Here is a 45,247-nt window from a genome sequence, read left to right on the forward strand (position 1 = left end):
TCAGTTTCCACCCTTCCTTGTTGACCTGGGGGGTGCGGGAGATGGCCAGGGAGTCGGGGGGGACGTCGATGGTAACTGTGGTCCCGGCGGCGATCAGTGAATTTCTGCCGATCCTGACCGGCGCCACGAACTGCACGTCGCTGCCGACGAATACTTCGTCCTCGATGATGGTATGGTGCTTTTTGACACCGTCATAGTTGCAGGTGATGGTGCCACAGCCGATGTTGACATGGCTGCCGATGGTGGCGTCTCCCAGGTAGGTGAGATGGGAGGCCTTCGATCCCTCCCCCATCACGATCTTCTTGGTTTCTACGAAGTTTCCGATCTTGACCTTTGCCGACAGCTCGCATCCGGGCCGCATATGCGCCATCGGCCCGATCTGCACTTCCTCACGAATCACCGACTGCTCGATCACGCTCCCTGCCTTGACGATGGTGCCGTCGCCTACCTTGCAGGAGGTGATATAGGCCCCGGGGCCGATCTCGCACCCCTCGCCGATCACGGTATCGCCCACGATGGTGGCGCCGGGATAGATCACGGTATCGCGGCCGATCTGGACTCCGCGGTCCACATAAACCGCCTTCGGGTCGATCATGGTCACCCCGGAGAGCATCAGGTCACGGTTGATCCGCTCCCGCAGCACCCTTCCCGCCTCCGCGAGCTGCACCCGGTCGTTCACCCCGGTAATCTCCTCCGCATCCGCCACTACGAAACTGAGGCACTTGCGCCCCTGCGAGGCGGCCTGACGCACCACGTCGGTCAGGTAATACTCGCCTTGCGCGTTGTTGCTGTCCAGCTTCGCCACCGCCCCTTCCAGGAAGGCACGGTCGACGCAGTAGACCCCGGCGTTGACCTCGGATATCCGCCGCTCCTCGGGAGAGGCATCCTTTTCCTCGATGATGGCGGTGACGCTGCCGTCGTCCCCCTTGAGGACCCTGCCGTAGCCGAAGGGATTGGAAACCATCGCGGTCATTACCGTGATCCCCGCCCCGGATCTCTTGTGCACCTGCAACATGGTCCCCAGCGTGGCAGCGGTGAGGAGGGGAGTGTCCCCGCACAGTATCAGCACCGTTTCCGTGGCCGGATCCAGCACCGGCATGGCGCAGTGGACGGCATGGCCGGTACCGAGCTGTTCGGACTGCACCGCGAAGGAGACCTCTTCCGGCCGGTCGGCAAAGTAGCCCCGGACCTTTTCCTCCTGGTGCCCGACCACCAGCACGCAGCGGGAAACGCCGGCCTCGAAGGCAGCCGCAACAGGCCAGGCGATCATCGGGGGACCGACCAAGGGATGCATGACCTTGACCAGGGCGGATTTCATCCTCGTCCCCATGCCGGCCGCCAGGACTATTGCTGATATATTCGTCATATCGGGATCTCCCCCTTCCCTTTTTCCACTTTAGAATCCTCTATTTTTAGCAATTATCGCCATGTCCGTCAAGGTCTTTCACCCGCTGGTACGGCGCACTTTTACCATTTACACGACAAGTAGTTCCCGTTATAGTCACCGTCGGAGGAGTCGATGGGAATTCCTGAGGACATAGCGCGACTTGAGCAGGACCTGCGCGAGCTCATCATAAAGTACGAACAGTACTTCTTCGGGATCGAGAAGAGGGAGCCGCTCAAGCTTCTTGATGACGTGGAGCGCCTGGCCCGGCGCTACCAGAATATCAGCATTTCCAATACCAGGGACAGGTTCAAGTATGACACCCTGGTCGCCACCTTGAGCGTCCACCGCCAGAAGTGGGCACGCATCAACAGACTGATCGAGGAAGGGAAGTACGAGAGGGACCGCTTCAAGATGTCGCTCCACCAGGGGAAAAAGCCCTCGCGGCCCGAGGCCCCGAAGCAGGACGACATGGAGCGCATCTATCAGCAGTATCTGACCGCCCGGCAGGCCTGCAACCTCCCTGTGGACCAGGTCACCCGCGAAAAGGTCATCGGCGCCATCGAGCGACAGAAGCCTCGGATCATGGAGAAATACCGCTGCAACGAGGTCGAATTGGTCGTCGTCATCGAGGATGGCAAACCCCGCCTGAAAGCCCGCCACAAGCCCAAGATATGAAGCTCACACTGGTTTCCATTCACCCCTACCACTCTCCACAGGCGGTGCCGCTGGCCTGCGCTTTTCTCAAGTCAGCCCTGCTGGCCGACGAAAAGCTGAAAGAGGCACTCGAGGTCGAGCTCGCGGAGTTCTTCCTGGAAGAGTCGCCGGACGACTGCGCCCGGGGCATCCTCAGTTCCGCGCCTGCACTGGTCGGCTTCTCCGTCTACGTCTGGAACGTCGATCACGCCTTGGCTGTGGCCAAAGCGATCAAGGCCGGCGCACCGGCAGTCATCATCTGCGCCGGGGGGCCGGAAGCCACCGCCAACCCCTCGCTGCTCCTCGACAGCGGCACGTTCGACTTCGTGATCCGTGGAGAAGGGGAAGGGGCGCTGGTCGACGCCATGCACCAGGTGACCCGTGGCCGGCTTCCGACCGGAGTGCCGGGCTTGGTACTTCCGGGGATGGCACCGGCTCAGCTCCCGCTACCGGTCGAGCTCGACGCGCTCCCCTCACCCTACCTTTCCGGGCTCCTCGATCCTGACGTCGCCGGCGGCGCACTGTGGCAGCTCTCGCGAGGCTGCGACTTCGCCTGCGCCTTCTGCTTCGACCACAAGGGAGGCGGAGGGGTCAGGCGCATCGGGATGGAGAGGATCGAAGCGGAGCTGCGCCTTTTTGCCAGGCTGGAGGTGCCGCAGGTCTTCGTGCTCGATTCCACCTTCAACAAGATCCCCAAGCGCGCCAAGGAAATACTGAGACTGATAAGGAAGCTGGCCCCGCGGGTCCACTTCCACTTCGAGGTCCGGAGCGAATTCATCGATCCCGAAATGGCTGAGCTCTTCGCCTCCGTTATTTGCTCGATTCAGATCGGGCTCCAGAGCGCCGACCCCGCGGTCCTGAGGGGGGTGGGGAGAGGCTTCGACCGTGATGACTTCTCCCACCGCATCTCGCTTCTCAACAACAGCGGCGCCATTTTCGGATTTGACCTCATCTACGGGCTCCCGGGCGACACCCCTGCGACCTTCCGCGATTCCCTGGACTTCGCCCTCTCCCTTTACCCGAATCACCTGGACATCTTCCCCCTTTCGGTTCTTCCCGGGACCAGGCTCTACAGGAAGGCGCAGGAACTCGGGCTGAACCACCTGGACTCTCCGCCCTACACCCTCCTCTCCACGCCGACGTTTTCTCCCGAAGCGCTCCATGAAGCGGCCCTCCTTGCGACAGCCTGCGACATCTTCTACAGCCGCGGGAAGGCGGTGGCATGGTTCAACGCCGTCACCGCCTCCCTCAAGCTCACCCCTTCAGCCTTTCTCACCGCCTTCAGCTCCTTCCTCGGAAGAAGAGGAGCGGAGAACGAGCACGATCTCTCGGAGCAGGAGATCTGGGAGCTGCAGCGGGCTTTTCTGAAGGAGATCTTTGCAGAGAGAAAGAAGGGCCGACTGCTGCCGCTGGCTCTCGACCTGGCGGACTACCATCACTACTACGCCTGTGCGTTGCTGGCGACCCCGCCGACGCCGCCGAGCCGGAAAGAGCTGAAAAAGGTCGACCTGATGCGTCACCCCCTGTCGCTCGCCCCGTCCGCCTCGCTGGCGTCGTTCAACTACGAGGTCCTCGACATCCTCGAGGCCGGAGAAATGGAGCTCACCGCCTTCGCCTCCTGCTTCACCCCCGCCGAATCGTATGCCCTGATCTATCCCGCTGCCGGTGAAATCTGCACGGAGTCGATCGACCGATCGTACTTCGAACTGCTGCTCGGCCTTGATGGAACGCGCCCCGCCGGCACCCTCTGCAGGGAACTATCGATACCCGCGGCAGAAGCCATCCCCTTCCTCGAATTCGCCCTCTCCGAAGGCATCATCACTCTCGCCTGAATCCTCACCCGACGCTCTCCCACCGTATACCTGCTTGAGCTTTTCAAGAATCTGCCGAATTGAAAGGAAACTGGCCAAAGGCCAGGCTCTTGCGCCTGCTAATGAGCCTTATTGTATACAGTTCATAAAAATATCATATTGTTTATTTCCTCAGGGTTAGGGCATTTCAGATCTTGCGTCTCAAGTTTTGGTTAATTAAAGTGATCGGCTCCTTCGTCATTTGACAGCCTGTTTTTGTATACATTACGCCATATAACTAGCCAAGGGAGTTGTATCTAGCTTATTAACTTGCACTTTTTATCTTGATTTAAATCATATTGCGTATTAGTCTATGCGCCGTCTAGAGTGCGATATAACCAGGCGTCTGCAACAAGCAGAAGTTTTTTTAATGACAGGAGATTACAATGTTACATGTATTAACGCGCATCATCCCGCTGCTACTGCTCCTTGTAATGACCCGACCAGCCGCCGCGTCTCAGGGTCTGGCCATCGACCCGGCGACCTGCCTGGGCTGCCACGGCGACAAGATCTCGGCTACCTTGATGGCTAATTCGGTGCACGGCAAGAACGGCTGCACCAGCTGCCATGTCGAGATAGTGGAACTGGCCAAGCACATGAAGGGCGAGATCAAGGTAGGGAAGGTCCAGTGCGTCCGCTGCCACAAGAAGGAGGCAGCCGAACACGCCAACAGTGTCCACACCGCCAAGGGCGTCACCTGCGCCAACTGCCACACCGACATCCACAGCCACACCTCCTGGAACAAGGACAAGCGCCGGGTCCTGGCGATCTGCGTGAAGTGCCACAAGGACGAGCGAGGGTTCACCCAGTCCGTTCACGGCAAGGGCGTCCTCGCCGGCAACCAGGATTCCGCGGCCTGCAACGACTGCCACAACCTGCATGAGATCAAGGCCCTGGGCGACCCCAGCTCCCACACCAACCGCGAGTTCCACACCAAGGTCTGCCTCAGGTGCCATGGCGACGAGAAACTGGTGGAGAGGAACAAGATCTCCAAGGTCGCGGTCGAGAGCTACCTGGCCAGCTACCACGGCAAGAACTACCGCCTGGGCTACCCTGAGAAGGTGGCAGGGTGCGCCGACTGCCACACCGCGCACTCCATCCTCCCCTCCAAGGATCCCAAGTCCTCCGTCAACAGCGCGAACCTGGTCCAGACCTGCGGCAAGTGCCACAAGAAGGGAACCATCCTCTTCACCAAGTTCTACGCACACGGCGAACACAACGACCGCGACCGCTACCCGATCCTCTTCTACACCTTCATAGCCATGACCGGCCTGCTGGTCTCGACCTTCGCGGTCTTCTGGCTGCACACCCTGCTCTGGATGATCCGCGGCTTCGTGGAGAACAGGGAGAAAGCCGCCGCCCTGGAGGCAGGACAGTGCCTGCACCCCGCCGGGAGCCTCGGCGCTGACGCCGGAAGCCACGCCATCGCCATGCCGCACGGCCACGTAGAGGACGGCCACAAGCAGTACCGCCGCTTCACCAGGCGCCACATCTTCCTGCACCTGCTGGTCATCATCTCCTTCCTCGGCCTGTCGCTGACCGGCCTGCCGCTCAAGTTCAGCGACCAGCCCTGGGCCAAGGTGCTGATGGGCCTCTACGGCGGCGCCCCGAATGCGGCGCTGATTCACAGGATGTGCGCAGGAATCACCTTCGTCTACTTCATGTCGGCCCTGGCGCTGAGCATCCACTTCCTCTTCATCAGGAAGGACCTGAAGGGCAACGTCTTCCAGAAGCTGTTCGGGCCGGAATCACTCATGCCGAACTTCCGCGACATCAGCGACGTGGTGGGGATGGTTCGCTGGTTCTTCTTCAAGGGACCGAAGCCTACCTTCGAGCGCTGGACCTACTGGGAGAAATTCGACTTCATCGCTGTCTTCTGGGGTATGTTCGCCATCGGCGGCTCCGGCCTCATGCTCTGGTTCCCCGAGTTCTTCGGCATGTTCCTCCCCGGTTGGGCCTTCAACGTGGCCACCATCATCCACTCCGATGAGGCGCTCCTGGCTACAGGGTTCATCTTCACCGTCCACTTCTTCAACACCCACGGACGGCCCGAGAAGTTCCCGATGGACTTCGTAATCTTCAACGGCCAGATGTCCAAGCACGAGTTCATCGAGGAGCGTGGCGACCAGTGGGCCCGCTATGAGAAGGAAGGGATCATCGAGAAGTTCAAGGCCAAGAAGACCAGTGGCATCGTCTACGACTTCTGCCTCAAGGGCTTCGGCTTCACCGCCCTCTTCATCGGCATCACTCTTCTTATGCTGATGATCTACGCCTTCGTGGCACCGCACTAGTGCCAGGCAGGTAGCACAGATGAGAAAAGGGGCTCCCGGAAGGGGGCCCCTTTTTTTGTGCCGATCAGTATGCGGTTACGCCCCTCGCCCCCTGGAGAGGGGATGGGGTGAGAGCTCCGGGGGAGAGGGGGGTACTAGAGCATCTCCACCGGATCGACGTCGATCACCTGCCGGACGGTGGAAGGGTGGCTGAAGGCGCCGCGGAAGTGGAAGAGGAGCTTATGCAGCTCCGAGCGGTCCCTCCCCTTGAGGAGGATCTGCCAGCGGAAGCGCCCCCGCACCTTGCCAAGCGGCGCGGTCACAGGTCCCAGGATCTCCACCCTGAGGCGGCAATCCCCCTTCACCTTCCTGAGCAGGCGCGCCGCTTCCTCGGCGGAGGCCTCGGCCTGGGCGGCGGTTATCGACGAGATGGTGAGAGACGCCAGATGGGCGAAAGGGGGATATCCGACTTCCTCGCGGAAGGAGATCTCCTTGCCGTAGAACCCCTCGAAGTCGTGCGCCACGGCCGTCGTCAGGGCGTAGTGCTCCGGGGCCAGTGTCTGCACCAGCACCCGCCCGGGCTTGTCCCCCCGCCCCGCCCGTCCCATCACCTGGGTCACCAGCTGGAAGGTCCTCTCGCTGCTCCTGAAGTCGGGGAGGTTGAGGGAAGCATCGGCGGAGACCACACCTACCAGGGTGACCCCGGGGAAGTCATGGCCTTTGGCTATCATCTGCGTCCCGATCAGGATGTCGACCGAACCATCCTCCAGCGACTTCAGCACCCGGGCATGGCCACCCTTCCCCTTGGTGGTATCGCGGTCCATGCGGGAGACACGGGCGGCGGGGAAGAGCTCCTGCACCTCCTCCTCGACCCGCTCGGTTCCCCTTCCCAGCAGGGTGATCTCACCGCCGTGGCAGGCGGGGCAGACCGAAGGGGCGGGGACGGAATAGTCGCAATAATGGCAGATATGGCGCCCGCGGCCGCGGTGATAGGTGAGGGTGACTTCGCAGTTCGGGCAGCGGAGCACGTGACCGCAGTCCTGGCAGACCAGGTAGGTGGCGAAGCCGCGGCGGTTGAGAAAGAGGAGGGTCTGCCCCCCCGCCTCCAGGTTCTGCGCGATGGCATCGATCAGAGGTTGGAGGAAGGTCTCCCCCTTCTTCCCCCTGGCGTCCAGCATCACGGTCTCAGGCATGGGAAGATCGCGCACCCGGTTCGGGAGATGGAGATAGCCGAGCCTGCCGGTCATGGCCGCGTGGTAGGTGGTGATCAGCGGGGTAGCCGATCCCAGGACCACCACCGCCGAGGCCTGCTTCCCCCTCACCAGGGCCAGATCGCGGCTGTTGTAGCGGACCCCCTCGGACTGCTTGTACGATCCCTCGTGCTCCTCGTCGACCACGATGATCCCCAACCGCTCGAGGGGTGCGAAGAGCGCGGAGCGGGCGCCAATCACGATCTGGGCCTCGCCCCGCCTGATGCGGCGCCACTCGTCGAAACGCTCCCCGTCGGAGAGGCCGGAATGCAAGACCGCGATGCCGCAGTCGAAGCGCCTCTTGAAGCGGCCGACCAGCTGCGGGGTGAGGGCGATCTCCGGGACGAGCACCAGCGCGGTTTTGCAGGCCGCCAGCGCGACGGCTATGGAGTGAAGGTAGACCTCGGTCTTGCCGCTCCCGGTAACGCCGTGCAGGAGAAAGGGTGAGAAGGCCCCGGACTCCAGGGCTGCCGAGATGCGGGAGAAGGCCTCCGCCTGCTCCGGATTCAGCGGCAGCGGCGCATCGCGATCGAAGGTCTCGGCCTTGAAGGGGTCCCGATATACCTCCCGCTCCACTAAGCAGACCGCCCCCAGTTCGACCAGCCGGTGGAGCTGGGGAGTGCATTTGCCGAAACGAGCCTTGAGGGCGGAGGCGGAAGACTCCCCTGTCTCAACCAGGTGATCGAGGATCTCGGCACCCTTCCCCCGGGGACGGCCGTCGCAGTCGGGAACCGCCGAGTAAAAGCGCTCGGTCCTGACGCTTCTCCCCCCGCTCAGAAATTCCCTCAGCTCCGGGGTGCCGTCCTCTGCCTTCTCGCACCGGTAGCGGCTGACCAGGTTGATCCCCGCCGGTAGCGCCATCTTGATCACTTCCCCGAGCGGGTGGAAGTAGTACCCCGCGATCCAGCGATAAAACTCCAGCTCGGAGGCGGTGAAGAGTGGCTCCTCGTCAAGGATCTCCAGCACCTCCTTCAGCTCCGCGGTGGTGGTCCCGGATTCGCCGATGAGATAGCCGGTGACCTTGCGCCTGCCAAAGGGAACCAGGACCCTCTTGCCGGGAACGGCCAGTGGTGACAGGCGCTCGGGCATGAGGTAGTGGAAGCTCCCTTGCAGCGGCAGCGGGATGGCGACCTCGACTATGTGGTGTGGGGACGTCAGCATGAGAGAAGGACCGATACCTCGCCTGGCGGGAGGGGGTTGGGGGGTGCGGGGGTTCCACGGCTGTTGGAAGCGAGCTTCCCCCCTGCCCCCTCCTGCGCGCCGTGGCGCTTCAGCGCGCAGGCCCGTCAAGAGAGGGGGAGCGTTTCGTTGGGGGAGGAGGAGTGAACAGTGCCGGTAGCGACGCCGAAGCTACTTCTTCAGCACCTCTTCGGCGATGGTGCGGCCGAGGGCCTCGCATTCGGCCAGGGCCTCGGGCCTCGGCATGAAGGGGGCGCGCACGAAAGGAACGGGGAGCTTGAAGCCCATTCCCTTCAGCCGCTCTTCCAGCATCCGGCAGGCTTCGCCGCTCCAGCCGTAGCTTCCGAAGACCCCGCCGATGTTACCTTTGAGGCTCACCGAAGAGAGGTAGGAGAGGACGTCCCACATCGGCTTCGGGATATCGCGATTTATGGTGGGGGTGCCGAAGATCAGCGCGTCGGACTCCTCCATCAGGTCGCGGATGTCGGCCACCGAGGCGTGGTTGATGTGGCAGAGGGTCACATGGATGCCGGGTATGCTGGCCCCCTTGGAGACCGCCTCCGCCATCATTTCCGTGTTGCCGTGCGGAGAGATGTAGAAGATGGCGACCCTCTTCCCTCCGGCCTTGGGCTCGGACCACTTGCGATAGAGGTCGATCGCCTTGCGCGGCTCGGAACGCTGGAGCGGGCCGTGGCTCGGGCAGACCATCTTGATGTCGAGCCCGTCGAGCCTGGCCACCGCGGCCAGCACCCGGTCCTTGAAGGGGCGCATGAGGCAGTCGTAGTAGAAGCGGGTATCCCCGCTGAAGTCGGGAACCTCGTCGTCGAAGATGCCGTCGGCGGCGAAGTGGGCGCCGAAGGCGTCGCAGGGGAAGAGGACGCCGTCCTGCTCGAGGAAGGTGAACATGGTGTCCGGCCAGTGCAGGAAGGGGGCGGAGATGAAACGCAGGGTCCTACCGCCTAGGTCGATCTCCTCGTTGTCCTTGACGATCCGGGAGTGGAACGGCTCGTGGATCTGGTTGCCGAGGAAGGTCTTGGCCGCCTGGCTGGAAATGACGCAGGCTTTGGTGCAGTGCTTGAGGAGAAAGGCGAGCGAGCCGGAGTGATCGGGCTCGGAGTGGTTCACGATGATGAAGTCGACATCCGCCGGGTCCATGATGGAGCGGATATTCTCCAGGTACTCATCAAACCGCTTGGCCTTCACGGTATCGACGATGGCGGTATGGGTGTCGCCCTGGACCAGGTAGGAGTTATAGGATGTGCCATGCTCGGTGGGGAAGAGGTCATCGAAGACGGTGAGGCCGGGATCTTTCACCCCAATCCAGTACAGACCCTTCCCTAATTCAACGGCTCCCGCCATGCCACACCCCCTCTAGTATCGGATTTGTGCCGCAGTGATCCGCGGCGTGTTGCGAGACGGCACCCGCCGCGCCAGGCGGGGGTGCCGTCAATTCTGCAAGACGATACCAAAAAGAATGGGTTAAAGCAACGGGGAAAAGGCGCTATTTAACGCCGTCGCGCCTGCCGCCGCGGCGGTACTCGACCACCACCTGGGGGTCCCTGCGGCCGACGGGCTTGCCCCCCGCGGCGGGACGACCCTTGGGGCCGAAGGACTTCTTGCGCGGGTCGAAGGAGGGGCGCCCCTTCTTGGCTCCGGGACCGCCCGACCTTCTCAGGGGACGGGTCGGCTCCAGTCCCGGGATCACGTGCTGCTGCAGGGTCTTGCCGGTGTAGCGCTCGATCCTGTCGAGATAGGCGACCTCGTTCATGGAGCAGAAGGAGATGGCCACCCCGCTGGCGCCGGCGCGTCCGGTCCTGCCGATCCGGTGCACGTAGTCCTCGGCGAATTTCGGAAGGTCGTAGTTGATCACGTGGCTGATACCGGTCACGTCGAGGCCGCGTGCTGCCACGTCGGTGGCCACCAGCAGGCGGACCTTGCCGCGACGCATGTTGACGATGGTCCGGTTGCGCGCCCCCTGCGACATGTCGCCGTGCAGGGCCGCAGCGGCGTGCCCCTGGGCGTAGAGCTCGGTGGCCAGCATGTCGGCGTCCCTCTTGGTGGCCGAGAAGATGATGGCCTTGGTGACGCTCTCGTCGGAGATCAGGTGCTGCAGCAGACGGTTCTTGTGACGCATGTCGTCAGCCACGTGGAGGCGCTGCTCGATCTGGAGCTCGGAGACCTCCTTCCCTTCCACCGCGATCCGCACCGGGTCCGTCAGGAGGCGGCTGGCGATCTTGGCCATGGCGTCATCCATGGTGGCGGTGAAGAGGAGCGTCTGGCGCGCTTCCGGGCAGGCGGCGGCGATGCGGTCGATGTCCTCGGAGAAGCCCATGTCCAGCATGCGGTCCGCCTCGTCCAGGATCAGGAGCTCCAGGCGGGAGAGGTTGAGGCTGCGGCGGTCGAGGTGGTCGATCAGGCGCCCCGGGGTGGCGACGATCAGGTCCACCGGACGGGAGAGGAGCAACATCTGCTCACGGTAGGGCATGCCGCCCAGGATCGAGCCGCTTCTCACCTTCATGAACTTGCCGTAGCTCCTGACCGCGTCGGTCACCTGGTTGGCCAGCTCCCTGGTCGGGGTCAGCACCAGGATGCGGGGGCCTTTTCCATGTGCCTCGGAGGGAACCAGCAGGCGCTCCAGGGCGGGGAGGACGAAGGAGGCGGTCTTGCCGGTGCCGGTCTGGGCGCTGCCGATCAGGTCCTTTCCTTCCAGGGCGACAGGTATCGACTGGGCCTGGATGGGGGTCGGATCGGTGTAGCCGCAGGCGGCGATGGCTTTGAGGATCGGGGCGGAGAGATTGAGTGTTTCGAAAGACATGTGATTCCTTTTTTGTTGGCCATAATGAAATATGGTAGGGCGCAGACCGTCAGGCACACGACGGGGGCACCTAGCTAGCTGCAGGGATGTAAAAAATGAGTTTTAAGACGCGAAACGGCCCGCTGCGGAGATGTTTACCGCGTGCTGACAACAGCTGGTTTTGACCGGCAGATCGTACATCGTCGCCAACCAAAGTGCAGCCGCATTTCTTGAGGGGGATTAGCCTGAATGCGAGGGGTTGGATCGATGGGACGGGAAAGATTCTCCCTGATGGAACTGATGTCAGTCAGACAGCCATGATTACTACAGCCGGAAGGGGAAAGCAAGCTTTTCTTTTCCGGTGCGTCGTATACTAAAAAACCCCGCCTTCAGGGGCGGGGCTTTTCGCTGCGCTGCCGGCAACCTTCGTGGAGGGCACGCCGGTCGCCAAGGCGACTATTTTTTTGCTGCGATGGCGTCTTTCAGAGCCTTGCCCGGACGGAACTTGGGTACCTTCGCCTCGGCGATGTTGATCTCCTTGCCGGTCTGCGGGTTCCTGCCGGTGCGTGCCTGCCTGTTGGACACCTCGAAGCTGCCGAAGCCCACCAAAGTCACGCGCTCACCCTTCTTCAGTGCTCCGCTTACGCTGGAGATGAAGGCGCCTACAGCCTTCTCGGCTGCACCCTTGGGGATGTCGGCGGATTTTGCCACTGCTTCGACGAGTTCTGCTTTAGTCATGTTAAACCCTCCTTGGATGTATTAAATTAAATGCCACTATAATCATAAAAATGCAATTTGCAAGGGTTTTCTTGGACGCCGCAGCATTTTCTCCAGGACAGGAGCGGTTCTAGCCGGAACCGCCCTCCGGGACCTTCGCCGCTCCAGGGATTCACCGGTTCACTCCCCGCCAAAACCCGACAGGAGCGCGAGAGCCGTGAATACCAATGATAACGCCAGGTTATTGCGTCACCGGCTGCTCCGCCGGCGGCTCCGGGTCGTAGCTGGTCGGCTCGCTGCCGCTAATGAAGCATTCCTGGACCGCACCGGGGCTCCCCTCCCTCGCCAGCCGCCCGGTGCGCGGGTCGATCAGGGCGAAGGTGATATTGGACGGGGCGGGGAAGCTCTTGACCGGAACGCCGGCCAGGGCCCGCTGCATGAATTCCGTCCAGATCGGTGCCGCCGCCTGGCCACCGGAGCCGCCGGCGCCGAGGCTTCGCTCCTGGTCGTAGCCGACCCAAACCCCCGCGACCAGCTGTGGCACGTAGCCCACGAACCAGGCGTCCTTCATGTCGTTGGTGGTTCCGGTCTTGCCGGCCACCGGGCGTCCAAGTGCGCGGGCGCGTCCTCCGGTACCGCTGGAGACGACGCTCTGCATCAGGTTGGTCATGAGGTAGGCGGTCTCGGGGGAGATCACCGGGACCGCCCCGGGCCCCTGCGCCCCGACCGGGGTTCCCGCAGCGTGGGCGCCCTGCTGCCCGTCGACAGGGTTGGTCTCCTCGCCATCACTCTCCCCATCGCCCTCGGCGGCGGTGGACATCTTGGCGAAGACCGGCATCTGCACCTTCGGCTCGACCATCTCCTCCAGCACCTTGCCGTCGCGGTCCAGGACCTTGGTGACGAAGTACGGTGTGGTGCGGTAGCCGCCGGAAGCGAAGACGGCATAGGCGCTGGTCAGTTCCAGGGGAGTGAGGCTCGAGGAGCCGAGGGCCAGGGTGAGGTTGGCCGCCAGCGGTGAAGTGATGCCCAGCTTCTTGGCGTACTCGATGGCCGAGGAGACCCCGATCCTCTCGAGGATTTTGACGCTGACCACGTTGATGGAGTTGGTGAGGGCCTCGCGCATGGTGACCGGGCCGCGGTAGACATTGTCGTAGTTCTTCGGCTTCCACCCCTTGTCGTTACCGCTGTCGTATTCGACCTGCGAATCGTCGATCACGGTGGCCGGGGTCAGGCCGTTGTCGAGGGCGGCGGCATAGATGACCGGCTTGAAGGCCGAGCCGGGGTTCCTCTTGGCCTGCATGGCGCGGTTGAACTGGCTCTTTTTGAAGTCGTAGCCCCCCACCATGGCCCGCACCGCGCCGCTCATCGGGTCGATGGCGACCAGCGCAGCCTGCGTCTCGGGTACCTGGTCGAGCGCGAAGAGCGCTCCGGCGCGGTTCACATCGGGTTCCTTGACCTGCAGCTCCAGCACCGCCCCGAGACCGATGGCCTTCTTCGCCTGGGGTTTCCCCCAGCTGTTGACGAGTTCGAGCTTGCCGGCCCAGGCCATCTCCTTCTTCGGTACGGTACCGCTTCGGTCCCCCACCCGCACCAGGAGTTCCTGCTTGGCCTCGTTCACCCCGGTGACGACCCCCTGGTAGGTGGAGCCCTGCTTGAGGGAGAGGTAGTCGATGCCGTCCTCGACCTTGCGGCAGAAGGCTTCCACCTCCTGCTGGTCGAGGTACTTGGCGGCGCCGCGGAAGCCCTGACGCTTGTCCAGCGCCTTCAGGCCGTTGACCACGCTGTCGTAGGCCCCCTTCTGCATCTCGGCATTCATGGTGGTGTAGATCTTGAGGCCGTCCTTGTACAGCCGCTCCTCGCCGTACTTCTCCTCAAGCTGCTGCCTGACCTGCTCCAGAAAGTAGGCCGACTGGTCCGCGTTGACCCTCTTCAGCGGGTGGATCACGATCGGAGTGGCCTTGGCGTAATCCGCCTCGGCCTGGGTGATGTAGCCTTCCTTGACCATCCTTTCCAGCACGTAACTTTGCCGCTCCTTGGCCCGGTCCAGATGCTTGATGGGCGAGTAGGAGTTGGGAGCCTTGGGCAGGCCCGCCAGGATGGCGATTTCGGCCAGGTTCAGCTTGTCGACGTCCTTGCCGAAGTAGGTCTCGGCCGCCAGCTGGACACCGTAGGCCCCGGCGCCGAGATAGATCTGGTTCAAGTAGATGTAGAGGATCTCGTCCTTGGAGAGCCGCTCCTCCATCCTCTTGGCCAGGATGGCCTCCTTGATCTTGCGGGAGAATTTCTTCTCCGGGGTGAGGAGCATCGACTTGGCCACCTGCTGGGTGATGGTCGAGGCCCCTTCCTTCTTGCGCATCGAGATGACATTCTTGACCGCGGCCCTGGCTATGCCCAGGTAATCGATCCCCTTGTGCTGGTAGAAGTTGGAATCCTCGGCCGAGACGAAGGCCTGGATCAGCCGTTTCGGTATCTTGTCCACCGGAACGACGGTGCGCCGCTCGATGTAGAACTCGCCGACCAGGCTTCCGTCCTCCCCGTAGACCTGGGAGAGGATCGGTGGGCGGTAGTCGGCCAGGCGGTCCACCTTGGGGAGGGTCCCGACCATGTAGAAGATGTAGCCGACAAAGGCCAGCAGCGCGATGGTCGCACACCCGGCAAAGGCTGCCAGTATGGTCTTGCCCGCCGGTCGCTTCTTTTTCAACCTGCGCGGCTGTGCCTTGTAGATCTCCATATTTAAAACTTCTCCGTGACCCGGCTCCCCTGGGGCGGAGGAACCAAGTGTCCTTGCCGTAACGGGGGGAGCGGGCAGGCTTGTTCAGTCGCAACGCTCGTAGGATACTCCAAATGGCAGAGTATCCCATATTACTAAATGAATTCAAGGCTAATGTGTAGACAGGACCGGCGATGGAGCCCCGGTCGGCTCCTAAGCGCGACAAATGGTTAAAGTTTTGGCTACCGGCACCGAAGGATTGGCGGGTCGGCGAAACCCTTTAATTAGAAAGGCGATTGCAGATGAGGAAGCCTCCCGTGCCGGCGACGGCTGCCCCGCCTTTCCCTGGCGGCAACCGCGCCGGCCGCGGAGTTCCAGCCGAAGCGACCACCTTCTCACCGATACCGTGAGGGGGAGAGGGGCACCCTGCCGGGAATCCGGCGCCCCCCTCCCCCCTTCCTACTTCATCCTAATCCTCTAACGATTCTCGTTTACTTAGGCTCACCCGCGTGCTAAAATCCCGCGCTGACTGGGGTTTCGTTTACAAAGCCGTGGAGTCTCAGGCACCCAAGAAGGAGAAAAGGTATCTCACATGTCCTTTGACGGCGATTTACAAATCCTCCCCATCGTCGATATCATCCAACTGCTGCACGCCACCGGCAAATCCGGGACCCTCTCGTTGAGAAGCATCAAGGGGGAGAGCCAGCTCGTCTTCAGCGGCGGCTACATCGTCAGCGCCAACCACGTCAACAACAGCGTCCGCATCGGTCAGGTCTTGATGGACATGGGAGCGATCTCCCCCGACGACCTCGAGCAGGCCCTGCGCGATCAGCACAAGGCCGGGTCGCTGCGAAAACCGATCATCCAGACCCTGGTCGAGGCGGGGAAGTTAAATGCCGACTCAGCCTACCAGGGGCTGGAGGTCCTGATCGAGATGACCATCGTGGAGATCCTCTCCTGGACCAAGGGGACCTTCTCCCTGGACGTCGACAGGATCTCCGTCTCCGACGAATACCGCTACTTCCCCGAGCAGCTCAAGAAGGAAATGCAGCTCAATACCCAGAGCGTGCTGATGGACGCGCTGCGGATCTACGACGAGCGCAAGCGCGACGGCCACGAAGGCTCGGTCTTCGGCAACGGCCCGGAGACCGAGAGCTCCGACGCCGAGATCTCCGCCTCAGATCTGGGTCTGGACGAGCTGGATGCCATCGAGCGAAAGATCCCCCAAGCCTTCTCGGGGCTAAGCGAGGTCGAGCCGGAGACGCCGGCGAAAAGGCTGCAACTCCTCCTTGCCGGCATCCCGCCCGAGGAGCAGCAGCGGCTGGTCCGCTACCTGGAGGGCCTCAACGATCGCCCCCAGCTGCAGGGAGACGGCTGCGGGGTCATCCTCTATTCCGGCGACAAGATAATCCGGGAATGCGTGGCTGCGGTTTGCGGCCCGAGCTTTCTCTGCGCGACCACCGAGGTCAGCGGGCTCGACGCCATCATCGACCAGTTTCACTCCAAGGGGCGAAACCCTATGCTGCTGGTGGACCCCGGCGAGCCCAACGACAAAGGGGGCGCCCGCGACGAAATCCTCCCCTTCCTGCAACAGAAACGGGAGAAGGACCGCGATCTTCCCATCATCCTTTTTGCCTGCCCCTGGGATTTCGAGCTCAGCACCCGTGCCTTCCAGGCCGGAGTCAGGGCGGTCCTCCCCAGAGCGAGCCGCGCCGAGCGCAAGACATCTTTCATTTCCGACATCATAGAATCGTCGCGGGCCCTCGACAGCTACCTCCAGAACATGCGGGTCGAGGCGGGGGAAGGGCTCCTGCTGCGCTTCAAGGAGCAGGTGTCCGCGCTGTCGGACCGCCGGGAGCCTTCCGAAGTCACCTACTCGCTCCTCCAGTCCGTCGCCACCTTCTTTCAACGGGCGGTGACCCTGGTACTGCTGCGCTCCGAGCTGATGGCGGAGAGGGGGATCGGCATCAGCGGCCCGGGGGAGACCTCGTCGATCAAGCAGCGCTTCGCTGTGTCGGGATCATCACTGTTGCAAAAGGCCCTCGATGGAGAAAGCTATTACGGCGAGGCCGATGCCGCCATACGGGAATCGATCAAGGGACTGGTTGGAGAACCGGCAAGTCCGAGGATCATGCTATTGCCGGTGAAGAGTTTCGGGCGGGTCATTGCCATTATCTATGCCGACTTCGGTGCCCGTGCCGGCGGTACTCCGCAGCTTGAACTGCTGGAGATCCTGGCGCAGCATGCCGGCATGGTGATCGACAACGCCCTGTATCGCAAGAGGTGCGCGCAGAAGTAGAGCCTGTCGGGGATTGGAAGACATCGTTTAAACGAAAAGAAGGAAAGGGGCAGTCATGGCGATTGATGCGAAGGTATTCGTCCAGATTCTGGAAATTGCATTCAACAAGAAGGTCTCCGACGTTCATTTCGAAGTCGACAACCCTCCCTTCTTCCGGGGGAAGGGGCAGATCATCCGCTCCAAGCTTCCGAACCTCTCCGCGGAGGACACCGAGTTCATCGCCACACAGATCATGGCTCACAACAACCGCCGCTGGGAGGCGGACCAGAAGGAATACGACACCTCCTTTTCACTGCCGAGCGGGGCCCGCTTCAGGGTCAGCATCTTCCGGCAGCGCGGCGCCTTCGGCATCATCATGCGCGTGATCCCCGCCCACATCGGCACCTTCGAGGAACTCCGCCTCCCGCCGGTGCTGGGGGAGATCGTCAAGGTCCCGAACGGCCTGATCCTGGTCACCGGCCCGACAGGTAACGGCAAGTCGACCACCCTGGCCTCCATGCTCCGCTACATCAACGAGAGCTTCAGCTACAACTGCATCACCATCGAAGATCCGATCGAGTTCCTCTTCACCTCGCAGAAGAGCTGCGTCATCCAGCGCGAGGTCGGGATCGACACGGACAGCTTCAGCTCCGCGCTAAAGGCCGCCCTGCGCATGGACCCTGACCTCATCATGGTCGGGGAGATGCGCGACAAGGACACCATCGAGGCCTGCCTGATGGCTGCCGAGACCGGGCACCTGGTGCTCTCCACGCTGCACACCCAGGGAGCCGTCTCCACCATCAACCGCATCATCGGCCACTTCCCGCCGGAGGCGCAGGAGATCGTACGCCACCGGCTGGCGGAGATCCTGGTGGCGACCGTCTCCATCCGGCTGGTGATGAACAAGACCGGGGAATTCATTCTGCCGGTCCTGGAGATCATGCGGGGAACCACGACCATTCAGAGTTGCATCAGGGAAGGGAGGCTGGACGAGATCGAGAACCACATGGAGAACAGCCGCAGCCAGTACCAGATGCAGACCCTCGACCAGCACCTGATCCAGCTGCACGAGCAGGACCTGATCACCATCGAGGAGGCCAAGAGGCTCTCCCACTCCATGGACCTCGAGCGGAAGCTGATGTTTACTAACTAGGGACTAGGGACTAGGGACTGGGGGCTGGGGGCTGGGGATTAGTGGCTGGTGGCTGAGCAAGAGAGTCTGATTTGCCTCTGGTTCGCGCCCGGAGGGCGCTCCTACATCAAATCCGTGAGCTCCCGTAGGAGCGCCCTCCGGGCGCGAACCAGATGCCGCGCCTATCGTCCCCGCCTTGTCAAAGGCCCGACAGGCGGGATTCGCTTCTTGATCTTTTCACGTTAAGGCCGACAGCAGTTCCTCGACCTCCTGCCGCAGCAGCGCGATCTCCTCACGGAGCGAGACAACGCCGGCTTCCAGCCGTCCCAGCCGATCCACGGCACGCCCCTGCACAGCGCGCTGCGGTTGTCGATCCTCTTCGTCCGCAGCGGCTTCTTCCTCCGCCGTGATCTCCGGCAGACCGGCAAGGACCTGCGCGAACCGCTGTTCCTTGCGCCCCGGCTGGCGGGGGAGCCTCACTACCAGCGGCGGCCCGGCCTGCCCAAGCTCGCCCAGAGCCGCCTCGACCGCGGCGAGGTCCCCAAGGTCCACCATCCGCTCCGCGCGTATTCTCAGCTCTCCCGCCGTCTGCGGCCCGCGCAACATCAGTTCGGCCAGGAGCGCCCGCGCCGCAGGAGCGAGTCCAAGTTTTTCGGCGACAGAATGGCAGTACCTGGCGACCCTGCCGCCGATCGTGGTCATCCGCGCCAGACCTCGATTCCCCAACGCCTGCAGGGCGCTCTGCACGTCGGCTTCCGTCAGGGACATGACCGGATCTCTGTTCGATTTCTGATTGCAGGCGCTGACCAGGGCATTCAGGCTCAAGGGATAGTTCTCGGGGGTGGAGAGCTCCTTCTCCATCAGGGCCCCCAGGACCCTGATCTCCAGCTCGCTCAGATTCATTCGCATATACTGCTCCTTGCTCCCACGTGCCAAAAGGCTGGTTTACAACCGGCTGATTCACTCACTTTGTGGCACTTCCCCGCCCCCCCACTGATCCTCCTCCACGACCGGCGGAGTGCAAGGAGTGAGGACGGGCATGACTTTAGCTGGTGACATACCGGGTCGATAAAGGTATCATTTGACGGAATTGTGCCCGCTCCCAGAGTCCCCTCCGATTCAGGAGGGATTTTAGAGAGGTTTGCTACATGGTTAAAATAAGGACCGTCTTCCTCGCCATCACGCTGGTCGCAGCCGTCGCCACCAATGCCTTCCCGTTCTGTTTCGAGGAGGCTGGCGCCGAATACGGCATCAACCCGCAGATCCTCCGCGCCATTGCCAAGGTCGAATCGAACTTCAACCCCCGCGCCATCAACAAGAACAGCAACGGCACCTATGACTTTGGTCTGATGCAGATCAATTCGAGCTGGGCCTCGACCATCGGCAAGAAGCGCTGGAACAACCTCGGCGACGCCTGCTTCAACGCCAAGACCGGCGCCTGGATCCTTGCCCAGTGCATGAACAAGTACGGCTACACCTGGAAAGCGATCGGTTGCTACAACAGCCAGACCCCCCAGAAACGCGACCTGTACGCCAAGCGGGTCTTCGACCAGTTGCAGCGCGTCAGGCCTCTGGAGCAGGAGGCGGCCTACACGCCACTGAAGGACAACGTGGAGGAGTTGGTCAAGGAAAAGGTCGATTCCTGGGTACAGGATGCGGCGCAAGGCAAGAAAGCTGAATTCGTGGCCAAGGGAAAACCGTACGTCCCGGTACCGAAGGAAGTTCTCCAAGAGCCCCCTTCTCTCAACGATGCCTCCCTGCAAAGCACCCTTCCGGGAGTCTTTGTCCCGCCGGCAGCAAGCAGTATGGGCGGGACCGAACCTGAAGCGGAACAGACCCAGGCCGAAGAACGTACCTCCGGGGTCATGCCCTGATTCGTCACCTCGCGCTGCACCCCGCACCCATTACCCACTTCTGATTGCGATCCGCCGGCTGGCTGGTGATGATCACCCGCCGGCCGCCGGCATCGTCCTGCTGGACCAGAAATCCCGGCAGTTCCTTCCCCCCCTGCAGAGCGTGCTTCCCAAAATCCGGAGCCACCCCCATCATCGTGAGGAGTTTTTCGCCCACAGACTTGAAATCTTCCTCCGCCCCCAGCCTGAGCACCTTGTAGCCGGCATCTTCCAATAATCTCATCAAAGTATAGCTGTAAGCATCCCCTTCACCTACGCTGACGATATAGCGCCCGCCCTTGTACTCAAAGTAGCGGTCGACCCTGATGCTGAAGGGGATGGAGGCGGAATGCTCGGATTGGACGATGCGGTTCCTGCACCAGGTTACGGAAAGGGCGTTGAGGATGGAATCCACGATGGCCCCGGGATCTTTCTGGGGAATCGAGCAGACCCAGATAGGCGCGGTGGGGATCGGCGAGGGTGCGGCGGCCTTGACCGAACTCTCCTTAGCTGGCGCGGGTGCAGCCGGTGCAGCCGGTGCCGCGGGAGGCGGGACGGGCGCGACCGGAGTGGCAGGTGGCGGAGCGACAGGTGGCGGAGCGACAGGTGGCGGAGCGACAGGTGCCATGGGCTCCCCTTTCTCCTCCAGCAGCGCGGCGCCCTCGTGCGTCACCGCAGGCACCGCCCGTTCAGCCTTGTGTGGTCTCCCTTCCCTTTTCGAAACTCTGGCCGTGTGCTCATGTTCCTTGCATGGGATGAGGAGCTTCCTTCCTACCTGGAGGTTTCTGATGTTCGAAATGTCGTTGATGCGGATGATCTCTGGAACGAGGCGCTCGGCCCGCTCCTCCGACATGCCGAACTTCCCGATCAGGATCTTGAAGATATAGTCACCGGGCTTGACGGTGTAGGTGACATAGTCGCCCTTGTGGTGAGGGGCCTCGTGCTCCTCATGACGGGGGGCTTGCTTCTTCTGTTTTTGAACCTTCTGTTTTTGAACCTTCTGCGTTTCCGCCTTCGCCGGGGGTGCCGGCTTTTGACGGTCGAGGTCCTTGAGATCGATGGCGAATGAGGGTTGTTCGGCACGGACTACGGTAGGAGCTGCGAGAAGAGCCAGAAAGGAAAGGGTGACGCCTTGGTTCAACCTGATCATCAAATACCTCATTCCAATGGTTTTCGCTGCTTCACATCCAGCACGTCACGGATAGTAGATGACGAGGCCTTTCATGCTTTGATCGGTCCTCTTCCGGTAGATCATGAGGCGGATGCCATCCTTCGCCACTCCCTGCTCGACAAGGTACCCGCCTTTCGTGGCAGTGGACTGGATCTGGTAGCTGTCGATCCCTCCGAACTCCCGTAAAGCCCTCTGATAAATCTCATCGGGGATCGGCTGCCCCTTCAGGGAGATAACCTGCAAGGCGCGGAAGACGTCGCCCTCTCTGAAGAGCTTGTACTCGGCTCTTGCCCCAACGTACCGTTGCCAGCCTGGATGCCTTTTTCCATAAGCCGGGTCCAGTGTCGTCCCAACCAGAAAGGGAGGAATGGCCCTTAGTCCCGGTTTAACCGGAGCTTTGGCAGCGACTTGCGGCGCCGGTTTTGCCGCCTGACCGACCGGAGTCCTTGCCGCCGATGCAGCGGGTTTCGAAGGGACGGGTGGCGCTACCTTCGGCGTCGTAGTTGCGGCTGCCGGTGCGCGAGCAGGCGTCGGTGCGTGTGCAGCCGGTGCCACTGCCCTTACCGGAACCGAAGCCGCAGGCTTCGCGGGAACAGGTGCCGCAGGTTTCACCGGAGCCGGTGCTGCAGGTTTCACCGGAAGAGGTGCCGCAGTTCTGGCAGGAGCCGGTGGCGTTGCCGCTTTCGGGGCAGTTGGCGGTGCCACTGCTTTAGCTGGAGCGGGCGTCGCCGGTATCGGCGCAGTCCGGCCGGTGGTTCCCGCCGGCGGCGCTGGACGGGCCGGCGCCGCTGGTGCTGCCGGTCGTACCTGGGCCGGTGGTGCCGCAGCCGGAGCAGGGACTCTGGCCGGGGCAGGTGCGCCCGGCGTGGCAGCCGGTGCCCTCGAAGGAACCGGCACAGGTGCCACCGTGGTCCCAGGCTGTGCTTTACCCGCGACAGGCGCAGGACGGGGGGCCTCTTTCTGCGCCCCTACCGGTGCCTCCTTATTCTGGCCCTGCCCATGATAAAAGAAGAGCAAGTAAACGACGGGGATAAGCACCAGCGCCGACACCACCGGAAGGACCCAATGAGGGGGCTTCGCCTTTCTCAGCAGTACCGCATCTTCCAGCGGTTCCGGCGCCCCATCTAACCTCTCATCGGGAACCGGTCCGTCGACAGGCTCCACCAGCGAGACTCCATGCCCTTCCCCAGGTTGCGATACCCCACCCCGCTGTGGCTCGATCACCACCTCGACTTGAACGTCTGCAGCTGCGGCAGGGCCCTGTCTGGCTGCGGTCCTTTTCATGACATCCGCAAATGACACGGAGGGTGTCTCGGTTTCCGGTGCAGGAGCAGCAGGGGGCAGAACTTCATCAAGCTCCCTTCCATGTTCCGGCGCCGGCAAATCTGCAGGCTGGTCCTCCGTAATCCACTGCTGCACCGGTACAAACGGCGGTTTTTCAACCGGAGGTCCCTGGACCGGCACTCCCTCTGCGGGCGGTTCCACTACCGGTCCCCGCGGATGTATAGCATCGGCCGCCTTTGCCGGCGTCGGCTGGGTTACCTCTGATACGGAAGGGGGCCCTACGTCACGAGGCGCCGCGGATCTTTCCGCCCTTTTCTCAGCTGGGACCGCAGCACCCTCCGGTTTCGCCGTGCGGGCCTTTCGGGGTGAGGCAGCCTTCCCTCTGGAGACTTTCTCCTGCACCGAAGGACTCGGAGTAGTGACTTCTTCGATCGGCACCTCGGCCGGCGGCCTTTCCGAAATCGCCCTCGGCACCGGCACTTCGACCTGTACCCCTGCCGCTGGAGGCTCGGGCAGGACCACTTCTTCAGCTGCCTTCGCGGTTCCTCCCGCTGCAGCCCTGGCCAGCTCAACCGGTACCTGGACCGGGACCTTTGCCTTGGTAGTACGCCTCTTCGCAGCCGGGGCAGCCTGGGCAGCCTGGGCTGCCGGGGCGAGCTCGACAGCCTTGGCAGCCTTTTTACGCCCGGTGGGACGGGAGGCGATCAGCATGTTCCTCACCCCGTCACAAAGCGTCTGGTCATCCAATGTCAGCTCAAGGAGAGGCTTCCCCTGCTTTCTGGCCGCAACCGCGTCGTCATCGTCAATAGCCAGCAGAACTACCTTGGCGACGGCCGGAATGCCCTTGAGACGACCCAACACGAGATCGCTGGAAAAACCGGAGATGCGGCTTTGGGCGAAGATAAATTCGGGGGGGAAGTCGTCCAGCCTGAGATCGCCCTGGGACAGGCTGGCGGCGGAACGGAGCTCGAGGACGCCGTCCTTTTCCAGGTCCAGGAAGACCCGCTGTACCCGCTCGATATCTGTTATTAACAGAACGCGCGTCATGAAGCCCTTAGAACTGTTGGTGGCATTTTAGGGGACGGAAAAGCAATAATCAATAGGATTCGGCGTGACGATAACTTTCTATCAGCAGCTGCGTCCGACGCTGTAAATACATTGATGTTGCGGGGTTCCTTGCACGGAGGGCAACTTGTGTGCTAAATTGCACCGATTGTTCATCAGGCAGCAAGTATATCTCGTTATCGTGACATATCATCTCCGCCGCTCAATTTCGATGACCTCGCGCCGACCCAGTGCCCCGAGGTTTGTGGCGGGAGTAGAGATAGAGGAGACAGATTGACAGTCAGCACAGCCGGCGAGCTGTGACAGTGCCGCCAGTGACACCCTGACTTCCGCGGGAAAGAGATCCTTTTCCCCGAAGATTGAGTCGCTGGAAGACGCGGGGTGACGCATGACAGCTGCCTTGAAGCTCTTACTGGTTTCTCTCTTCGTCCTGGTCGCCCAGGGATGCGCCACCACGTTCATCCCGGTAAGTTGGGGGCTGGGTGACAAGGTCCGGCAGTTGTCCCGCTCGGACCATACGCTCATGACCCTCTTCGACCGGTACGACCCCAAACGCGAAACGCTGCGAGTCAGCGGACAGTCGTTCGACCAGGTCATGCTGCCGAGCCAGGTAAAAAATCACCTCGGGGCATACCGGCCGGATACCAGGCAGATCTATCGGAATCTCTATCACGACTACAACGATTTGGAGTTGCGGGACCTGCTGGTGCATGAACTGGCGCACCACATCTGGTTCAGTTTCATGAACCAGCAGCAACAGCACGAGTGGCGCGCTCACTTGGCGGACAACCCCAGCCCCCTGCAGTTCATGGTCCGCAGCTCCTATCCCCGCCCTGGCGACTGGGACAGCGAGGACTTCGCCTTCACCGTGGAATACGCCCGGCCCTGCGACATTCTGCAGCTCGCCAGGCTCAACCTGATCACCGCCGACGAATGCAACATCATCCTGCGGGAACTCCCCGCGGTCCGTCACGGCATTGCACCGCCGCATAATCACCCCGCCCCGGCTGCGCCCACCCAACTGTCGCGGGCCGGCCTGCAGGTCACGGATACTGGAACCGAGCGAACGAAATGAACCTATTGGACCGTCTCGACAAGAAACTGGGCCGTTACGCCATCCCGAACCTGACCATCTACCTGATCGCCGGGCAGTCCCTGTTCTACGTGATGTACCTGACCGGAAAGCTCGATCGCGGCGCCACCTATCTGTCGGGTGAGCGCCTGCTGGCGGGCGAATGGTGGTGCATCTTCACCCTGCCTTTCGACCCGCCCCGCCAGAGCCTGATCTTCACCCTCTTTGCCTGGTATTTCTTCTACATGGTGGGCTCGACCCTCGAAGCCCACTGGGGGGCATTCCGCTACAATGCCTATCTCTTCCTTGGGTTTATCCTGACCATCGCCGCCTCGCTGCTGGTGCCCGGGATGGCGGTGTCGAACGGCTTCCTGGGAGGATCACTCTTCCTCGCCTTCGCCACGCTCTTCCCGGAGTACCAGATCCTGCTCTTCTTCGTAGTGCCGGTGCGGATGAAATGGCTCGGTATCGCCACCGGGCTGTGGTTTGGCTACCTCTTCGCCTTCGGGGGCTGGGCCACGCGGGTCACCGTCCTGGCCGCCATCGCCAATTACCTGGTATTCTTCGCCACAGACATCGTGCTTAACGTCAGGTACGGCCGGAGGCAGTTCCTGAAGAAGGCCGCCGGCGCGGTCAGCCGTGATTCGGGCCCGACCCATCGCTGCACCGTCTGCGGCATCACCGACAAGACTCACCCCCAGATGGACTTCCGTTACTGCCCCCAATGCGCCGGGCAGCACGGCTACTGCAGGGAGCACATCTTCGGGCACGAACATGTGAAGTAGAAATTCCCCCTCTCCCTCCGGGAGAAGGTCGGGGTGAGGGAACCAGCCCCGGTGGAGCATTTACCTGCCCCCCCCTTCCGCCAGGGGGGCCATGAAAAAAAGGAGAACGCCATGCTGAACAAACTCAACAATATAGGCGACGACCTCTACCAGACCTGGAGCGAGGAGCAGCGTCGTGACGAGATCGGGAAGCTGGTCGAGGGGTACAAGAACGGCCTCCCCATACAGATACTCTGCCAGCTGGCCACCTCCATCGCCGGGAGCCCGGAGTCGGCCAGCGGACACCTGGCGACTTTCATGAGCCGGAACGAGCGCAAGGCTATCGTGAAGAGCGAGTCGGGCAACAACAGGGAGCTTCGCGCCCTGCTCCAGTCCACGCTCCTCTAACTGCGGCCATGACCCTTACCCAACACCTGGCCCTGACGGGGATAGCGGCCGCCGCACTGGCACCGATCCTGGGGAGCGGGGAGCTCGCCCTCTTCGCCGTGGGCGGCGTCCTGATCGACGTGGATCATTACCTGCTCTACATCCAACGCAAGCGCAGCCTGAGCGTGCGGGGGATGTTCCGCTACTTCGCCGAACTGCAGCCGATCCAGGGGACCATCCCCTATGTAGGGCTTTGCATCTTCCACACGATAGATTTCTTCATCCTGCTCGGGCTGCTGGCCAACCTGTATCCCCCCCTCAACTACCTCCTGGCCGGCTGCCTCTTTCACTTCCTCATAGACCTGGTCCACCTGCGTCGCCGAAAAGTCATCTTCATCCGCCCCTTCTTCCTCATCGAGCACTTCATCCGCCGCCGCGCCGCGGGGTACCCCTGGTACTGATCGTCGCCCCCACCCGGCACCTTACCGCCAGCTTCATATTTTTTAGCTCCCCCAAATTGCGCCGGTGGGGCTGATCCTTTAATATATAGAAGGCTCCTGACCAGGATCCCATCCTGCTGCAACGTTCCCGGCAGAACTCGTCCGCTTGAAGCAGGTCCTCATCGAAGATGGCTCTAACCGAGGACGACGACGATGGACAGTACGTCGGATCAGGCAGTTGACAGGGTATCAGAAGGCATCGAGCAGCAGGCCTTCATCGAGAAGTTCCACGAGCTCCTCTCACTGCGCGGCGACCCCCGCATCACCCTGACCAACATCTACAAAGAGATGCCGATCACCCACCCCGCCAGCATCTGCGAGGTGAAGGCGCACCAAGTCGAGCTGCAAACGTGCGAGCTCCAGCTGGCGGCCATTTCGCAGTGCAACGAGGTCTACATCCAGTCCCCCCTGGTGGAAACTCCGGTGCTCGGTCAGCTGGAGAGTATCGATATCCGGCGCTGCACGGTCAGCTTGTCCCGCTTCTGCTATAAAGAGCTCTTCGTCAACAGGCGCAGTGCCGTCCGGGTCCGCTTCAAAAGGCCCCTGAGCATCATGACCTACTCCGGGCCCAACGTCATTTCCGGCATTATCCACGACATCTCTCTGGAGGGGTGCTGCCTCAACACGCTGGTGAAAGACGGTTTTCTGGGGAACGAGGCCCGGGTCGAGATGAAGCTGGTCGGACCGGTAAGTGGCGAGGAGCTGGTCATGCAGATCCGGGCAAACCTCCTTCGCATCAGCACGGAAGGCCCGCCCTTCAAATGCATCCTCTGCTTCGACCATACCCAGCAAACCGAAGAGTTGCTGTCGGTCTACGTCAACCAGCGGCAGATCGAGATACTGAAGGAATTGAGAGAAACCCTCTAGGGCACTCCGCTTCTCAGCCGATCCCTATCTCAAACCGATCGAGAAGAACCGGTAAGCCAGCCACTATCCCGCCTCCGATATGAGAGGTGATCCCAGGAAGGGAATGCTACGGGACAGAGACGACGACATGGAGAGCATCAGGCTGGTGAGAGTTCCCGCCGATCGGGCGGCAAAGGTCACCGGAAGCGTGACCTTGATCGGCATGCCGGGGTCCGGGAAGAGCGCGGTCGGCAGGATCCTGGCCTCGCGGCTCGACTGTAAGTTCATCGATACGGACCAGCTGATCGAGAGGCGATACCAAAGGCCGCTGCAGGCGGTGATAGACCGGGTGGGGGACGAGGCTTTCCGGAAGCTGGAAGAGGAGGCGGTCGTGGCGCTGTCGGTGGCGGCCCAGACGGTGATTTCGACCGGCGGCAGCGTGGTCTATTCCGAGGCGGCCATGAAACATCTGGCTGCCATATCAACCATCGTCTTTCTGGATGCCTCGGTGGAGGCAATACGGCGGCACATCCAGTCCGAGGCGCCGCGCGGCATTGTCGGAATGGGTACCGGGGGTTTGGAGACGCTCTATCAGGAAAGGCTCCCGCTTTACAGGTGCCATGCAGGCATTGTCATAGCAATGGATTCGGAAACGCCGGAACAGGTTGCAGATCACATTCTGAGAGAGTTATCCCAAGGTATGCCGGCGCACTGAGCCACTATCCCCAAGGAATGCCGTACCATGTCAGGACCCCACGCCACTTTCCGTCTCTCAGGTCTCACACTGATCCAGAAGATCGCGGCAGGATACGCGGCTATGGCTGTCTTTACCGGGGCGGCCCTCTTCTTCTCCTACCTCAACCTCCACGCCATCAACAAGACCACCCGGGAGATTGCCGCGAGGGATCTCCCGGCCATCAGCGCGCTGATAAAGCTGCGCAGCTCGTTGCTGGCGCAGGAGGGTTATGCGGGGAAATACGCCATCCTCAAGGACCCCGCCTTCCTGGCCCTCTTTCGCCAGCGCGAGAAGGAATCCCTGGCCAACCTGGCTGTGCTGCAGACCACCGACCCGGGGAAGGATGTAACCGCCCTCGGGAAACTCTATTCCGGCTACCAGGCGGCAGCAGGCCGCCTCTTCGCCAACGTCCCGGGCTCCGAGCCGCAGCTCAGGTCGGCGGCGGTCAGGATGCTGACGGCGGTGGACGAATCGTACGACCGGCGGCAGGCGAGGCTGCCGGAGCTCTTGCAGCGGGCCAACTACCAGCAGGAAAGCGCCATGAGGTGGACCATCGTCATCTCCCTCACCGGGCTCCTCCTCTCCATCGGCGTCGCTGCCACCGTCACCTACCGCACCTTCCAGTCGGTGAGAAAATTGCAGAGGGCCACCCACCGCATCGCGGCGGGGGATTTCGACTTCGACCCGCAGATCCAGGGTGATGACGAGGTCGCCGAGCTGGCCAGGGATTTCACCAGGATGGCCGGAAGGCTCAAGGTCCTGGAGCAGGTGAGCCTGGATGCCAGCCCCCTTACCCGCCTTCCCGGCAACATCGCCATCGAACGGGTCCTGGACGAGAGGCTGAAGGGCGGGGAACCATTCGCCTTCTGCTACGCCGACCTCGACAACTTCAAGCCCTTCAGCGACCACTACGGTTACGCCAAGGGGAGCGATCTGCTGCGGGTGACCGGTGACCTGATCGAGGCCACGGTGAAGTCGATTTGCGGCGACGAAGGCTTCGTCGGTCATGTCGGCGGCGACGATTTCGTCATGGTAGTCCCTACCGAGAAAGCCGCCACGGTCTGCCAGGAGGTAATCAGGAATTTCGACGCCGAGGCGGTCGAGCATTTCGCCCCGGAAGACAGGAGAGCGGGAGGGATCGAGGGAACGGACCGCTACGGGGTGCACCGTTTCTTCCCGATGACCACCATCTCCATCGCAGTGGTGATCTGCGGGGGACAACGATATTCCTCGGCGGTCGATATCGCCCGGGCCGCCGCCAAGGTCAAGGACACGGCCAAGGAGCACCCTGGCAGCAACTACCTGATCAGCGGGTGAGAGCGGGTCACATGAAAAAGAGCGTCATCATTGCCATTATCGCCTCGCTCTCCGCGGGGTGCGCCTCCGCGGCCCCCAAGGGGGCCACCCGGCCCCCTCGTCCGGAGCAGGAGGTCCGCCTGGAGCCGGCAGTCTCGGCCGTGGTGCGAGCGGAATCTGCTTCGCCGGCTAAAAGACTTGCACAGGCGATAGAACTCCTGCGCATGGGGGAAAAGACCGCGGCGGCGAGGATGCTGGCCTCCGTCACCAATGGCCGCCCGGTACCTGGCGTCACCGACGAGGCTCTCTTCCGGCTGGCGCTCCTCTCTCTGAGGCGGGGCGGCGAAAGGGGGGGAGGGGGGCAGGGGCAGCAGCTGTTGAGGCGCTTGAAGAGGGAATATCCCGCGAGTCCGTGGACGGCGCAGGCCGCTCCCTTGACGGAGATGTTAAGCGGGGTGGATGAGTTGCGGCGCCAGAACCGCGCCCTCGCCACCGCCAACCAGACCCTCACTGCCGAGCGAAATGAGCTGAGGAAGAAGGTCGACGAACTGGACGACAGGATCAAGCAACTCAACAAGAACCTTGATAAGTTGAAGAACCTCGACCTGGAGCTGGAGCAGAAGAGCCGCTGACCAACGAGGCTACGGCAGTTCCAGCGGCGGCTCTTCCAGCGCGGAGAGCTGTTCCCTCAGCTGAAGGATGTGCTCCCCCCAGTAGCGGACGGTGTTGAACCACGGGAAGGTCCGCGGGAAAGTCGGGTCCTCCCAGCGGGCGGCCAGCCACGCGCTGTAGTGCAGCATGCGCAGGGCGCGCAGTGCCTCGATCAGCCGCAGCTCGGAGGGGGCGAAGTGATTGAACTCGTTGTAGCCCTTGACCAGCTGGGCAAGCTGCGCCAGCTGCCGCGGCCGCTCACCCGAGAGCATCATCCATAGATCCTGCACCGAAGGAGCCATCCGGGCGTCGTCGAAGTCGACGAAGTGCGGGGCTCCGTCCCGCCAGAGGATGTTCCCCGCATGGCAGTCGCCGTGAGTCCGGATGAGACGAAACTGCGTCGCGCCCATGATCTCGTCGATCCCCTGCAGCAGCTGACTCGTCACCGCGGCATAGCTCTCCCGGTACTCCGCCGGAATGAAACCTTCGCTGATCAGGGCCACACTGTCATACCCGAAACTCCGGGTATCGAGGGTCGGCCGGTGCTCGAACGGCCGCACTTCGCCGATGCTGTGGATCCGTCCGAGCATCCTGCCCAGCACCAGGAGGTTCTGGTCGTTGTCGAACTCCGGCGCGTGGCCGCCCTGCCTCGGGTAGAGGGCGAAGCGGAAGCCGTCGAAGTGAAAGAGGCTTTCCCCGGCTTCGTTACACCACGGCGCCACCACCGAGAGCTCGTGCTCCACCAGCTCGAAGCAGAAGCGGTGCTCCTCTACGATCTGCTCGTCGCTCCAGCGCCCCGGGCGGTAGAATTTGGCGATGAAGGGATCCCCCTCCTCTATCCCAACCTGGTAGACGCGGTTCTCATAGCTGTTGAGGGCCGAGGTGCGGCAATCGCAGCGGACCCCCTGGCTCTCGACGGCGTCCATGATGAAACTGGGGGTGAGGGTCTGAAAGGGGTGCTGGGCTTCGGTCATGATGGCGGATCTCCCTGGCGCCATGGTTTGGCGGCTTCGCTACCATAGCATCATTCTGGGCGGGAACCAAGGAGAAGAGAGACGACGGTGGCTGGTGCAGGGGCTTGCGGTCAGACGATGCGCAGCTGTCGCAGCAAGGGAAGCCTGTTGTTGCGGAAAGACTCGATCTCCAGCCTCAGCTCGTCCAGCGTTGCCGGTCCCGGGGGAGAGGCCGTGAGCCTCGCGCCCCTGATGGCCTGAATCCTGTCCCAGATCGATGTTGCCGGGTCATTGTTGCCGTACATCTTCGCCAGGACCAGCAGCCGGTCGAGCCACTCCAGCTTGACCGCGTTCTGTACCACGGCCGAGGCGACCGGCTGCGTCTCCAGGTTATCGGCCTCGCGATCGAGCAGCACTTCGTTGAGCTTTCTTGCCGCCATTACTCCGAGATCGTCTGGGTCGACCGCCGGCATCAGGTACTGGGCCGAAAGGAGCACCATCAGCGCCTCCACCACGCGCCCGGTGCCGAGACGGGCTATCTCCCGGCGCCGCAGCAGGTCCTCCAGCGTATGGGGCTTTCGGTCCAGCGCGGCAAGGAGCGGGTCGTAGAGCTCAGGGGCGAACAGGACCTCCCCGATGGGAAACGATGCCTTCCCCCCCAGCGTCTGCCGCGGCACTACCAGGGCCAGCCGGAGCTTCCCGAAGTGTTCCATCTGGGCGGAAGGGGGCATCCTGCGGCTCCCCTTGGTGAAGACATCCCGTCGCAGCAGCGGGCTTACCAGGAAATCCTTCACCGTTTCTCTCATGATCCTGTCGGGCATCTCCGCCAGCACCTGCTGCTGCGCTTCGGTGAACCTGAGCATCTCCTGATTTTCGGCGAAGTTCGCGGAACCGGCGAAGCTCAGCCCGGCCTCGGCCAAGTCCTGCACCACCTCGGAGTGATAGAAAAGGGTCCAGTTGCGGTTGAAAAATTCATGTGCGAGGTAGTTCCTGGGGAGGGTACGGATGCGTTCGAAGAATTCCGTGGTCGAGGGACTCGAACTGAAGACCGAGGCGCCGGCCACCTTCAACCTCTCCGCGAACTGAAGGGCCCGATCCACGCGCTGCTCCAGCGGACCGGTCTGGGTGTCGCCGTACTCCGCGAGGAGCTTCCGCAGAGGAGCGTGGGAACTCCAACCTGGCAGGCTGTTGTAGCTCACGTATGCGACGCCTCCCGGCTTGAGCTTCCTCTCCAGGAAATCGAGGATCAGCCTGCGGTTGTCACTTCCGACCCAGCTGTAGATGCCGTGCATGACTACGAAGTCGAAATCAGGGAGGGGGAGCGTCGCGAGATCGGCAAAGCTCGCCTCCCAGAAGGTGGCGTTGTCCAATCCCGCCTCACCGGCCAGGCCGCGGGCGCCTGCTATGTGGGCATAGTTGAAATCGACCCCGTGGAACTGACCCTGGGGGTGGCAGGCGGCGAAAAGGTTGAGCGCCTCTCCGTGGCCACAACCGAGGTCGCAGTAGGTGAAGCCGTCCTGCACCGCTACCGGTTCGAGGCTTTGGATTAACAGCACCAGGTTCAGCACCGAAGGCGCCAGCTCGCGGTAGACTCCACGAACGTACTCCACGTCGGTGACGTATCCTTCCTGCCATTCCATGGGCGCCTCTGCCTGATGTGGATTTAGAAGAAGAAGGTGGGAATCCTGATCTCTGGGCTCTGTATCGGGCCGAGAGGATTGATCCTGTCATCCATCTGATCGATCTTCGGCTCGCCGCTGGACAACTTGTAGGCTACGTGGCTGTTGACGAAAACGATCAGGGCCTTGAACCTCCAGCCTGTCTGGTGGGTCTTGCGCCTGAAGGCCAGCAGGTCGAGCCAGAAATTGCCTACGCGTTTGCTGTAGGTCCGGGTAGGCTCGAAGACGTAGGCGCGGCAGTCGGTCCGCGCCCTCAGGCAGGCCTGCAGGCCGGGATCGAGTTCCTCCATCGGTATCGCCTGGACGGTGGCGGCGATGTCGAGGTAGTTGAGCACCTTGATGTTCGGGGAGGCCTTGATGTCGAAGCCGAGATCCTTCAGGTCGCTGACCGTGGTTTTGCCGATGGTGATGGCATCGAAGGCCTTCTTCGCGTCGGTGTATTCTTGCCATGGCGACTCGGCCACCACCTTCGCTCTAGGCAAAAGGAATGCGCAACCGCTCTGCAGCAGTATCAACGTACAAAGAAGAAAGAGTCGCAGCAGATGGTAGCGCATAATCCGTCCCGAAACATTTGCCCTGGCACGAGTGATTTTCGCTTTATTATATCGTGCTTTAGCTGCAAGACAGCGGGAAGGGAATGTTAAAGAGGGTGGGATCTAGCATAATGAGGGGTCAAAGCGGGGCCTGGGGGGATTTGTTCGCAGCCGGTTTGGAGACGGATGTGCCAAGTGACGGGAACGGCTCGGGTAAGACGGGATGGCGGCGCGGGAATCTCCAGCGGGAAATGTCCCGCGCCCCCCGTTATTTTTTTCTTTTCGCCTTCAGGCCGCAGTACGGGCAGCGCTTGTCGGACACCGAGCGTTTGCAGGACTCGCACCAGTAGGTGAAGATATCGTCCATCGCGCACCCGGCGCACCCCCCCTCATGCGTTTCGCCACAGTTGCATTTCTCGTCTGTCATGACCTGTACCTCCGTTCCTATCCCCCCCTGAACCGGAGCTCGGCCGGCAGGGCCCGCCCTCCTTCGAGGGGAGGTCGGGGTGGGGAGGGTTATTTCAGGACGAGCTTCTTAAGGTACTGCCCCGTGTAGGATCTCTCGACCCTGGCCACCTGCTCAGGGGTTCCGGTGGCGATGACCTCGCCCCCCCTGTCGCCGCCTTCCGGCCCCAGGTCCACGATCCAGTCGGCCGTCTTGATCACGTCCAGGTTGTGCTCGATGACCACGATGGTGTTCCCGGCATCGACCAGCTTGTGGACCACTTCCAGGAGCTTGGCGATATCGGCGAAGTGCAGCCCGGTGGTGGGCTCGTCCAGGATGTAGATGGTCCGGCCGGTGGCCCGCTTGGAAAGTTCCTTGGCCAGCTTCACCCTCTGTGCTTCCCCACCAGAGAGGGTCGTTGCCGACTGCCCGAGCTTGATATAGCCGAGCCCGACCTCCTCCAGGGTCTTCAGCTTGGACTTGATCCGCGGGATGTGCTCGAGGAAGACCAGCGCCTGCGAGACGGTCATGTCCAGCACCTCGGCGATGGAGCGCCCCTTGTAGCGCACCTCGAGGGTCTCCCTGTTGTAACGCGCCCCCTTGCAGACCTCGCACTGGACGTAGACGTCGGGAAGGAAGTGCATCTCGATCTTGATGATCCCGTCGCCCGAGCAGGCCTCGCACCTCCCCCCCTTGACGTTGAAGGAATAGCGCCCCGCCTTGTAGCCGCGCATCTTCGATTCCGGCAGCTGCGCGAAGATCTCCCTGATCTCGGTGAAGAGCCCGGTATAGGTGGCCGGATTGGAACGGGGGGTGCGGCCGATGGGGGACTGGTCGATGTTGATCACCTTGTCCAGGGCGTCGAGGCCGTGAATATTCCGGACCGCGCCGGCCTTCTCCCGGCTCTTGTAAAGCCGCTGGTTGAGGGTCTTGTACAGCGTGTCGATCACCAGCGTCGATTTGCCCGAGCCCGAGACCCCGGTGATGCAGGTCATCACCCCCAGCGGCAGGTCCAGGGTGACGTTCTTCAGGTTGTTCTCGCTGGCACCCTCGATGGTCAGGAATCTCGTCCCCTTTCTCCGCTCCTTGGGGACCGGGATGCTGAGGGCGCCGGAGAGGTAGCGGCCGGTGAGGGAGTGCGGGTTGGCCATGATCTCCGCGGGAGTCCCCTCGGCGACCACCTCGCCGCCGTGGACGCCGGCTCCGGGGCCCATGTCGATGACCCAGTCCGCCTCCTCGATCGTTTCCTCGTCGTGCTCGACCACCAGCACGGTATTGCCGATGTCGCGCAGGTGGCGAAGCGTCTGCAGCAGCCGGCTGTTGTCCCGCTGGTGCAAGCCGATCGAGGGCTCGTCCAGGATGTAGAGCACGCCGACCAGCGAGGAGCCGATCTGCGTGGCCAGCCTGATCCTCTGCCCTTCTCCCCCCGAGAGGGTGCCCGACGAGCGGTCGAGCGAGAGGTAGTCGAGCCCCACGTTGACCAGGAAGTTTAGCCGCTCGCGGATCTCCTTCAAGATCCTGCGGGCGATGTCCTCCTCCTTCTCCGAGAGCGCCACGCTCTGGAAGAAGGCCAGGCAGTCCTTGATCGACAGCGCCGTGACCTGCTGGATGTTCTGCTTCCCGACCGTCACGAAGAGTGCCTCTTTCTTGAGACGGGCGCCGTTGCAGGTCGGGCAGGGCATCACGTTCATGTACTTTTCCAGCTCTTCCCGCACCTGCTCCGAATCGCTCTCGCGGTGGCGCCGCTCCAGGTTGTGCAGCACCCCCTCGAAGGCCTTCCGGTAGTAGTGGCGCTTGCCCGCCTCGTCCTCCCACCAGAAATCGACCAGCGCTCCGCCCGAGCCGTTCATCACGGCATCGTGGGCCTTTTTGGTGAGGGTCTTGAACGGGGTGTGCATGTCGAAGCCGTACGATTTCGCCAGTGCCTCCAGGGTCTGCTGGTACCACCCCGAGAACCGCTTCTCCCATGGCGCGATGGCACCGTCCCTCAGGGAAAGGTCGGGGTCCGGAACCACCAGCTCGGGGTCGACGTACATCCTCGCCCCCAGGCCGGTGCAGTCGGGGCAGGCGCCGTAGGGGTTGTTGAAGGAGAACATCCGCGGGGTCATCTCCGGATAGGAAATCCCGCACTCGATGCAGGCCGAGGACTCGGAGAAGAGGAGCGTCTCCGCCTTGATCTCCCGCTCCTCGTCCGCGGAGAGCGCCACCTTGACGATGCCGTCCGCGTGACGCAGCGCCGTCTCCAGCGAGTCCGCCAGCCGCCTCTCGATCCCCGGCTTGACCACCAGCCGGTCGACCACGATATCGATGTCGTGCTTTTTCTTCTTGTCGAGTGTGATCTCCTCGGCCAGGTCCAGGGTATTGCCGTCGATGATGACGCGGACGAAGCCGTCCTTCCTGAGCTGCATCAGCTCCTTCTTGTACTCGCCCTTGCGTCCGCGCACGATCGGGGAGAGGAGAGTGATCTTCGCCCCCTGCGGCAGCGACATCATCTGGTCAACCATCTGGGTCACCGTCTGTGAGGAGATGGGGCGGCCGCAGTTGTAGCAGTGGGGCTGGCCGATGCGGGCGAAGAGGAGCCTCAGGTAGTCGTAGATCTCGGTAACCGTCCCTACCGTGGACCTGGGGTTCTTGCTGGTGGTCTTCTGCTCTATGGAGATGGCGGGGGAGAGCCCTTCTATCGACTCCACGTCCGGCTTCTCCATCTGCTCGAGGAACTGCCGGGCGTAGGCCGAAAGCGACTCGACGTAGCGCCTTTGCCCTTCGGCGTATATGGTGTCGAAGGCGAGCGTCGATTTTCCCGAACCCGAGATGCCGGTGATGACCACCAGCTTGTCCCGCGGGATCTCGACGTCGATGCACTTCAGGTTATGTTCGCAAGCACCTTTAACGACGATCTTATCTGTAGCCATTTCGCTCCCAATCGGATGTTCTGATTCGTGTGGCCAGGATCCAGCCCCAATATAGCACACGGCGGTTCCCATTTACACACCGCACCGTTCGGCGCGCCGCCCGGTCTGCCGGACATGCCGCCCTTTTGCTGCCGGACGGGGCGAGCCACTGCAGGGGGGGCGCCCTCGACGCGAAGAGTGCGGGCTCCCTCTTCAGTTTTTCCAGCTCCTACCGATAAATGATCTAAGCGAACCGCTTTCCGCGCGCCCCCCCCTGACCGGGAGTTCCGGCCCCGGCGCTTCCGGGATTCATCCCGGGGAAGCCCGGGGCGGGGACGGGATACACCTGTAACGCCTGAACTAGGGAGAACCACCATGAACAGCCGTTTTGTTCACATAGCTGCCACGCTCCTGGCCATGACTGTTAGCGCCGTGATGATCCCTTCCGCCGCTAGGGCGAGCCAGCCTGACGACGAGGCCAAGGCCCTGAGGGTTGCCGAAGTCAAGCTGGCCGCCCTTGCCAGGGAAGCCAAGGACGGGAGCGCGCCACCTGAAGCCTCCGCGAAGAAAGAGCCCGAAAAGAAGCCGGCCCGTCACGTACGCAAAAAGCGGCATGCCAAGGCCGGGGTGAAGGCGGCGCCTCACGCCGAGGTCACGGGCAAGGCATCGAAGGTCACCAACAGGCGCCTCTCCCTCGCCGAGGTGCAGGGCATCCTCAACACCACCCGCGACTTTTCCGGCTCCGATCTGAGCGGACTGTCCCTGGCAGGGATGGACTTCAGCGGGGTGAATTTCAACCGGGCCAACCTGCACCGTGCCAATCTGGAGCGCGCCGACCTGACCGAGACCGACCTCGAGCTGGCCGATCTGGGAGGAGCAAACCTGAGGGGAGCCTCGCTCATTCAGGCCAGGCTGCGCGGCACCCGCCTGGACGGCACCCGCATGGACGGCGCGTTGTGGATCGACAAGACCGTCTGCAAGCCAGGCTCGACCGGCACGTGCATCGAGTGAACCGCTCACCCACCCCCCTGCCCCCTCCCGTCAAGGGAGGGGGAGCGTGAGCCTCCCTGATTCATCCCCGTGAGACCCCTTCCGCTCTCCCTATAAAAAAAGCCCCGGATTTCTCCGGGGCCCCTTTTCTTTTGTTTTTAAAGCGGTTGCTTTAAATCTTGGTGACGTTTGCAGCCTGCAGACCTTTCGGCCCTTTCTGCACTTCAAACTCGACGGCATCACCTTCAGCTAGGGATTTGAAACCGTCTCCCTGGATTGCGGAGAAATGTACGAAAACATCCTCGCCGTTATCCTGCTCGATGAAACCAAACCCCTTGCTGTCGTTGAACCATTTAACTACACCTTTTGCCATTACTGCATTCTCCTGTTACTGCTGCTAATAAGTGCCGAGACCATCCTCGGCACATGATGATCATATGCGACTGACGGAAAGGGTGTCAAGCGCTATTTCCCGCAGATGATGTCCGTCAGCTTGCCGTACTCCATCTGGGCCATCTGCTTGTACAGGTCGAACCTGCGGGCGGTGAGCTCGCTGGAGCGGGCCATGAGCGTAGCCGCCGCCTCGGGGTTGTTCTTCTTGAGCACCCGGTAGCGGTTCTCGCCGTAGGCGTACTCCTCGAGGGTGATGCTCGGATCCTTGCTGTCGAGCTGCAGCGGGTTCTGGCCCTGCTCGACCAGCGCCGGGTTGTAGCGGACCAGCGGCCAGTGGCCGGAGGCGACTGCACGCTTCTGGGTATCAACCGCGGTGGCCATGTCGATGCCGTGGGCGATGCAGTGGCTGTAGGCCAGAATCAGCGACGGTCCGTCGTAGGCTTCCGCCTCGATGAAGGCCTTCACGGCCTGGGCCGGGTTGGAGAGGGATACCTTGGCCACGTAGACGTTGCCGTAGGCCATGGCGATCATGGCCAGGTCCTTCTTGGCCTGGGGCTTGCCGCCCGCCGCGAACTGGGCCACGGCGCCCATCGGGGTGGACTTGGAAGCCTGGCCGCCGGTGTTGGAGTAGACCTCGGTGTCGAGCACCAGGAGGTTCACGTTCTTGCCCGATGCGATGACGTGGTCGAGGCCGCCGTAGCCGATGTCATAGGCCCAGCCGTCGCCGCCGACGATCCATACGGATCTCTTGACCAGGTAGTCGGCCAGGGAGAGGAGCTTCTTGGCGGCGGCGTTGTCGCAGCCGGCGAGAGCTTCCTTGACCTTGGCCACGCGGCCGCGCTGCAGCTCGATGCCGGCCTGGGTCGACTGGTCGGCCCCGACGATCTCCTTGAGGACACCCTTGATCGGGTCGCAGGAGGTGCAGCTGCAGTTGAGCAGCTCGTCCACCAGCTCGAGAGCCGCCTGGTTGAACTTGTCGACGGCCAGCCTCATGCCGAAGCCGAACTCGGCGTTGTCCTCGAAGAGGGAGTTGCACCAGGCCGGGCCGCGGCCGTCAGCATTCTTGGTCCACGGGGTGGTCGGCAGGTTGCCGCCGTAGATCGAGGTGCAGCCGGTGGCGTTGGCGATCAGGGCACGGTCGCCGAAGAGCTGCGACATGAGCTTGAGGTACGGGGTCTCGCCGCAGCCGGCGCAGGCCCCGGAGTACTCGAAGAGCGGCCTCAGGAGCTGGCTTCCCTTCAGGGTCTCGCGCTTCACCAGGGCCGGGTCGGTCTCCGGGATGGCCAGGAAGAAGTCGTAGTTGGCGGCCTCCGGGGCGCGCAGCGGCGCCTGGAACTGCATGTTGATCGCCTTGTGGTTGGCGTCCTCCTTGGACTTCGCCGGGCAGTTGGCGACGCAGGCGGCGCAGCCGGTGCAGTCCTCGGGAGCGACCTGGACCGTGCACTTCATCCCCTTGAACTCGTTGCCCCTGGCCTCGGCCGACTTGAAGGTCTCCGGAGCGCCGGCGAGCTTGTCGGCGTCGTAGATCTTCATCCTGATGGAGGCGTGCGGGCAGACGAAGGAGCAGATGCCGCACTGGATGCAGAGCTTGTCGTCCCAGACCGGGATATCGACGGCGATGTTGCGCTTCTCGTACTGGGAGGTGCCGGTCGGGAAGGTGCCGTCAGCCGGCATCTTGGAAACCGGCAGGTCGTCGCCGTAGCCGGCGATCAGGGTGGCGGTGACGTCCTGCACGAAGTGCGGTGCGTGAGCGCCGACAACCGGGGGCTTGCGGAGCTTGCTGGTGGCTCCAGCCGGGATCTGCACCTCGAAGATGTTCTCCAGCGCCGCGTCGACAGCCTGGTTGTTCATGGCCACGACCTTCTCGCCGGACTTGCCGTAGCTCTTCTTGATGGCGTCCTTGATGGCGGAGAGCGCGGTCTCCAGCGGGATGATGTTGGAGATCTTGAAGAAAGCGGTCTGCATGATCACGTTGATCCTGGCGCCGAGGCCCAGCTGCTCGCCGAGCGCGATGGCGTTGATCACGTAGAACTTCAGCTTCTTGCCGAGGATCTGCTGCTGCACCTCGACCGGCATGCTGTCCCAGACCTGGTCCTTGTCGAACGGCGAGCAGAGGAGGAAGGTTGCCCCGTCTTTCGCGCGGCTCAGCATGTCGTACTTCTCGAGGAAGGAGAAGTTGTGGCAGGCGACGAAGTCGGCCTGGTCGATCAGGTACGGGGAACGGATCTCGCCCTTGCCGAAGCGCAGGTGCGAGGTGGTGACGGAGCCGGCCTTCTTGGAGTCGTACACGAAGTAGGCCTGGACGTTGTTGTCGGTCTGCTCACCGATGATCTTGATGGAGTTCTTGTTGGCGCCGACGGTGCCGTCTGAGCCGAGGCCGAAGAACATGGCCGCGTAGGTCCCCGGGGAGGCGTTCACGAATTTCTGATCGTAGTCGAGGGAGCTGTTGGTGACATCCTCGATGATGCCGACCACGAAATGGTTCTTCGGCTTGTCGAGCTTGAGGTTGTCGAACACGCCCTTGGCCATGCCGGGGGTGAACTCCTTGGAGCCGAGGCCGAAGCGCCCGCCGACGATGATCGGGTAACCCTGGAAGTTGCACTTCCCATCGGCCAGAGCCTCGCCGATGGCGGTCCTGACATCGAGGTAGAGCGGCTCGCCCAGGGAGCCGGGCTCCTTGGTACGGTCGAGGACGGCGATCTTCCTGACGCTGGCCGGCAGGGCGGCGGCGATGGCGTCAACCGGGAACGGCCTGAACAGGCGGACCTTCAGCAGGCCGACCTTCTCGCCTGCGGCGGTAAGGGTGGCCAGGGTCTCCTCGACGGTGTCGGCGGCGCTCCCCATCACGATGACCACGCGCTCCGCATCCGGAGCCCCGACGTACTCGGCCAGCTTGTACTGGCGGCCGGTGACGCCGGCGAACTTGTCCATCTCCTCCTGGACGATGGAGAGACAGGCCGGGTAGTAGGGGTTGACGGTCTCGCGTCCCTGGAAGTAGACGTCGGGGTTCTGGGCGCTGCCGCGCAGCACGGGCTTCTCAGGGTTGAGCGCCCGGTCGCGGTGCGCCTGCACCAGCTCGTCGCTGATCATGGCCCGCATGTCGTCGAAGGTAAGTTCCTCGACCTTCTGCACCTCGTGCGAGGTCCGGAAGCCGTCGAAGTAGTGCATGAAGGGGACCCTGGCGCGCAGCGTGGCGGCCTGGGCGATCAGCGCGAAGTCCATGACTTCCTGCACGTTGTTCGAGCAGAGCATGGCCCAGCCGGTGGAGCGGGCCGCCATGACGTCGGAGTGGTCGCCGAAGATGTTGAGGGCAGCGGCCGAGATGGCGCGGGCCGAGATGTGGAAGACCGTGGAGGTAAGCTCGCCGGCGATCTTGAACATGTTCGGGATCATCAGCAGCAGACCCTGGCTCGCGGTGAAGGTCGTGGTCAGCGCACCGGCCTGCAGGGAGCCGTGGACCGCGCCGGAGGCGCCACCCTCGGACTGGAGCTCGGAGACGCTCGGGACGGTGCCCCAGATGTTCTTCTCTCCCCTGGCGCTCTTCTCGTCCGAGATCTCGCCCATGACCGAAGACGGGGTGATCGGGTAGATGGCGATCACCTCGTTTGTGGCGTGAGCCACATGAGCTGCTGCAGTGTTACCGTCAATAGTTACCATTCTGCGCGACATTGAATTCCTCCCTGTGAGTATTTGGTAGATCCGGAAGCTTAGGCAGTACAAATGTAGACCGTATTTCAAAACAAGAGTTGAAGCCCGCGACGGTGGTGGAATACGTCCCGCTACAGCTCCGACCTTCCCTCGACCGCCCGCTGCACCGTTGCCGCGTCGACGTACTCGAGGTCACTTCCGATCGGGATGCCATGCGCCAGCCGGGTCACCTTCACCGAGAGGGGCTTGATCAGCCTGGTCAGGTAGAGCGCGGTCGCTTCCCCCTCAACGCTGAAGTTGGTGGCGATCAGCACCTCCCGGATCTCTCCCCCCTCCAGGCGCTGCATCAGCTCGGCGATCCTCAGGTCCCGCGGCGTCACCCCGTTCAGCGGCGAGAGCGCCCCCTGGAGCACGTGGTAGCGCCCCCTGAAGGCCCGGCTTCTCTCCATCGCCAGCAGATCCTGGGGTTCCTCGACCACGCAGAGGGTGGTGGCGTCACGGTCGCCGGAGCAGATCCAGCACGGGTCGTCCTCGGTGATGGCGAAGCAGACCGAACAGAAATGCACCCGCTCCTTCACCTGCAAGAGACTCTCGGCCAACGCCTCCATGTTCCCCGGAGATTTCAGCAGATGGAAGGCCAGCCTCAGCGCACTTTTTTCACCGACACCCGGCAGTTTCTTCAACTCGCCCACCAGCCTGGTCAGCGAGTTCGAAAAATGTAGCATATTCCCACCCTGGATAAAACATTTTTTTACTGATTATTTTTACCAAAAAAAATTTTGACCAAGATTTATTTAATTAAAAGGGCGCATAGCTTCCGCTTGCGCCCTCCAGCCATCTTTGCCTTAACAACTTGAATTTTCTAGAAAAGGCCCGGGATATTAAGGCCGCCGGTGATCTTGCTCATCTCCTCAGCCATCTCCGAGTGCACCTTTTTCAGGGCCTCGTTGACCGCGGTCAGCACCAGGTCCTGCAACATCTCGACGTCCTCCGGGTCGACCGCCTCTTTCTTGATGACCAGCGAGAGGACCTGGTTCTTCCCGTTTACAACCACCGTTACGGCTCCGCCACCAGTGGTGACCTCGGCGGTACGGTTCGCCGCCTCTTCCTGCAGCTTGCCCATCTTCTGCTGCATCATCTGAGCCTGTTTCATGATCTGCGCCAACCCTTTGGACATCTTATCCCTCCGTAATTACCGTTTATTTGGCAACATATAGTCACTAACGCCGTTATTTAATTCGCCTTCGCCGCCAGCTGGTTTCATCGCAACGCTAAGGAAGCTGGGAATCCCCTCCCCCCCCTTTGCGAAGGGGACAGGGGGGATTTGCCTTGGTCGGACCTGAACTGAGCAGGAGCCTCAGGAACCGTTCGCGCCCGGAAGGGCGCTCCTACGAGAATCATCGAGCCGGTTCAGCAATCGTGAGCCGGTTCGGCAATCATTGAGCCTGTTCTTTTCCCGGCAGCTCCCGCACGTCCGCTATCTCGCCGTCAAAGATCTCCACCGCCGCGGCCACCAGCGGGTGCGCCTCGGCCTCGCGTCTCAGCTTTGCCTTGCGCTCGGCGTCCTCAAGGCTTTTTTTTTCCGACAGGGAAGGGGGCGCATCCGAGGGGACAGCATCCTGGACCACCAGCCTGATCGCGGTAGCCGCCCCGAAATGCGCCTTGGCCAGCTCCTTGAGATCGGCAAGCTGCTCCTGCATGGTCTTGAACTCGAACCCGGCCTGGCAGCCGATTTCCAGCTGTTCCCGGGAAACCTTCACCGGGCGAACCTGTTCCAGCAACGATCCCATCATCGGTTTCTTGCTCTTGACGAAGCCTACCAGGCTCCCCCAGAGGTCGCCGTCGAAGCAGCGAGCTGCAGTAGCGGCCGGCGCGGCAGCGGGCTGGGCGGAGGCACGGGAAACGGCCGGTGCGGGGACCGACGCCGATTCGCGCGCGACTGCAGGGCCGGGAGCCTTGAAGGCGGGGCGAGCCTCCTGCGGGCGCGCCGCGGGAGCGGGTTGCTGGACCGGGCGCGGAGCCGCCGGGGCACCCCCCTCCAGTGCCGCGAGCCTCGCCAGCAGGTCCTGCACCGGGACGGCCGGGGCCAGGGTCGCCATTTTCATCAGCGCCATTTCCAGGATCAGCCGGGGGAATCCGGAGTGGGCCATCTCCCCTTCGGCCTTAAGCAGGAGCGTCAGGCGGCGCTGCAGGTCGTTCAGCGAGGCCGAAGCCGCCTGCCCCTTGAGCTCTTCGTGCTCCGCCTCGGAAAGTTCCAGCAGGTCGCCGGCATCGCCCAGCGCCTTCAGGATGGAGATGCTGCGGAACTGGTCAATCAGCTCCTGGCAGAACTGCCTCATGCTGTAGCCGAAGGAATCGACCCGCGCCACGATCTCCAGCACGCCGCGCACGTCGGCAGAGAGCACCGCCCGCGAGGCCTCCATGATCAGGCGCCGGTCCACCACGCCCAAAAGGGCCGCCACATCGGCGTCGGAAACGGTGTTGCCGCAGAAGGCCAGCACCTGGTCCAGGGTGGAAAGGGAATCGCGCATGCTCCCGTCGCCCTTGCGTGCCACCACGGTAAGCGCCTCGTCGCTCGCACTCACCCCCTCCTGGTCCACGATGTAGCGCAGCCTGGCCACGATGCGCGGCAGGGCGATCCTCTTGAAGTCGAAGCGCTGGCAGCGCGAGAGGATGGTGATCGGGACCTTGTGCGGTTCGGTGGTGGCGAAGATGAACTTGACGTGGGAAGGGGGCTCCTCCAGCGTCTTCAACAGCGCGTTGAAGGCGTTGGTGGTGAGCATGTGGACTTCGTCGATGATGAAGATCTTGTAGCGGGAGCGGGACGGGAGGTACTTGATGTTGTCCCGGAGTTCCCTGATGTCGTCGACGCCGGTGTTGGAGGCGCCGTCGATCTCGAAGACGTCGACCGAGTTCCCCTCGGTGATCTCCAGGCAGGCCGAGCAGGTGTTGCAGGGCTCCACCGACATCCCGCTCTCGCAGTTGAGCGCCTTGGCCAGGATGCGGGCCGAACTCGTCTTGCCCACACCGCGCGCGCCGGTAAAGAGGAAGGCATGGGCCACCCTGCCGCCGTCGATGGCGTTTTTCAGGGTCTGGCTGACGTGCTCCTGCCCGACCAGGTCGCTGAAGGTCTGGGGTCGCCACTTTCTGGCAAGTACGAGATAAGACAAGGGGGTTTACCTCTCGGCATCAGTCACTGCTAACGGTGCGTGTGGGGCGGGGAAGGGGCTACGGAGGGTTGCGGAAAGAGCTGATAGCTGGGCTACCCCGCGGCACACGGTGGCGGTTACTGCCGCTGCTTCCTTCCGGACCTGACGGGGTTCATAACCTTCCGTTGCGCGGGACCCAGCTATCAGATCTGTCCGCAAAGAAATTATAATTATGGCGGAGAGAGAGGGATTCGAACCCTCGGTACGCTATTAACGTACACACGCTTTCCAGGCGTGCTCCTTCAACCACTCGGACATCTCTCCACAAGGTGGACATATATAATATAAGGCTTCCGGTTTGTAAAGGGATTTTTCTCAGGGTAAGGGCGAAAGCTTTTCTAGGCTAAGGGCAAAAGGCTGAGGGCTAAGGGGAAAAGATTAAAAGCTGAATCCAAAAGCAAACACCACGGAGGACACCGAGGGCCACAGAGAAAGAACATAGAATGAAAAACCTTCCTGATTAGTACCAATCTTCCGCCAGTTTCCAAAACTGTCATTCCCGAAGCGATTCTGATCGGGAATCCAGCTCCTAAACGACGTGAAATCTGGATCCCCGATAAGGGCATTCGGGGATGACAATCT

General features: G+C 62.3%; 35 protein-coding genes, 1 tRNA gene and 1 other RNA gene. 15 read left to right on the top strand and 22 right to left on the bottom strand.

The annotated features are described in order from the left end of the window. Nucleotides 1-1,366, bottom strand: a 1,366-nt coding sequence (gene glmU, locus AC11W3_RS12310; RefSeq protein ID WP_484093100.1) for a bifunctional UDP-N-acetylglucosamine diphosphorylase/glucosamine-1-phosphate N-acetyltransferase GlmU, incomplete at its 3' end; no start/stop codon positions are given. A 153-nt stretch (nucleotides 1,367-1,519) separates the two neighbouring features. Here glmU and AC11W3_RS12315 point away from each other — a divergent pair. The 3 genes from AC11W3_RS12315 to AC11W3_RS12325 all read left to right on the top strand — a co-directional run bounded on the left by AC11W3_RS12315 (nucleotide 1,520) and on the right by AC11W3_RS12325 (nucleotide 6,221). Beyond that, nucleotides 1,520-2,062, top strand: a complete 543-nt coding sequence (locus tag AC11W3_RS12315; RefSeq protein ID WP_484089065.1) for an MXAN_5187 C-terminal domain-containing protein — start codon at nucleotides 1,520-1,522, stop codon at nucleotides 2,060-2,062. After that, nucleotides 2,059-3,912 (top strand): B12-binding domain-containing radical SAM protein, encoded by a 1,854-nt coding sequence (locus tag AC11W3_RS12320; protein WP_484093101.1) that lies wholly within the window; start codon nucleotides 2,059-2,061, stop codon nucleotides 3,910-3,912. Before AC11W3_RS12315 ends, AC11W3_RS12320 begins: the two co-directional genes overlap by 4 nt. 404 nt (nucleotides 3,913-4,316) lie before the next feature. Then, nucleotides 4,317-6,221, top strand: coding sequence for a cytochrome c3 family protein (locus tag AC11W3_RS12325; RefSeq protein ID WP_484089067.1), 1,905 nt, complete (start codon nucleotides 4,317-4,319; stop codon nucleotides 6,219-6,221). 134 nt (nucleotides 6,222-6,355) lie between these two features. On the opposite strand, the gene priA is transcribed toward AC11W3_RS12325, so the two are convergent. From priA to AC11W3_RS12350, 5 genes are all read right to left on the bottom strand, one after another. Then, nucleotides 6,356-8,611, bottom strand: a complete 2,256-nt coding sequence (gene priA / locus AC11W3_RS12330; RefSeq protein ID WP_484089068.1) for a replication restart helicase PriA — start codon at nucleotides 8,609-8,611, stop codon at nucleotides 6,356-6,358. Between the two features lie 189 nt (nucleotides 8,612-8,800). Then, nucleotides 8,801-9,988, bottom strand: a complete 1,188-nt coding sequence (locus tag AC11W3_RS12335) for an FprA family A-type flavoprotein (RefSeq protein WP_484089069.1) — start codon at nucleotides 9,986-9,988, stop codon at nucleotides 8,801-8,803. Between the two features lie 142 nt (nucleotides 9,989-10,130). After that, on the bottom strand, nucleotides 10,131-11,444 hold the full coding sequence (locus tag AC11W3_RS12340) for a DEAD/DEAH box helicase (RefSeq protein WP_484089070.1): 1,314 nt from the start codon (nucleotides 11,442-11,444) through the stop codon (nucleotides 10,131-10,133). 435 nt (nucleotides 11,445-11,879) lie between these two features. Beyond that, nucleotides 11,880-12,161: an HU family DNA-binding protein gene (locus AC11W3_RS12345; protein WP_484089071.1), complete on the bottom strand. Its 282-nt coding sequence runs from the start codon at nucleotides 12,159-12,161 to the stop codon at nucleotides 11,880-11,882. Nucleotides 12,162-12,381: 220 nt separating this feature from the next. After that, nucleotides 12,382-14,871 (bottom strand): penicillin-binding protein 1A, encoded by a 2,490-nt coding sequence (locus tag AC11W3_RS12350; RefSeq protein WP_484089072.1) that lies wholly within the window; start codon nucleotides 14,869-14,871, stop codon nucleotides 12,382-12,384. 571 nt (nucleotides 14,872-15,442) lie between these two features. Between AC11W3_RS12350 and AC11W3_RS12355 the strand changes: the two genes are divergently transcribed. Together AC11W3_RS12355 and AC11W3_RS12360 are read left to right on the top strand one after the other, a co-directional pair. Then, entirely contained in the window at nucleotides 15,443-17,149 is a 1,707-nt protein-coding gene (locus AC11W3_RS12355) for a DUF4388 domain-containing protein (protein WP_484089073.1), read from the top strand. Between the two features lie 61 nt (nucleotides 17,150-17,210). Beyond that, nucleotides 17,211-18,281: a type IV pilus twitching motility protein PilT gene (locus AC11W3_RS12360; protein WP_484089099.1), complete on the top strand. Its 1,071-nt coding sequence runs from the start codon at nucleotides 17,211-17,213 to the stop codon at nucleotides 18,279-18,281. Nucleotides 18,282-18,497: 216 nt separating this feature from the next. Here AC11W3_RS12360 and AC11W3_RS12365 read toward each other — a convergent pair whose 3' ends face one another. Continuing rightward, nucleotides 18,498-19,169 carry a YceH family protein gene (locus tag AC11W3_RS12365; RefSeq protein WP_484089074.1) on the bottom strand — a complete coding sequence of 224 codons (672 nt, stop codon included), beginning with the start codon at nucleotides 19,167-19,169 and terminating at the stop codon, nucleotides 18,498-18,500. A gap of 239 nt (nucleotides 19,170-19,408) precedes the next feature. Between AC11W3_RS12365 and AC11W3_RS12370 the strand changes: the two genes are divergently transcribed. Next, nucleotides 19,409-20,134, top strand: coding sequence for a lytic transglycosylase domain-containing protein (locus AC11W3_RS12370; protein WP_484089075.1), 726 nt, complete (start codon nucleotides 19,409-19,411; stop codon nucleotides 20,132-20,134). 4 nt (nucleotides 20,135-20,138) lie between these two features. Here the strand turns inward: AC11W3_RS12370 and AC11W3_RS12375 are convergent, their stop codons facing one another. Together AC11W3_RS12375 and AC11W3_RS12380 are read right to left on the bottom strand one after the other, a co-directional pair. Next, entirely contained in the window at nucleotides 20,139-21,302 is a 1,164-nt protein-coding gene (locus tag AC11W3_RS12375) for a LysM peptidoglycan-binding domain-containing protein (RefSeq protein ID WP_484093102.1), read from the bottom strand. A 45-nt stretch (nucleotides 21,303-21,347) separates the two neighbouring features. Next, nucleotides 21,348-23,654 carry a hypothetical protein gene (locus AC11W3_RS12380; protein WP_484093103.1) on the bottom strand — a complete coding sequence of 769 codons (2,307 nt, stop codon included), beginning with the start codon at nucleotides 23,652-23,654 and terminating at the stop codon, nucleotides 21,348-21,350. 406 nt (nucleotides 23,655-24,060) lie between these two features. Here AC11W3_RS12380 and AC11W3_RS12385 point away from each other — a divergent pair, with 406 nt between their 5' ends. The 8 genes from AC11W3_RS12385 (at nucleotide 24,061) to AC11W3_RS12420 (ending at nucleotide 29,905) form a co-directional block, all read left to right on the top strand. Next, entirely contained in the window at nucleotides 24,061-24,747 is a 687-nt protein-coding gene (locus AC11W3_RS12385; protein ID WP_484089078.1) for a hypothetical protein, read from the top strand. Then, nucleotides 24,744-25,529 carry a hypothetical protein gene (locus AC11W3_RS12390; RefSeq protein ID WP_484089079.1) on the top strand — a complete coding sequence of 262 codons (786 nt, stop codon included), beginning with the start codon at nucleotides 24,744-24,746 and terminating at the stop codon, nucleotides 25,527-25,529. Before AC11W3_RS12385 ends, AC11W3_RS12390 begins: the two co-directional genes overlap by 4 nt. A 111-nt stretch (nucleotides 25,530-25,640) precedes the next feature. Next, complete coding sequence (locus AC11W3_RS12395; protein WP_484089080.1) at nucleotides 25,641-25,916, top strand: hypothetical protein; 276 nt, start codon at nucleotides 25,641-25,643, stop codon at nucleotides 25,914-25,916. An 8-nt stretch (nucleotides 25,917-25,924) separates the two neighbouring features. After that, nucleotides 25,925-26,356 carry a hypothetical protein gene (locus AC11W3_RS12400; protein ID WP_484089081.1) on the top strand — a complete coding sequence of 144 codons (432 nt, stop codon included), beginning with the start codon at nucleotides 25,925-25,927 and terminating at the stop codon, nucleotides 26,354-26,356. A gap of 192 nt (nucleotides 26,357-26,548) precedes the next feature. Continuing rightward, nucleotides 26,549-27,262, top strand: coding sequence for a PilZ domain-containing protein (locus tag AC11W3_RS12405; protein ID WP_484089082.1), 714 nt, complete (start codon nucleotides 26,549-26,551; stop codon nucleotides 27,260-27,262). 103 nt (nucleotides 27,263-27,365) lie between these two features. Continuing rightward, a complete protein-coding gene (locus tag AC11W3_RS12410) occupies nucleotides 27,366-27,956 on the top strand; it encodes a shikimate kinase (RefSeq protein WP_484093104.1) in 591 nt (196 codons plus the stop codon). 27 nt (nucleotides 27,957-27,983) lie between these two features. Continuing rightward, a complete protein-coding gene (locus AC11W3_RS12415; protein ID WP_484089084.1) occupies nucleotides 27,984-29,294 on the top strand; it encodes a HAMP domain-containing protein in 1,311 nt (436 codons plus the stop codon). A gap of 11 nt (nucleotides 29,295-29,305) precedes the next feature. Then, on the top strand, nucleotides 29,306-29,905 hold the full coding sequence (locus tag AC11W3_RS12420; protein ID WP_484093105.1) for a hypothetical protein: 600 nt from the start codon (nucleotides 29,306-29,308) through the stop codon (nucleotides 29,903-29,905). Nucleotides 29,906-29,914: 9 nt separating this feature from the next. On the opposite strand, the gene AC11W3_RS12425 is transcribed toward AC11W3_RS12420, so the two are convergent. The 5 genes from AC11W3_RS12425 to uvrA all read right to left on the bottom strand — a co-directional run bounded on the left by AC11W3_RS12425 (nucleotide 29,915) and on the right by uvrA (nucleotide 36,446). Next, on the bottom strand, nucleotides 29,915-30,898 hold the full coding sequence (locus AC11W3_RS12425) for a serine/threonine protein kinase (protein WP_484089086.1): 984 nt from the start codon (nucleotides 30,896-30,898) through the stop codon (nucleotides 29,915-29,917). A 110-nt stretch (nucleotides 30,899-31,008) separates the two neighbouring features. Next, a complete protein-coding gene (locus AC11W3_RS12430; RefSeq protein WP_484089087.1) occupies nucleotides 31,009-32,517 on the bottom strand; it encodes a methyltransferase regulatory domain-containing protein in 1,509 nt (502 codons plus the stop codon). A gap of 23 nt (nucleotides 32,518-32,540) precedes the next feature. Beyond that, on the bottom strand, nucleotides 32,541-33,110 hold the full coding sequence (locus AC11W3_RS12435; RefSeq protein ID WP_484089088.1) for a hypothetical protein: 570 nt from the start codon (nucleotides 33,108-33,110) through the stop codon (nucleotides 32,541-32,543). 247 nt (nucleotides 33,111-33,357) lie between these two features. Then, nucleotides 33,358-33,516, bottom strand: coding sequence for a hypothetical protein (locus tag AC11W3_RS12440; RefSeq protein ID WP_484089089.1), 159 nt, complete (start codon nucleotides 33,514-33,516; stop codon nucleotides 33,358-33,360). Nucleotides 33,517-33,605: 89 nt separating this feature from the next. Beyond that, the gene (gene uvrA / locus AC11W3_RS12445; protein WP_484089090.1) at nucleotides 33,606-36,446 is read right to left on the bottom strand and encodes an excinuclease ABC subunit UvrA; all 2,841 of its coding nucleotides are present in this window, start codon (nucleotides 36,444-36,446) and stop codon (nucleotides 33,606-33,608) included. A 354-nt stretch (nucleotides 36,447-36,800) separates the two neighbouring features. Between uvrA and AC11W3_RS12450 the strand changes: the two genes are divergently transcribed. Then, nucleotides 36,801-37,436 (top strand): pentapeptide repeat-containing protein, encoded by a 636-nt coding sequence (locus AC11W3_RS12450; protein WP_484093106.1) that lies wholly within the window; start codon nucleotides 36,801-36,803, stop codon nucleotides 37,434-37,436. A 151-nt stretch (nucleotides 37,437-37,587) separates the two neighbouring features. Here AC11W3_RS12450 and AC11W3_RS12455 read toward each other — a convergent pair whose 3' ends face one another. The 8 genes from AC11W3_RS12455 to AC11W3_RS12490 all read right to left on the bottom strand — a co-directional run. Next, a complete protein-coding gene (locus AC11W3_RS12455; RefSeq protein ID WP_484089092.1) occupies nucleotides 37,588-37,788 on the bottom strand; it encodes a cold-shock protein in 201 nt (66 codons plus the stop codon). A 92-nt stretch (nucleotides 37,789-37,880) separates the two neighbouring features. After that, nucleotides 37,881-41,477, bottom strand: coding sequence for a pyruvate:ferredoxin (flavodoxin) oxidoreductase (gene nifJ, locus AC11W3_RS12460; RefSeq protein WP_484089093.1), 3,597 nt, complete (start codon nucleotides 41,475-41,477; stop codon nucleotides 37,881-37,883). A gap of 110 nt (nucleotides 41,478-41,587) precedes the next feature. Further along, nucleotides 41,588-42,181, bottom strand: coding sequence for a recombination mediator RecR (gene recR, locus AC11W3_RS12465; protein ID WP_484089094.1), 594 nt, complete (start codon nucleotides 42,179-42,181; stop codon nucleotides 41,588-41,590). Nucleotides 42,182-42,318: 137 nt separating this feature from the next. After that, complete coding sequence (locus AC11W3_RS12470; RefSeq protein ID WP_484089095.1) at nucleotides 42,319-42,633, bottom strand: YbaB/EbfC family nucleoid-associated protein; 315 nt, start codon at nucleotides 42,631-42,633, stop codon at nucleotides 42,319-42,321. 259 nt (nucleotides 42,634-42,892) lie between these two features. Further along, nucleotides 42,893-44,626 (bottom strand): DNA polymerase III subunit gamma/tau, encoded by a 1,734-nt coding sequence (gene dnaX / locus AC11W3_RS12475; protein ID WP_484089096.1) that lies wholly within the window; start codon nucleotides 44,624-44,626, stop codon nucleotides 42,893-42,895. A gap of 82 nt (nucleotides 44,627-44,708) precedes the next feature. After that, nucleotides 44,709-44,807, bottom strand: an RNA gene (ffs, locus tag AC11W3_RS12480) — signal recognition particle sRNA small type. Between the two features lie 31 nt (nucleotides 44,808-44,838). After that, nucleotides 44,839-44,929, bottom strand: a tRNA-Ser gene (locus AC11W3_RS12485). 114 nt (nucleotides 44,930-45,043) lie between these two features. Next, nucleotides 45,044-45,247: hypothetical protein (locus AC11W3_RS12490; RefSeq protein ID WP_484089097.1), on the bottom strand; the 204-nt coding region annotated here is incomplete at its 5' end.

Source organism: Geomonas sp., assembly GCF_056994735.1.

Excerpts from the sequence above, each read along its gene's own strand:
- AC11W3_RS12415 (WP_484089084.1), top strand. The coding sequence starts at position 27,984 with ATGTCAGGACCCCACGCCACTTTCCGTCTCTCAGGTCTCACACTGATC.
- AC11W3_RS12315 (WP_484089065.1), top strand. The coding sequence starts at position 1,520 with ATGGGAATTCCTGAGGACATAGCGCGACTTGAGCAGGACCTGCGCGAG.
- AC11W3_RS12320 (WP_484093101.1), top strand. The coding sequence starts at position 2,059 with ATGAAGCTCACACTGGTTTCCATTCACCCCTACCACTCTCCACAGGCG.
- AC11W3_RS12395 (WP_484089080.1), top strand. The coding sequence starts at position 25,641 with ATGCTGAACAAACTCAACAATATAGGCGACGACCTCTACCAGACCTGG.
- AC11W3_RS12345 (WP_484089071.1), bottom strand. The coding sequence starts at position 12,161 with ATGACTAAAGCAGAACTCGTCGAAGCAGTGGCAAAATCCGCCGACATC.
- AC11W3_RS12370 (WP_484089075.1), top strand. The coding sequence starts at position 19,409 with ATGGTTAAAATAAGGACCGTCTTCCTCGCCATCACGCTGGTCGCAGCC.
- priA (WP_484089068.1), bottom strand. The coding sequence starts at position 8,611 with ATGCTGACGTCCCCACACCACATAGTCGAGGTCGCCATCCCGCTGCCG.
- AC11W3_RS12470 (WP_484089095.1), bottom strand. The coding sequence starts at position 42,633 with ATGTCCAAAGGGTTGGCGCAGATCATGAAACAGGCTCAGATGATGCAG.
- AC11W3_RS12430 (WP_484089087.1), bottom strand. The coding sequence starts at position 32,517 with ATGGAATGGCAGGAAGGATACGTCACCGACGTGGAGTACGTTCGTGGA.
- AC11W3_RS12455 (WP_484089092.1), bottom strand. The coding sequence starts at position 37,788 with ATGGCAAAAGGTGTAGTTAAATGGTTCAACGACAGCAAGGGGTTTGGT.
- nifJ (WP_484089093.1), bottom strand. The coding sequence starts at position 41,477 with ATGTCGCGCAGAATGGTAACTATTGACGGTAACACTGCAGCAGCTCAT.
- AC11W3_RS12425 (WP_484089086.1), bottom strand. The coding sequence starts at position 30,898 with ATGACCGAAGCCCAGCACCCCTTTCAGACCCTCACCCCCAGTTTCATC.
- AC11W3_RS12340 (WP_484089070.1), bottom strand. The coding sequence starts at position 11,444 with ATGTCTTTCGAAACACTCAATCTCTCCGCCCCGATCCTCAAAGCCATC.
- AC11W3_RS12405 (WP_484089082.1), top strand. The coding sequence starts at position 26,549 with ATGGACAGTACGTCGGATCAGGCAGTTGACAGGGTATCAGAAGGCATC.
- AC11W3_RS12440 (WP_484089089.1), bottom strand. The coding sequence starts at position 33,516 with ATGACAGACGAGAAATGCAACTGTGGCGAAACGCATGAGGGGGGGTGC.
- AC11W3_RS12390 (WP_484089079.1), top strand. The coding sequence starts at position 24,744 with ATGAACCTATTGGACCGTCTCGACAAGAAACTGGGCCGTTACGCCATC.
- AC11W3_RS12365 (WP_484089074.1), bottom strand. The coding sequence starts at position 19,169 with ATGCGAATGAATCTGAGCGAGCTGGAGATCAGGGTCCTGGGGGCCCTG.
- AC11W3_RS12335 (WP_484089069.1), bottom strand. The coding sequence starts at position 9,988 with ATGGCGGGAGCCGTTGAATTAGGGAAGGGTCTGTACTGGATTGGGGTG.
- AC11W3_RS12375 (WP_484093102.1), bottom strand. The coding sequence starts at position 21,302 with ATGATCAGGTTGAACCAAGGCGTCACCCTTTCCTTTCTGGCTCTTCTC.
- AC11W3_RS12400 (WP_484089081.1), top strand. The coding sequence starts at position 25,925 with ATGACCCTTACCCAACACCTGGCCCTGACGGGGATAGCGGCCGCCGCA.
- AC11W3_RS12385 (WP_484089078.1), top strand. The coding sequence starts at position 24,061 with ATGACAGCTGCCTTGAAGCTCTTACTGGTTTCTCTCTTCGTCCTGGTC.
- AC11W3_RS12355 (WP_484089073.1), top strand. The coding sequence starts at position 15,443 with ATGTCCTTTGACGGCGATTTACAAATCCTCCCCATCGTCGATATCATC.
- AC11W3_RS12380 (WP_484093103.1), bottom strand. The coding sequence starts at position 23,654 with ATGACGCGCGTTCTGTTAATAACAGATATCGAGCGGGTACAGCGGGTC.
- recR (WP_484089094.1), bottom strand. The coding sequence starts at position 42,181 with ATGCTACATTTTTCGAACTCGCTGACCAGGCTGGTGGGCGAGTTGAAG.
- AC11W3_RS12410 (WP_484093104.1), top strand. The coding sequence starts at position 27,366 with ATGCTACGGGACAGAGACGACGACATGGAGAGCATCAGGCTGGTGAGA.
- AC11W3_RS12420 (WP_484093105.1), top strand. The coding sequence starts at position 29,306 with ATGAAAAAGAGCGTCATCATTGCCATTATCGCCTCGCTCTCCGCGGGG.
- AC11W3_RS12450 (WP_484093106.1), top strand. The coding sequence starts at position 36,801 with ATGAACAGCCGTTTTGTTCACATAGCTGCCACGCTCCTGGCCATGACT.
- AC11W3_RS12350 (WP_484089072.1), bottom strand. The coding sequence starts at position 14,871 with ATGGAGATCTACAAGGCACAGCCGCGCAGGTTGAAAAAGAAGCGACCG.
- AC11W3_RS12325 (WP_484089067.1), top strand. The coding sequence starts at position 4,317 with ATGTTACATGTATTAACGCGCATCATCCCGCTGCTACTGCTCCTTGTA.
- uvrA (WP_484089090.1), bottom strand. The coding sequence starts at position 36,446 with ATGGCTACAGATAAGATCGTCGTTAAAGGTGCTTGCGAACATAACCTG.
- AC11W3_RS12435 (WP_484089088.1), bottom strand. The coding sequence starts at position 33,110 with ATGCGCTACCATCTGCTGCGACTCTTTCTTCTTTGTACGTTGATACTG.